Origin of the sequence: Nocardioides sp. CPCC 205120, from assembly GCF_048654585.1 — a bacterium.
Lineage (GTDB): Bacteria > Actinomycetota > Actinomycetes > Propionibacteriales > Nocardioidaceae > Nocardioides.
In genome coordinates this window covers 1,134,238-1,190,096 of sequence record NZ_JBMCYY010000001.1, presented here as the reverse complement: position 1 = coordinate 1,190,096, position 55,859 = coordinate 1,134,238, and the positions used below count along the sequence as shown (strand labels likewise).

At 74.5% G+C, this 55,859-nt stretch carries 60 protein-coding genes (2 of these 60 only partly in view); 16 read left to right on the top strand and 44 right to left on the bottom strand.

Annotated features, from left to right (window positions below):
* A protein-coding gene (locus ACOACO_RS05555; RefSeq protein WP_420295245.1) for a nitroreductase/quinone reductase family protein crosses the window boundary here: on the top strand, nt 1-106 show its final stretch. It extends 374 nt beyond the left edge of the window; the window shows 106 of its 480 coding nt (coding positions 375-480); the start codon falls outside the window, past its left edge; the stop codon is at nt 104-106.
* Nucleotides 107-292: 186 nt separating this feature from the next.
* On the opposite strand, the gene ccsB is transcribed toward ACOACO_RS05555, so the two are convergent.
* The 6 genes from ccsB to hemL are packed head-to-tail and all read right to left on the bottom strand — an operon-like array spanning nt 293 to nt 6,708.
* Nucleotides 293-1,351 (bottom strand): c-type cytochrome biogenesis protein CcsB, encoded by a 1,059-nt coding sequence (gene ccsB, locus ACOACO_RS05550; RefSeq protein ID WP_420295244.1) that lies wholly within the window; start codon nt 1,349-1,351, stop codon nt 293-295.
* Nucleotides 1,348-3,135 carry a cytochrome c biogenesis protein ResB gene (gene resB, locus ACOACO_RS05545; protein WP_420295243.1) on the bottom strand — a complete coding sequence of 596 codons (1,788 nt, stop codon included), beginning with the start codon at nt 3,133-3,135 and terminating at the stop codon, nt 1,348-1,350. The genes ccsB and resB overlap by 4 nt, the downstream gene beginning before the upstream one ends.
* Complete coding sequence (locus ACOACO_RS05540) at nt 3,132-3,965, bottom strand: cytochrome c biogenesis CcdA family protein (RefSeq protein ID WP_420295242.1); 834 nt, start codon at nt 3,963-3,965, stop codon at nt 3,132-3,134. Before ACOACO_RS05540 ends, resB begins: the two co-directional genes overlap by 4 nt.
* The gene (locus ACOACO_RS05535) at nt 3,958-4,617 is read right to left on the bottom strand and encodes a TlpA family protein disulfide reductase (protein WP_420295241.1); all 660 of its coding nucleotides are present in this window, start codon (nt 4,615-4,617) and stop codon (nt 3,958-3,960) included. Before ACOACO_RS05535 ends, ACOACO_RS05540 begins: the two co-directional genes overlap by 8 nt.
* Nucleotides 4,617-5,318, bottom strand: coding sequence for a histidine phosphatase family protein (locus tag ACOACO_RS05530; RefSeq protein WP_420295240.1), 702 nt, complete (start codon nt 5,316-5,318; stop codon nt 4,617-4,619). The genes ACOACO_RS05535 and ACOACO_RS05530 overlap by 1 nt, the downstream gene beginning before the upstream one ends.
* A 55-nt stretch (nt 5,319-5,373) precedes the next feature.
* Entirely contained in the window at nt 5,374-6,708 is a 1,335-nt protein-coding gene (gene hemL / locus ACOACO_RS05525) for a glutamate-1-semialdehyde 2,1-aminomutase (protein WP_420295239.1), read from the bottom strand.
* Nucleotides 6,709-6,918: 210 nt separating this feature from the next.
* Here hemL and ACOACO_RS05520 point away from each other — a divergent pair, with 210 nt between their 5' ends.
* Nucleotides 6,919-8,292, top strand: a complete 1,374-nt coding sequence (locus tag ACOACO_RS05520) for a lytic murein transglycosylase (protein WP_420295238.1) — start codon at nt 6,919-6,921, stop codon at nt 8,290-8,292.
* 307 nt (nt 8,293-8,599) lie between these two features.
* Here the strand turns inward: ACOACO_RS05520 and hemB are convergent, their stop codons facing one another.
* From hemB to ACOACO_RS05470, 10 genes are all read right to left on the bottom strand, one after another.
* Nucleotides 8,600-9,562 (bottom strand): porphobilinogen synthase, encoded by a 963-nt coding sequence (gene hemB / locus ACOACO_RS05515; RefSeq protein ID WP_420295237.1) that lies wholly within the window; start codon nt 9,560-9,562, stop codon nt 8,600-8,602.
* 41 nt (nt 9,563-9,603) lie between these two features.
* A complete protein-coding gene (locus ACOACO_RS05510; RefSeq protein WP_420295236.1) occupies nt 9,604-11,307 on the bottom strand; it encodes a uroporphyrinogen-III synthase in 1,704 nt (567 codons plus the stop codon).
* The gene (hemC, locus tag ACOACO_RS05505) at nt 11,304-12,287 is read right to left on the bottom strand and encodes a hydroxymethylbilane synthase (protein ID WP_420295235.1); all 984 of its coding nucleotides are present in this window, start codon (nt 12,285-12,287) and stop codon (nt 11,304-11,306) included. The genes ACOACO_RS05510 and hemC overlap by 4 nt, the downstream gene beginning before the upstream one ends.
* Nucleotides 12,284-13,588, bottom strand: coding sequence for a glutamyl-tRNA reductase (locus tag ACOACO_RS05500; protein WP_420295234.1), 1,305 nt, complete (start codon nt 13,586-13,588; stop codon nt 12,284-12,286). The genes hemC and ACOACO_RS05500 overlap by 4 nt, the downstream gene beginning before the upstream one ends.
* Complete coding sequence (locus ACOACO_RS05495) at nt 13,585-14,343, bottom strand: redox-sensing transcriptional repressor Rex (protein WP_420295233.1); 759 nt, start codon at nt 14,341-14,343, stop codon at nt 13,585-13,587. Before ACOACO_RS05495 ends, ACOACO_RS05500 begins: the two co-directional genes overlap by 4 nt.
* Before the next feature lie 154 nt (nt 14,344-14,497).
* Nucleotides 14,498-14,905, bottom strand: a complete 408-nt coding sequence (locus tag ACOACO_RS05490) for a GtrA family protein (RefSeq protein ID WP_420295232.1) — start codon at nt 14,903-14,905, stop codon at nt 14,498-14,500.
* Nucleotides 14,902-15,984 (bottom strand): glycosyltransferase family 2 protein, encoded by a 1,083-nt coding sequence (locus ACOACO_RS05485; RefSeq protein WP_420295231.1) that lies wholly within the window; start codon nt 15,982-15,984, stop codon nt 14,902-14,904. Before ACOACO_RS05485 ends, ACOACO_RS05490 begins: the two co-directional genes overlap by 4 nt.
* A gap of 20 nt (nt 15,985-16,004) precedes the next feature.
* On the bottom strand, nt 16,005-17,495 hold the full coding sequence (locus tag ACOACO_RS05480; protein ID WP_420295230.1) for a hypothetical protein: 1,491 nt from the start codon (nt 17,493-17,495) through the stop codon (nt 16,005-16,007).
* The gene (locus ACOACO_RS05475; RefSeq protein WP_420295229.1) at nt 17,492-18,094 is read right to left on the bottom strand and encodes a hypothetical protein; all 603 of its coding nucleotides are present in this window, start codon (nt 18,092-18,094) and stop codon (nt 17,492-17,494) included. Before ACOACO_RS05475 ends, ACOACO_RS05480 begins: the two co-directional genes overlap by 4 nt.
* Nucleotides 18,091-18,363 carry a glutaredoxin family protein gene (locus ACOACO_RS05470; RefSeq protein WP_420295228.1) on the bottom strand — a complete coding sequence of 91 codons (273 nt, stop codon included), beginning with the start codon at nt 18,361-18,363 and terminating at the stop codon, nt 18,091-18,093. Before ACOACO_RS05470 ends, ACOACO_RS05475 begins: the two co-directional genes overlap by 4 nt.
* A gap of 24 nt (nt 18,364-18,387) precedes the next feature.
* On the opposite strand from ACOACO_RS05470, the gene ACOACO_RS05465 reads away from it, so the two are divergent.
* The 3 genes from ACOACO_RS05465 (at nt 18,388) to ACOACO_RS05455 (ending at nt 21,651) form a co-directional block, all read left to right on the top strand.
* Nucleotides 18,388-19,335 carry an HAD family hydrolase gene (locus ACOACO_RS05465; protein ID WP_420295227.1) on the top strand — a complete coding sequence of 316 codons (948 nt, stop codon included), beginning with the start codon at nt 18,388-18,390 and terminating at the stop codon, nt 19,333-19,335.
* 152 nt (nt 19,336-19,487) lie between these two features.
* Nucleotides 19,488-20,324, top strand: coding sequence for a sigma-70 family RNA polymerase sigma factor (locus tag ACOACO_RS05460; protein WP_420295226.1), 837 nt, complete (start codon nt 19,488-19,490; stop codon nt 20,322-20,324).
* Nucleotides 20,325-20,424: 100 nt separating this feature from the next.
* The gene (locus ACOACO_RS05455) at nt 20,425-21,651 is read left to right on the top strand and encodes a DUF5667 domain-containing protein (protein WP_420295225.1); all 1,227 of its coding nucleotides are present in this window, start codon (nt 20,425-20,427) and stop codon (nt 21,649-21,651) included.
* Nucleotides 21,652-21,714: 63 nt separating this feature from the next.
* On the opposite strand, the gene ACOACO_RS05450 is transcribed toward ACOACO_RS05455, so the two are convergent.
* The 4 genes from ACOACO_RS05450 to ACOACO_RS05435 all read right to left on the bottom strand — a co-directional run bounded on the left by ACOACO_RS05450 (nt 21,715) and on the right by ACOACO_RS05435 (nt 24,375).
* Entirely contained in the window at nt 21,715-22,824 is a 1,110-nt protein-coding gene (locus ACOACO_RS05450) for a 1-acyl-sn-glycerol-3-phosphate acyltransferase (protein ID WP_420295224.1), read from the bottom strand.
* Nucleotides 22,817-23,911 carry an NAD-dependent epimerase/dehydratase family protein gene (locus ACOACO_RS05445; protein ID WP_420295223.1) on the bottom strand — a complete coding sequence of 365 codons (1,095 nt, stop codon included), beginning with the start codon at nt 23,909-23,911 and terminating at the stop codon, nt 22,817-22,819. Before ACOACO_RS05445 ends, ACOACO_RS05450 begins: the two co-directional genes overlap by 8 nt.
* A gap of 33 nt (nt 23,912-23,944) precedes the next feature.
* Nucleotides 23,945-24,046 (bottom strand): 30S ribosomal protein bS22, encoded by a 102-nt coding sequence (locus tag ACOACO_RS05440; protein WP_008356322.1) that lies wholly within the window; start codon nt 24,044-24,046, stop codon nt 23,945-23,947.
* Nucleotides 24,047-24,162: 116 nt separating this feature from the next.
* Complete coding sequence (locus ACOACO_RS05435; protein WP_420295222.1) at nt 24,163-24,375, bottom strand: helix-turn-helix domain-containing protein; 213 nt, start codon at nt 24,373-24,375, stop codon at nt 24,163-24,165.
* A gap of 238 nt (nt 24,376-24,613) precedes the next feature.
* Here ACOACO_RS05435 and ACOACO_RS05430 point away from each other — a divergent pair, with 238 nt between their 5' ends.
* Complete coding sequence (locus ACOACO_RS05430) at nt 24,614-25,321, top strand: HAD family hydrolase (RefSeq protein WP_420295221.1); 708 nt, start codon at nt 24,614-24,616, stop codon at nt 25,319-25,321.
* A gap of 4 nt (nt 25,322-25,325) precedes the next feature.
* On the opposite strand, the gene ACOACO_RS05425 is transcribed toward ACOACO_RS05430, so the two are convergent.
* From ACOACO_RS05425 to ACOACO_RS05405, 5 genes are read right to left on the bottom strand one after another with little or no spacing between them, the layout of a single operon-like run.
* On the bottom strand, nt 25,326-25,838 hold the full coding sequence (locus ACOACO_RS05425) for a hypothetical protein (RefSeq protein WP_420295220.1): 513 nt from the start codon (nt 25,836-25,838) through the stop codon (nt 25,326-25,328).
* A 54-nt stretch (nt 25,839-25,892) separates the two neighbouring features.
* Nucleotides 25,893-26,705: a pyrroline-5-carboxylate reductase gene (gene proC / locus ACOACO_RS05420; RefSeq protein WP_420295219.1), complete on the bottom strand. Its 813-nt coding sequence runs from the start codon at nt 26,703-26,705 to the stop codon at nt 25,893-25,895.
* Nucleotides 26,706-26,748: 43 nt separating this feature from the next.
* A complete protein-coding gene (locus ACOACO_RS05415) occupies nt 26,749-27,684 on the bottom strand; it encodes a proline dehydrogenase family protein (RefSeq protein ID WP_420295218.1) in 936 nt (311 codons plus the stop codon).
* A 55-nt stretch (nt 27,685-27,739) separates the two neighbouring features.
* Nucleotides 27,740-28,537, bottom strand: coding sequence for a sugar phosphate isomerase/epimerase family protein (locus tag ACOACO_RS05410; RefSeq protein WP_420295217.1), 798 nt, complete (start codon nt 28,535-28,537; stop codon nt 27,740-27,742).
* Between the two features lie 10 nt (nt 28,538-28,547).
* Nucleotides 28,548-29,483, bottom strand: a complete 936-nt coding sequence (locus ACOACO_RS05405; protein WP_420295216.1) for a Ppx/GppA family phosphatase — start codon at nt 29,481-29,483, stop codon at nt 28,548-28,550.
* Nucleotides 29,484-29,533: 50 nt separating this feature from the next.
* Here ACOACO_RS05405 and ACOACO_RS05400 point away from each other — a divergent pair, with 50 nt between their 5' ends.
* The 3 genes from ACOACO_RS05400 (at nt 29,534) to ACOACO_RS05390 (ending at nt 31,830) form a co-directional block, all read left to right on the top strand.
* Nucleotides 29,534-30,331 (top strand): hypothetical protein, encoded by a 798-nt coding sequence (locus ACOACO_RS05400; protein WP_420295215.1) that lies wholly within the window; start codon nt 29,534-29,536, stop codon nt 30,329-30,331.
* A 97-nt stretch (nt 30,332-30,428) separates the two neighbouring features.
* Nucleotides 30,429-31,067, top strand: coding sequence for a VOC family protein (locus ACOACO_RS05395; RefSeq protein WP_277500540.1), 639 nt, complete (start codon nt 30,429-30,431; stop codon nt 31,065-31,067).
* 31 nt (nt 31,068-31,098) lie between these two features.
* The gene (locus tag ACOACO_RS05390) at nt 31,099-31,830 is read left to right on the top strand and encodes a class I SAM-dependent methyltransferase (protein ID WP_420295214.1); all 732 of its coding nucleotides are present in this window, start codon (nt 31,099-31,101) and stop codon (nt 31,828-31,830) included.
* 43 nt (nt 31,831-31,873) lie between these two features.
* On the opposite strand, the gene ACOACO_RS05385 is transcribed toward ACOACO_RS05390, so the two are convergent.
* On the bottom strand, nt 31,874-32,914 hold the full coding sequence (locus ACOACO_RS05385; protein WP_420295213.1) for a LacI family DNA-binding transcriptional regulator: 1,041 nt from the start codon (nt 32,912-32,914) through the stop codon (nt 31,874-31,876).
* A 123-nt stretch (nt 32,915-33,037) separates the two neighbouring features.
* Here ACOACO_RS05385 and radA point away from each other — a divergent pair, with 123 nt between their 5' ends.
* Nucleotides 33,038-34,438: a DNA repair protein RadA gene (gene radA, locus ACOACO_RS05380; protein ID WP_420295212.1), complete on the top strand. Its 1,401-nt coding sequence runs from the start codon at nt 33,038-33,040 to the stop codon at nt 34,436-34,438.
* Nucleotides 34,439-34,479: 41 nt separating this feature from the next.
* On the opposite strand, the gene ACOACO_RS05375 is transcribed toward radA, so the two are convergent.
* On the bottom strand, nt 34,480-34,773 hold the full coding sequence (locus ACOACO_RS05375) for a MoaD/ThiS family protein (protein ID WP_420296302.1): 294 nt from the start codon (nt 34,771-34,773) through the stop codon (nt 34,480-34,482).
* A 91-nt stretch (nt 34,774-34,864) separates the two neighbouring features.
* Here ACOACO_RS05375 and ACOACO_RS05370 point away from each other — a divergent pair, with 91 nt between their 5' ends.
* Nucleotides 34,865-35,593: a response regulator transcription factor gene (locus tag ACOACO_RS05370; protein WP_420295211.1), complete on the top strand. Its 729-nt coding sequence runs from the start codon at nt 34,865-34,867 to the stop codon at nt 35,591-35,593.
* Between the two features lie 111 nt (nt 35,594-35,704).
* Complete coding sequence (gene mshD, locus ACOACO_RS05365; protein ID WP_420295210.1) at nt 35,705-36,694, top strand: mycothiol synthase; 990 nt, start codon at nt 35,705-35,707, stop codon at nt 36,692-36,694.
* Between the two features lie 9 nt (nt 36,695-36,703).
* Here the strand turns inward: mshD and ACOACO_RS05360 are convergent, their stop codons facing one another.
* Both ACOACO_RS05360 and ACOACO_RS05355 read right to left on the bottom strand, forming a co-directional pair.
* Nucleotides 36,704-37,357 (bottom strand): GDSL-type esterase/lipase family protein, encoded by a 654-nt coding sequence (locus tag ACOACO_RS05360; protein WP_420295209.1) that lies wholly within the window; start codon nt 37,355-37,357, stop codon nt 36,704-36,706.
* Nucleotides 37,358-37,379: 22 nt separating this feature from the next.
* Nucleotides 37,380-38,489, bottom strand: a complete 1,110-nt coding sequence (locus tag ACOACO_RS05355; protein WP_420295208.1) for an alpha/beta hydrolase — start codon at nt 38,487-38,489, stop codon at nt 37,380-37,382.
* A gap of 139 nt (nt 38,490-38,628) precedes the next feature.
* Here ACOACO_RS05355 and ACOACO_RS05350 point away from each other — a divergent pair, with 139 nt between their 5' ends.
* The 3 genes from ACOACO_RS05350 (at nt 38,629) to ACOACO_RS05340 (ending at nt 42,622) form a co-directional block, all read left to right on the top strand.
* On the top strand, nt 38,629-40,815 hold the full coding sequence (locus ACOACO_RS05350; protein ID WP_420295207.1) for an RNA degradosome polyphosphate kinase: 2,187 nt from the start codon (nt 38,629-38,631) through the stop codon (nt 40,813-40,815).
* Between the two features lie 163 nt (nt 40,816-40,978).
* Nucleotides 40,979-41,596: a DUF47 domain-containing protein gene (locus tag ACOACO_RS05345; RefSeq protein ID WP_420295206.1), complete on the top strand. Its 618-nt coding sequence runs from the start codon at nt 40,979-40,981 to the stop codon at nt 41,594-41,596.
* A gap of 3 nt (nt 41,597-41,599) precedes the next feature.
* Nucleotides 41,600-42,622 (top strand): inorganic phosphate transporter, encoded by a 1,023-nt coding sequence (locus ACOACO_RS05340; RefSeq protein WP_420295205.1) that lies wholly within the window; start codon nt 41,600-41,602, stop codon nt 42,620-42,622.
* 155 nt (nt 42,623-42,777) lie between these two features.
* Here the strand turns inward: ACOACO_RS05340 and ACOACO_RS05335 are convergent, their stop codons facing one another.
* The 10 genes from ACOACO_RS05335 to ACOACO_RS05290 form a co-directional block, all read right to left on the bottom strand.
* Nucleotides 42,778-43,833: a hypothetical protein gene (locus ACOACO_RS05335; RefSeq protein ID WP_420295204.1), complete on the bottom strand. Its 1,056-nt coding sequence runs from the start codon at nt 43,831-43,833 to the stop codon at nt 42,778-42,780.
* Between the two features lie 233 nt (nt 43,834-44,066).
* Nucleotides 44,067-44,846 (bottom strand): phosphate ABC transporter ATP-binding protein PstB, encoded by a 780-nt coding sequence (pstB, locus tag ACOACO_RS05330; RefSeq protein WP_420295203.1) that lies wholly within the window; start codon nt 44,844-44,846, stop codon nt 44,067-44,069.
* Between the two features lie 24 nt (nt 44,847-44,870).
* Nucleotides 44,871-45,947, bottom strand: coding sequence for a phosphate ABC transporter permease PstA (gene pstA, locus ACOACO_RS05325; protein ID WP_420295202.1), 1,077 nt, complete (start codon nt 45,945-45,947; stop codon nt 44,871-44,873).
* Nucleotides 45,944-46,918 (bottom strand): phosphate ABC transporter permease subunit PstC, encoded by a 975-nt coding sequence (pstC, locus tag ACOACO_RS05320; protein ID WP_420295201.1) that lies wholly within the window; start codon nt 46,916-46,918, stop codon nt 45,944-45,946. Before pstC ends, pstA begins: the two co-directional genes overlap by 4 nt.
* A gap of 91 nt (nt 46,919-47,009) precedes the next feature.
* Nucleotides 47,010-48,119 carry a phosphate ABC transporter substrate-binding protein PstS gene (pstS, locus tag ACOACO_RS05315; protein WP_420295200.1) on the bottom strand — a complete coding sequence of 370 codons (1,110 nt, stop codon included), beginning with the start codon at nt 48,117-48,119 and terminating at the stop codon, nt 47,010-47,012.
* A gap of 217 nt (nt 48,120-48,336) precedes the next feature.
* A complete protein-coding gene (locus ACOACO_RS05310; RefSeq protein ID WP_420295199.1) occupies nt 48,337-49,290 on the bottom strand; it encodes an NUDIX hydrolase in 954 nt (317 codons plus the stop codon).
* A gap of 30 nt (nt 49,291-49,320) precedes the next feature.
* Nucleotides 49,321-49,524 (bottom strand): heavy-metal-associated domain-containing protein, encoded by a 204-nt coding sequence (locus ACOACO_RS05305; RefSeq protein ID WP_420295198.1) that lies wholly within the window; start codon nt 49,522-49,524, stop codon nt 49,321-49,323.
* A 50-nt stretch (nt 49,525-49,574) separates the two neighbouring features.
* On the bottom strand, nt 49,575-49,952 hold the full coding sequence (locus tag ACOACO_RS05300; protein ID WP_420295197.1) for a metal-sensitive transcriptional regulator: 378 nt from the start codon (nt 49,950-49,952) through the stop codon (nt 49,575-49,577).
* Between the two features lie 44 nt (nt 49,953-49,996).
* Nucleotides 49,997-50,152, bottom strand: a complete 156-nt coding sequence (locus ACOACO_RS05295) for a hypothetical protein (protein WP_420295196.1) — start codon at nt 50,150-50,152, stop codon at nt 49,997-49,999.
* A 185-nt stretch (nt 50,153-50,337) separates the two neighbouring features.
* A complete protein-coding gene (locus ACOACO_RS05290; protein WP_420295195.1) occupies nt 50,338-50,685 on the bottom strand; it encodes an STAS domain-containing protein in 348 nt (115 codons plus the stop codon).
* A gap of 237 nt (nt 50,686-50,922) precedes the next feature.
* Here ACOACO_RS05290 and ACOACO_RS05285 point away from each other — a divergent pair, with 237 nt between their 5' ends.
* Entirely contained in the window at nt 50,923-53,259 is a 2,337-nt protein-coding gene (locus ACOACO_RS05285) for a DEAD/DEAH box helicase (protein WP_420295194.1), read from the top strand.
* Here ACOACO_RS05285 and ACOACO_RS05280 read toward each other — a convergent pair.
* The 5 genes from ACOACO_RS05280 to ACOACO_RS05260 form a co-directional block, all read right to left on the bottom strand.
* Nucleotides 53,241-53,681, bottom strand: a complete 441-nt coding sequence (locus tag ACOACO_RS05280; RefSeq protein WP_420296301.1) for an Rv3654c family TadE-like protein — start codon at nt 53,679-53,681, stop codon at nt 53,241-53,243. The genes ACOACO_RS05285 and ACOACO_RS05280 overlap by 19 nt on opposite strands.
* A gap of 14 nt (nt 53,682-53,695) precedes the next feature.
* Nucleotides 53,696-54,025, bottom strand: a complete 330-nt coding sequence (locus ACOACO_RS05275) for a TadE family type IV pilus minor pilin (protein WP_420295193.1) — start codon at nt 54,023-54,025, stop codon at nt 53,696-53,698.
* Nucleotides 54,026-54,096: 71 nt separating this feature from the next.
* Complete coding sequence (locus ACOACO_RS05270) at nt 54,097-54,312, bottom strand: DUF4244 domain-containing protein (protein ID WP_420295192.1); 216 nt, start codon at nt 54,310-54,312, stop codon at nt 54,097-54,099.
* A 190-nt stretch (nt 54,313-54,502) separates the two neighbouring features.
* Entirely contained in the window at nt 54,503-55,225 is a 723-nt protein-coding gene (locus ACOACO_RS05265; RefSeq protein WP_420295191.1) for a type II secretion system F family protein, read from the bottom strand.
* Nucleotides 55,222-55,859 carry the 3' portion of a type II secretion system F family protein gene (locus ACOACO_RS05260; RefSeq protein WP_420295190.1) on the bottom strand. Its footprint extends 181 nt past the window's final position, so 638 of the gene's 819 nt are visible here — the last part of the coding sequence; its start codon lies beyond the right edge, outside the window; the stop codon is at nt 55,222-55,224. Before ACOACO_RS05260 ends, ACOACO_RS05265 begins: the two co-directional genes overlap by 4 nt.

Below are 55,859 nucleotides of genomic sequence, written 5' to 3'. Positions count from 1 at the left end.
GGACCTCAACCAGCCCCACGACCCCGGCGCCATCCGCCCGACCCGGCTCGAGGACTGGGCCGACAGCCGGTTGATGCGCATCACCGTCGCACCGAGTCGTCGCTGACGGCAGGCCTCGGCGACCCGTACGCCGACCCGCACGCGCCGCCGTACCGGAGCGGAGTTGCCTCCGGGCGACACTTGACACCGCAACCCGCCACTTCCGGCGCGAAACTTCACGCGACAAGTGGCGGGTTCCCCGGTGCACCGGGGAACCCGCCACTCGACGGTCGTACGGCGGAGCGCTCGCGCGTCAGGCGTAGCTGTGCATGCTCGACGACGAGAAGAAGTTGATGCCGATGAAGTTGAACCACAGCGTCGCGAGGCCGATGAGCGCCAGGATCGCGGCGTTGCGCCCCTTGAACCCGGCGGTCGCGCGGGCGTGGAGGTAGGCGGCGTACACGACCCACGTGATGAACGCCCAGACCTCCTTGGGGTCCCAGTTCCAGTAGCGGCTCCACGCCTCGTGCGCCCAGATGGGACCGGTGATGAGCACGGCGAAGGTCCACACGGGGAACGCGAAGGCGTGCAGGCGGTAGGTGAGGCGGTCGAGCCCGACCAGGTCGGGCACCCGCGCGAGGTAGCCCCGCACGACCGGCTGCGCAGCGGCCTCGCCGGTCCCGGCGCCCCCGGCGCCGACGACCGCCTTGCGCTCGGCGCGCTCCTTCAGCAGGTAGAGCACCGAGGTGAAGCCGCCGAGGGTGAACGCGGCGGTCGCGATGACGGCCGAGACCACGTGGATGACGAGCCAGTAGGAGTTGAGCGCCTCGGTCAGCGGCGCGACCTCCTCGTGCAGCCAGATGACGTCGATCATCAGCAGCGTCACGACGAAGCCGGTCACGATCGGGCCGAGCCACGCGAGGTGGAAGCGGCGCAGCAGCACCAGGTAGGTCAGCGAGACGAAGAAGGTGCCCGCGAGGGTGAACTCGTACATGTTGCCCCAGGGCACGCGGTTGGGCTCGGCGGCCATGCCGCGCCCGACGAGCGCCACGAGGTGCACCGCCGTGGCGATCATCGTGAGGATGATGCCGAGCCGCTCGCCCATGGCGACACGGCGACGCGTGCCCTCACCGGCGGCCGCGGAGACCTCGTCCTCGCTCCACGCCTGCTCGGTGGCCCCGCTGCGGCGTGGCCCGGCGGACGCGCCGCCCGACCGGGAACCCGCGCCGACCGCGACGCGCTCGGCACGGCTCACCGGCACCTTCCGCAGGGACGCCCACTGCCACAGGTGGGCGATGAAGCCCAGGAAGTAGACGATGCCGCTGATCGCGACCGCCTGGTTGCTCAGCGTCTCCCACGCCTCGTTGCTCACGCCGTCTCCTCGTTCCGCTCGTCGCGCACCCGGGGTCCGCGCACGTCCTCCAGGATGCCTTGCAGCTCCTCGTCGCCCCCACCGGCCCCGGTCGAGCGGTCCAGCACCCCGACCACGACGAGCGTCGGGCCTTCCTCGCCGCGGCCCTCGCCACCGTCACGGCCGTCGCCGTCGGCGTCGCCCCAGCCGCCCGCAGGCGCCGGACGCACGCGCACCCACACGCGGCGGGGGCGGATGAACAGCGAGCCCAGCAGCCCCACGAGGGCCGCCACGACGCCGCCGAGCGCGACGAGCTTGCCCGGGGTCTGGCTGATCTGGATGCGGTTCCACCGCTCGAGGCCCTCGAACTCCACGGTGCCGAGCCCGCCGGGCAGCTCGGCGACCTCGCCGACCGAGAGGTCGAACCGCACCGGCACGCCGTCCGCGTCGAGCACCGGCTCGAGCCCGTCGCGCTGCAGTGCGTAGACCGACTGCGGGGCGCCGGAGTCCATCCCGAGGTCGCCGGTGTACATGATCAGCGACATGCGGGGGTCGATGGCCTCGCCCATGAGCGAGGAGGGCCCGGCCTCGTTCGTGAACTGGTAGTACGGGTAGAACTCGCCCTCGAGACCCACCTGCGTGTCCAGCCCGTCCGGCACCTTCACGACGCCGAACGAGGCGAACGTCAGGTCGGTCGGCAGGAAGATCGTGGGTCCGGAGTAGGCGACCTCGCCCTCGGCGTCGCGCACGGTGATGACGGGCGCGTACCCGTGGCCGATGAGGAACAGGTCGGTGTCGCCGATCGTCAGCGGGTGGTTGACCCGCAGGTCGTAGGACTTCTCCGGCGTGTCCTCGGTGACGTCCTCGGTGTAGCTCAACCGGGCGCTGAACGCCCGCGCCTGCCCGAACGCCGGGCCGGAGCGGTACCAGTCGATGTCGAACTCGTCGATCGTGTACGCGAACGGCTCGAGGTCGTCCGGCGACCACAGGCTGCCGGAGTCGAGGTCGTCGTACTGCGTCACGTTGTTGGCGAAGCCGTTGCCCACCAGCGTGATGACGCCGCCCTGGTAGCCCAGCAGGCTGCCCATCGCGAACCCGGCGAGCACGACGAGCACCGACAGGTGGAAGACGAGGTTGCCGGCCTCGCGCAGGTAGCCGCGCTCGGCGCGCACCACCACGTCGCCGGCGGCGTCGGGCTCGCCCTCCTCGACGACCCGGTAGCGCCGCTTGCGCAGCACGGCGGCCACGGCGGCCGCGGCCTCGGCGGGGTTCTCCTGCGTCCGGTACGACGTGTGGTCCGGCAGGCGGGTCAGGTTGCGGGGCGCCTTCGGGGGCTTCGCCCGCACGGCCCGCGCGTAGACCCGCAGGCGCGGCAGGATGCAGCCGACGAGGCTGATCATCAGCAGCAGGTAGATGGCCGCGAACCACGGCGAGTCGTAGACGCTGAACAGCCCGAGGCGCTCGTAGATCGGGGTGAGGCGCGGGTGGTCCTCCTGCCACTGGCCGACGGCGAACGAGTCGACGTCCTCCTGCGGCACGATCGAGCCGGGGATCGCGGCGAGCGCGACGAGCAGCAGCAGGACGAGCGCGGTGCGCATCGACGTCAGCTGGCGCCAGCCCCAGCGCAGCGTCTCGCGGAAGGTCAGCTCACCGGGACGGCGCCCGGGGTCGCCCGAGCCGGGGCCCTCGACGGGCGCGGCCCCGGGGTCGGTCGCCGGCCCCTCGGTGGCGGAGCCCTCCGTGGCGGAGCCCTCGGTGGCGGGCCAGTCGGGACGGTCGGTGCGCCCGGTGCGCTCGGGGCTCACACGCTCACCTCGTAGCCGCTGATGAGGGAGCGCTGGAGGTCCTGGACGATGACGTCCCACCACCCGGTCACGAGCAGCACGCCGACGACGACGAGCAGCAGGCCGCCGATGCGCATGACGAGCTCCTGGCGGCGGCGCAGCCAGCCGACGGCGCGCATCGACCAGCCGAAGCCGAGGGCGAGCAGCACGAACGGGATCCCGAGGCCCAGCGCGTAGACCCCCGAGAGCAGCGCGCCGCGCCCGGCCGTGCCCTCGTTGGCCGCCAGCGCCGTGATGGCCGCGAGCGTCGGGCCGACGCACGGGGTCCAGCCGAGGCCGAAGAGGAAGCCGAGCAGCGGCGCGGCCGCGAGGCCCACGCTCGGCACCGCGTGCACCCGGTAGTCGCGCTGCAGCCAGGGCAGCCGCAGCCACCCGGCGAAGGCGAGGCCGAGCACGATGGTGAGCGCGCCGAGCACGATCGTCAGCGTCCGCTGCCACTCGAAGAACCACGTGGCGATCGAGGCCGAGGCGACGCCCAGCAGCACGAAGACGACGGCGAAGCCCGCGACGAACAGCAGCGCGCCGGCCAGCAGGCGACCGCGGCGGACGCGGTTCGCCGTACCGACGCCGCCCGCGCCGTCGGAGCCACCCGTGCCCGCTGCGGGCGCCCCGGGGGCGCCGGTGGCGGTCGCGACCTCGGCCGCGGACATGCCCGTGGCGTAGGAGAGGTAGCCCGGCACGAGCGGCAGGACGCAGGGCGAGAAGAAGGAGACGAGGCCGGCCAGCAGGGCGACCGGTACGGCGAGCAGCAACGACCCGCTGCCGGCCGCCTCGGCGAACGCGTCACCCACCGGAGGCCCCGGACGTGCTGGGCGCGGCGCTCGGCTCCTCGGTCGGGAGGGTGCCCCCGGCCTCGATGACGAGGTCCTCGACGATGTCGACGAGGGTCGTCGCCGACGTCACCTGCCCCACGATGCTGGCCGCGACGCGACCCTCGCCGTCGAGCACGAGCGTGGCGGGGATGGTGCGGGCCGGGATGGTGTCGGCGAAGGCGAGCAGCGCCCGGCCGTCGGAGGAGTAGATCGACGGGTAGGGCACGTCGAAGGCGCGCTCGAAGCTGCGGGCCTGGGCCGGCGAGCTGTCGCGGCTGTTGATGCCGAGGAAGGCGGCGGTGCCGTCGAGCCGCTCGGCGGCCTCGACGAGCTCGGGAGCCTCGGCGCGGCACGGCGGGCACCACGAGCCCCACACGTTGACGACGACGGGGCGGCCCCGCTGCTCCTCCAGCGAGAGCGGCTCGCCGTCGAGCCCCTCGCCCTCGAGCGTGACCGGCTCACCGCGGTCGGCGGGGTCGACGAGGGTCAGCTGCCCGTCGCCGGTGATGTAGCCCTTGTTGCCCGTGCTCTCCGACCCGCCGGCGCAGGCCGTCAGGGTGAGCAGCAGGGCGGTCGCGAGCGCGACCGTGAGCGACCGGGCCCGCCGGGCCCGGGTGGTGCGGTGGTCCATCAGGGACGGTGCTCCTCGGACGCTCCCCCGGCGGAGAACGGCGCAGCCTTGTCGCGGGTGGGGATGAGGTCGCCGGCCGGCTCCGAGTAGGTGACCTTCGTCAGCACGTCGCCACGGAACCACAGGGAGGTCAGCGAGCAGAGCGTGCACTGGCGCTTGCGGGGGTCGTGGAGGAACGACCGGTTCTCCACGTGCAGCCGCGTGGTCCAGATGGGCAGCTGGTGGGAGACCACCACGGCCTCGTTGGCCTGGCCCGGGACGGCCTCGGGCTCCGCCGCGGCGGCGTCGCGGGCGTCGTGGACCGCGGCCAGCATGCGGGCCGCGACCTCCTTGTAGGGCTCGCCCCACGAGGGCCGGAAGGGGTTCCACAGGTGGCGCCAGGTGCGCGGGTCGCGCAGCGCGTTCTCGCCCGGGGCGAAGCGGGAGCCCTCGAACTTGTTCGTCGACTCGATGACCCGGGCGTCGGTGAGCACCTCCAGACCGCGTGCGGCGGCCAGCGGGGCGATGGTCTCCTGCGCGCGCTCGAGCGGGGAGGAGCGCAGGTGCACGATGGGCCGGTCGCCGATGACCTCGGCGACCCGGTCGGCCATGGCCCGGCCGTTCACCGACAGGTGGAACCCGTCACGGCGTCCGTAGAGGACGCCCTGGGGGTTGTGCACCTCGCCGTGGCGCAGCAGGTGGACGACGGTCTGCTCGGTCATCGTGTCCTCGGTCGGGTCGGGGGTGCGGGCGGGTGGGGCGTCAGCGGGTGGCGCGTCAGTACGTCGCGGCGGCGGCCCGGGCGGCGCCGGGGAGCGCCTCGAGCACGTGGCCGACGGCGGCGTCGTCGTGGGCGGCGGAGCAGAACCACACCTCGTACGCCGACGGCGGGAGGTGGACGCCCGCGTCGAGCATGGCGTGGAAGAACGCGGCGTACGCCGGTAGGTGCTGCGCCTGGGCGTCGTCGAAGTCGCGGACGGCCCGGCGCGGCGAGGTCGGGTCGCCGAAGAAGACGGAGAACATCGTGCCGGCGCTCTGCACCAGGTGGGGGATGCCCTCGGCGCGCAGCGCTGCGGAGGCGGCGTCGGCGATGGTCGTCGCGACGTTGCCCACCCGCTCGTACACCTCGTCGGTGGCCAGGCGCAGTGTGGTGAGGCCCGCCGTGGTCGCCACGGGGTTCCCCGACAGCGTGCCGGCCTGGTAGACCGGACCCTCGGGCGAGAGCATCCCCATGACGTCCGCGCGGCCGCCGAACGCGGCGGCGGGCAGGCCGCCGCCCATGACCTTGCCGAAGGTCATGAGGTCGGGCACCCAGCCCTCGTGCGCGCCGTCGAGGCCCCAGCCGCCCTGGCGGGTCGCCCGGAAGCCGGTCATGACCTCGTCGGAGACGAAGAGCGCGCCGTGGGCGCGGCAGGTCTCGGCGAGGAAGCGGTTGAAGCCCGGCTCGGGCGGGACGACGCCCATGTTGCCGGGGACGGCCTCGGTCACGAGGCACGCGATGCGGTCGCCGTGCTCGGCGAACGCCTTCTCGACGGCCGCCCGGTCGTTGTAGGGCAGCACGAGCGTGAGGTCGGTCGCCGACTGCGGGACGCCCGGCGTGCCCGGCACCGCGAAGGTGGCCAGGCCCGAGCCGGCGCTCGCCAGCAGCGCGTCGACGTGGCCGTGGTAGCAGCCGGCGAACTTCACGACGACGTCGCGACCGGTGGCCCCGCGGGCGAGGCGGATGGCCGACATGGTCGCCTCCGTGCCCGACGAGGTGAACCGCACGCGCTCGACGGGGGTGCGCGCGACGATCTCCTCGGCCAGCAGCACCTCGGTCTCGGTGGGGGTGCCGTACGACGTGCCCCGCGCGACCGCCGCCTGCACGGCCGCGATCACCTCCGGGTGGGCGTGGCCGAGCAGCATGGGGCCCCACGAGCCGACGAGGTCGACGTACCGGTTGCCGTCGACGTCCGTCAGCCAGGCGCCCTCCGCGCTGGCGATGAACCGCGGCGTGCCGCCGACCGCACCGAAGGCGCGCACGGGCGAGTTCACGCCTCCCGGGGTCACCGCGCCGGCGCGTGCGAAGAGGTCCGCGGAGCGCGCGGTGGGGCGTTCTGTCGGGGCGGGCACCCCCCCATTCTCGCCGACGCGGCCAAGCGTCCGACCACCGGTGGGGAGGGCAGTTCCGGGAACCGGTGACAGGGGGGTTTCCTCAAGATATGGTCAAGGGCATTCCTGGCTGGGATGGGGTCGTAACCTGCCGGGAACTGGCGCGTTGTCCACGTCACACGGCTGAGGGAGCCGCACGACGGTCTGCACTGGTCACCAGGGGAGAGAACGATGAGCACTACCCGCTTCGCGCGCTGGCAGAAGGCCACCGCGCTCGCGCCCATGGCGGCCCTGTCCGCGGCCTGCACCGTCGCGATCGCCGGGGCCGGCGGCCCGGTCGGCACGCTGACCGCGGCTGAGGAGGGTGGTCCCACCCCCGGCGCGGTCGAGGTGCCCGAGGCGGCCGTCGAGGCCCCCGCGAGCGTCTCCCTCCCCGAGGCGGTCACCGCGACGCAGCCCGACAGCGCCATCGTGAACGCGTCGAGCACCAGCGGCATCCCTGCGGTGGCGCTGGGCGCCTACCAGCGGGCCCAGACCATCATCAACGGCGCCGACTCCTCCTGCCGGATCTCGTGGCAGCTCGTGGCGGCCATCGGTCGCGTCGAGTCCGACCACGGCCGCTTCGGCGGCAGCCAGCTCGACGACAAGGGCGTCGCGACGCCGGGCATCTACGGCATCCCGCTCGACGGCTCGAACGGCACGGCGCGGATCATGGACACGGACGCGGGCGAGCTCGACAACGACGCGACGTACGACCGCGCGGTCGGCCCCATGCAGTTCATCCCCTCCACCTGGCGCGTCGTCGGCGTCGACGCCGACCGCGACGGTGTGCGGGACCCCCAGAACGTCCACGACGCGGCGCTGGCCACGGCCGTCTACCTCTGCTCCGGCGACGAGGACCTCTCGACCGAGGCCGGCAAGCGCTCGGCGGTGCACCGCTACAACCGCAGCGACCAGTACGTGAACCTCGTGCTCGCCATCGAGCAGGCCTACCTCGAGGGCGAGTACACCTCGGTGCCGAACGCGGTGGCCGCGGCCAACTACTTCGTTCCCGACCCGGTCACCACCCGGCCGAACGACGGCGGCTCGACCGACACCGCTACCCCGGGTCGTCCCGGCGCCCCCGCGGCCGGCGGCACGCCCGGCACGGGTGCCGGCGCGACGCCCGGCACCGGCACCGGTTCGACCCCCGGCGCCGGCAGCGGATCCACGCCCGGCACCGGCAGCGGCTCCACCCCGGGCACCGGCAGCGGCTCCACCCCGGGCACCGGCAGCGGCTCCACCCCGGGCACCGGCAGCGGCTCCACCCCGGGCACCGGCAGCGGCTCCACCCCGGGCACCGGCAGCGGCTCCACCCCGGGCACCGGCAGCGGCTCGACCCCGGTCACTCCGCCCCCGGCGCCCGAGCCCACCCGTCCCCCGGCCGGCCCGCTCGAGCCGGTCATCGAGGACCCGGTCGGCGCCGTCGTCGACCTGCCCGGCACCGTCGGCCACGTCCTCACCTGGGCGGGCGCCAGCCTCAAGTGCAACTCGCAGGGCAAGTTCGACAACCCGTTCAACCCGAACGACCCCTGGGACCAGTGCATGCGGTCGCTCGGCTTCTGACCTCCCCCGTACGACGCAGCGCCCCGGCTCTCCTCCTGGAGCCGGGGCGCTGTCGTGTTTCCGGGGGGTCCGTGACTCGTCGAGCGGTAGTCCCTGACGTTTCCGTCGCGACACGCCGGGCGGGACGTCGAGAACGTCAGGGACTACGCAGCTCCACGCGTCCGCACGCTCGGAGCGCTCGGAGCGCTCGCACGCTCAGCGGTACCGGCAGGTCGCGGTAGGAGCGGTAGCCGTCGACTATCGCTCCTACCGCGACCCGGGGCGCTCGACCCGGAACGCTCGACCCGGAACGCTCGACCCGGGGCGCTCAGACGCGCAGCAGGCGGGCGGCCTCGGCGGCCCAGTAGGTGAGCACGACGTCGGCGCCGGCGCGGCGGATGGACGTCAGCGTCTCGAGGATCGCGGCCTCGCGGTCGATCCAGCCGTTGGCCGCGGCGGCCTCGAGCATCGCGTACTCGCCGGAGATGTTGTACGCCGCGACCGGCACGTCGACGGCGTCGCGCACCCGTCGTACGACGTCGAGGTAGGCCAGCGCCGGCTTCACCATCACCATGTCCGCGCCCTGCTCCACGTCGAGCAGCGCCTCGCGGACGCCCTCGACGGCGTTGGCGCCGTCCTGCTGGTAGGTGCGGCGGTCGCCGACCAGCGAGGAGTCCACGGCCTCGCGGAAGGGGCCGTAGAAGGCGGAGGCGTACTTCGCGGAGTACGCCAGGATCGCCACGTCGCTCGCCCCGGCGCCGTCGAGCGCGGCACGGATGACGGCGACCTGGCCGTCCATCATGCCGCTGGGCCCGACGACGTCGGCGCCGGCGGCGGCCTGGGCGCGGGCCATCTCGGCGTACACCTCGAGCGTCGCGTCGTTGTCGACCCGCCCGTGGTCGTCGAGCAGGCCGCAGTGGCCGTGGTCGGTGAACTCGTCGAGGCACAGGTCGGCCATCACGGGCAGCGCGTCGCCCACCTCGGCGGCGACGTCGGCGATCGCGACGTTGAGGATGCCGGCCGGGTCGACCGCGCCGGAGCCCGTCGCGTCCTTGGCCTCCGGCACGCCGAACAGCATGATCCCGCCGAGCCCGAGCTCCGCCGCCTCGACGGCGGCCGCGCGCAGCGAGTCACGCGTGTGCTGCACGACCCCCGGCATCGACGAGATCGGCACCGGCTGGCTCGCGCCCTCGCGCACGAACACCGGCAGCACCAGCTGCCGGGGCCGCACGGAGGTCTCGGCGACGAGCTCCCGCAGCGCAGCGGTACGCCGGAGCCGGCGCGGCCGCACGACGGGGGGCCGCGCCGGGAGGTCGCCCGACCCGGTGGCGCTCAGTTCGAGACCTTCCGGCGCGCCGAGGCCTTGCGGTCCGACGGCTTCGTGACGGGCTGGCCCGACTCGAGCAGGGCGAGCCGGCGGGTGGCGCCGAAGTCCGCGAGCGCGTCGACGAGGGCCTCCATCGACGGCGAGGGCGCCATGACGTCGACCCGCAGGCCGTGCTCCTCCGCCGTCTTGGCCGTGGCGGGCCCGATGACCGCGATGACCGTCGAGGGGTGCGGCTTGCCGGCGATGCCGACGAGGTTGCGCACCGTCGAGGACGAGGTGAAGACGACGGCGTCGAACTTGCCGGTCTTGATCGCGTCGCGCACCGGCGCCGCGGGCGGGGCGGCGCGCACCGTGCGGTAGGCCGTCACGTCGTCGCACTCCCAGCCCTTGTCGACGAGGCCCGCGACGAGGTTCTCCGTCGCGATGTCGGCACGCGGGAGGAAGACGCGGTTGATGGGGTCGAGCACGTCGTCGTACTCGGGCCAGTCCTCGAGCAGGCCGGCAGCGGACTGCTCGCCGGAGGGCACCAGGTCGGCGCGCAGGCCCCAGGCCGCGATGGCCTCGGCCGTCTTGTCGCCGACCGCGGCGATCTTGAGGCCCGAGAACGCGCGGGCGTCGAGCCCGTACTCCTCGAACTTCTCGCGCACGGCACGCACCGCGTTCACTGAGGTGAACGCGATCCACTCGTAGCGGCCCTCGACGAGGCCGCGGACGGCCTTGTCCATCTGCTGCGGGTTGCGGGGCGGCTCGACCGAGATGGTCGGCACCTCCTCGGGCACCGCGCCGTACCCCCGCAGGCGGGCGGACAGGGCACCGGCCTGGTCCTTGGTGCGGGGCACCAGCGCGCGCCAGCCGAACAGCGGCTTGGTCTCGAACCACGACAGCGTCTCGCGCAGGTCGACGACCTCGCCGACGACCGTGACGGCCGGCGGCTGGATCCGCGCGGCGCGGGCGTCGGCCGCGATGTGCTCCAGCGTCGAGGTGACGGTGACCTGCTCGGTCGTCGTGCCGACCCGGGTCATCGCGACCGGCGTCGTGGCGGCGCGGCCCGCGGCGACGAGCGCCGAGGCGACCTCCGCGATCGGGCCGACCGAGCTGAGCAGCACCAGCGTGCGGCCGTCGGCGTACGCGTTCCAGTCCACCTTGTCGGTGCAGGCCACGACGGTGACCTCGCGGTGGTTGCGGGTCGTCAGCGGGATGCCCGCGTACGCCGGCACCGCGGTCGCCGACGAGACGCCCGGCACGATCTCGAAGCCGATCCCGGCCTTGACGCAGGCCTGCGCCTCCTCGGGGCCGGAGGCGTAGAGGAACGGGTCGCCGGTCATCAGGCGCACCACGCGGGCACCGGTGCGGGCGTGCTTGAGCACGACCTTGGCGCGGGCGGCGTGGGTGAGGGGCTGGCCGTCCTCGCCGAAGCCGCCGTCGACGAAGGTCGGGGCGGTGTCGACCACGGTCTCGACGCCGTCGGCGTCCTTGACGACCGTCGGGGTCGGGATGCCGAGCGCGGAGCGCACGAGGAGCTCGTGGTCGGGCGCCTCGGTCACGACGACGTCGGCGTCGCGCAGCAGGTCGAGCGCACGGACGGTCAGCAGGCCGGGGTCACCGGGTCCGCTGCCGACGAACGAGACCCACCCGGTGCCCTCGGGTGCGCCCGTGGCGCTCCCCGCGGAGGTGGCGGTGGTGCTCGGAGTGGCGGTACGTCGCGTCATGCGTGCTGCTCTCTCACTCGGTCGGGACCCTCTGGCTGAGGGCCTTCCATCAGGTCGGCGGCACCGTCGGCCAGCATCTCCTGGCCGAGGCGGCTCCCGACGCCGTGGGCGTCGCCGGGGGAGCCGGTGGCGGACATCCGGATGCTCAGGGCGCCGTCGACGGAGAGCACGACGGCGCGCAGCCACAGCTCCTCGCCGTCGTCGCCCTCGACCACCTCGGCCAGCGCCCCGACGGGCGCGGAGCACCCGGCCTCGAGCGTGGCGAGCACGGCGCGCTCGGCGGTCACGGCGGCGCGGGTGGCGGGGTCGTCGAGCACCCCGATGAGCTCCACGAGCTCCGCGTCGGCGGCCCGGCACTCGACGGCCAGGGCTCCCTGGCCGGGCGCGGGCAGCATCTGGAACGGGTCGATCGTCTCGCTGACCTCGGCGTCGCGGCCCAGGCGCGCGAGCCCGGCGCGGGCCAGCAGGACCGCGTCGACCTCGCCGGCGGCGATCTTGCCGATGCGGGTGTCGACGTTGCCGCGGATCGCCACGATCTCGAGGCCGAGGCCGAGGGCGGCCAGCTGGGCGGCGCGGCGCGGGGACCCCGTGCCGACGCGGCTGCCGACCGGCAGCTCGCCCAGGGTCAGGCCGTCGCGGGCGACGACCACGTCGCGCGGGTCCTCCCGCGGCGGCACGGCGGCGAGCGCGATGCCGGCGGCCGGGCCGGTCGGGAGGTCCTTGAGCGAGTGGACGGCCAGGTCGACCTCGCCGTCGAGCAGGGCGTCGCGCAGCGCGCTGACGAACACGCCGGTGCCGCCGATGCTGGCGAGGGGGGCGCGGTTGACGTCACCGTGGGTCGTGACCTCGACGAGCTCGACGGCACGGCCGGTGCGCTCGGTGATGAGGGCGGCGACGTGGCCCGACTGCGTCGTGGCGAGGGCGGAGGCGCGGGTGCCCAGGCGGAGGGGGCGCTCGGCGGCGGCGTTCCCGGCGGTCACGGACGTCCTCCCGGTCGGGTCACGGCGTCGACCGCATCGGGGTCGAGGGCGAACAGCTCGGCCAGCGCGGCGGCGTACGACACCGCGCCCTGCTCGTTGGCCAGCTGCTTCACGCGCACCGTCGGCTGGTGGAGCAGCTTGTCGGCGACGCGGCGCACGGTCTGCAGCACCTCGGCGCGCGCGGCGGGGTCGAGGTGGGGCAGGCGGCCGTCGAGGCGGGCCATCTCGGACTCCACGACGGTCGTCGCCATCGTGCGCAGCGCCACCACGGTGGGCGTCACGCTGGCCTGGCGGCGGGCCGAGGTGAAGGCCGCGATCTCCTGGGTGACGATCTCGCGCACGGCGTCGATGCCGGGCGCGACCTCGGCGATCCGCAGCTCGTCGGCCAGGCGGGCCAGCCCGAGCAGCAGCACGCCGGGCAGGTCGCCGACGCCCGGCTCCACGTCGTGGGGCAGCGCCAGGTCGACGACGGCCAGCGGGCGGGCCGGGTCGTCGTGGCCGCTGCGGGCGCGCTCCACGAGGTCGCGGGTCAGCACGGTTCCGGTCGAGCCGGTGCAGGACACGACGACGTCCGCGCCCACGAGCTCGCGCTCGAGGTCGGGCAGCTGGGCCGCGCGGGCGCCGTACTCCCCCGCCAGGCGGGAGGCGTTGGGCTCGGTGCGGTTGACGACGACGAGCTCGGCGACCCCGGCCCGGGCGAGCGTGGCGGTCGCGAGCGACGCCATCGCCCCGGCGCCGACGACCACGGCGCGGCGGCCGGCGAGGCCGCCGACCTGCGGCGCGGCGAGCTCGAGCGCGGCCGTGACCAGCGACGGCGCGGCCCGGTCGATGTCGGTCTCGGCGTGGGCGCGCTTGCCGACGCGCAGCGCCTGCTGGAAGAGCACGTTGAGGGCGGGCCCGACCGTGCCGAGCTCCTGGCCCAGGCGCAGCGCCTCGCGGGCCTGGCCGAGGATCTGGCCCTCGCCGACGACCATCGAGTCGAGGCCCGCGGCCACCCGGAACAGGTGGGAGACGGCGGCGTCGTCGTAGTGCACGTACAGGTGCGGCAGCATCGCCTCGGTCGTCGCGCCGCCGCGCTCGATGAGCAGGCGCGAGATCGTCTCGATGCTGCCGTGGAAGCGCTCGACCTCGGTGTAGATCTCGAGGCGGTTGCACGTCGCGATCACCGTCGCCTCGGTGACGTGCTCCGCGTTCGACACCTCCGCCACCAGCTTCTGGGCGCCCTCGGCGTCCAGGGCCAGCCGCTCGAGCACGGCCACCGGCGCCGAGTGGTGGGAGACCCCCACGACCAGCACGCTCATCGCGACTCCTCCCCGTGGCCCGCGGCGACGACCCGTCGCCCGTGACCGTCCGCATCCGCCCCGTCGACCTCGTGCCCGCCCGCGGCGGCTCCCCCGACGTACGACGGGGAGCGGCGCTGCTCGTGGAAGGCGAGGATCTGCAGCTCGATGGAGAGGTCCACCTTGCGCACCTCCACGCCCTCGGGCACGACGAGCACAGTCGGGGCGAAGTTCAAGATGCTGGCGACGCCGGCGGCGACCAGCCGGTCGGCCACGTCCTGCGCCGCGGAGGCGGGCGTGGCGATGACGCCGATCGCGACGTCGAGGCTGGCCACGACCTCCTCGAGCTCGGCGACGGGGCGCACGGCCAGCCCGGCGACGCCCGTGCCGAAGAGCCGGGGGTCGGCGTCGAGCAGCGCCACGACCCGGAAGCCGCGCGAGCGGAACCCGGCGTAGTTCGCGAGCGCCTGCCCCAGGTTGCCCAGGCCCACCACGACGACGTTGCGGTCCTGGGTCAGCCCGATCTCGTGGGCGATCTGGTAGCGCAGGTTCTCGACGTCGTAGCCGACGCCGCGGGTGCCGTAGGAGCCGAGGTGGGACAGGTCCTTGCGCAGCATGGCGGAGTTCACCCCGGCGGCCGCCGCGAGGTCCTCGCTCGAGCACGTCGGCGTGGCCGACTCGGCCAGCGCGGTCAGGGCACGGAGGTACAGGGGAAGCCGCGCGACGGTGGCCTCCGGGATGCCCCGGGGGCTCTCGGCCTGGGTCCGTGCAGTCAACGTTTCTCGTCTCCAGCCACGCACGGGCTCGCCTGTGTCAGGAGGGCGGAACCGGGGGGCACCTGGGGGCGCGCGCGGCCCGCTCACTGTAGGAGTTCGCGAACGGCAGGACAAACCGACGAGGGCGTCGCGGGGCAGCGCACGAGGGCGCCGGTCAGGCTCCCGCGCCCGGCTCGGCGGCCCGACGGGGCCACACGACGAAGCGGTAGGCCGCGAAGTTGACGACGAGGCTGCAACCTATCGCAAGCACCTTCGCCACGATCACGGGGTCGACCACCCACAGCAGGGCGTGGATGACGAGGGGTTGCAGCACCCACATCGTCGCCCCCGTCGTCGCCACGAAGAGCAGCGCGTGGCGCAGCGTGAGCCGGGCGGCGTCGAAGGTGAAGAGGCCGTTGACGACGAAGCTGAACGTCATGCCCGCGCTCGTCGAGACCAGGTTGGCCAGGGTGATGCCGAGCGGCACGTGCAGCAGCCAGAACAGCCCGACGTCCAGGGCGGTGTTGACGACCCCGACGCCGGCGAACCGCACCTGCGGGGGGAGCCGGCGCAGCAGCCTCACCGCTGCGTCGACCCGCGGCGCCGCTCGCCCGACGCCACCGCGGGCGGGGCGCCGCGCGGGCCCCGGGCGACGAGCGCGAGCGAGTAGAGCGGCCGGTCCTGCGTCTCGACGTACACGCGGCCGAGGTAGGAGCCGATGACGCCCATCATGATCAGCTGCAGGCCGGACAGCAGGAACATGCCCGCGCCGAGGAACGCCCAGCCCGGCACGGCCTCCTCCGGGGTGACGAGCCGCACGTAGAGCACGTAGCCCGCGACCACGAGGCTGAGCGCCGAGATCAGCACGCCCAGCTTGCTGATGAGCCGCAGCGGGGCGGTCGAGAAGCCGAGGATGCCGTGGGAGGCGAACGAGATCATGGCCCGCAGCGGGTAGCCGGTCGAGCCCGCGAACCGCTCGTCGCGGTCGAAGAGCACCGCCTCCTGGCGGAAGCCGACGTGCGCCACGATGCCGCGCAGGAACCTGCCGTGCTCGCGGTAGCGGCCGATCTCGGCGACCACCCGGGCGTCCATCAGCCGGAAGTCGCCGGTGTCGCGCGGGATGTCGACGTCGGCCATCCGGGCGAGGAGCTTGTAGAACGCCCAAGCGGTGAGGCGCTTGAACCGCGTGTCCTGCCGGGTGCGGCGCTGGGCGTAGACGACGTCGGCGCCCGCCTCCCAGCGCTCGACGAGCTCGAGGCTGACGCGCGGCGGGTCCTGCAGGTCGGTGTCCATCACGACGACCGCGTCGGCGTCGCCGACCGCGTCGAGGCCCGCGGTGACCGCGAGCTGGTGCCCGAAGTTCCGCGACAGGGCGATCACGGTCACCCGGTCGTCGGCCTCGCGCAGCGCGAGGAGGCGGTCGAGGGAGTCGTCGGAGCTGCCGTCGTCGACGTAGACGAACTCCACGTCGAGGTCGGGGCGCTGGGCCACCGTCTCCGACAGGGTGCGGTGGAAGGTCTCCACGACCTCGGCCTCGTCGTACACGGGCAGCACGTAGGCCAACCGGCGCCGACCACCGGTCCCCTCCGTCGTCGCGGCCACCTGCTCCGCGTGCTCCTGCTGCGCCTCCACGACCCGTTCCTCCGTCTGCTCGTCCGTCACCGTCGTCCCATCCTCCGGCCTCACCCCAGCACCGCCAGGCCCACCACGCCGACCGCCACGGCCACGCAGCCCGCGGCCAGCAGCGCCTGCACCCGCACGAGCCAGGTGCCGTACGCCGCGTCGACGCCCTCGCGCCCCGGGGGCGCGTCGGGCACAGGCGTGAACCCCGCGGGGTACGGCGCACCCTCCCGCCGCGAGCGGGCGACCGCCCACACCCAGGCGGCGCCCAGCCCGAGGACGGGCGCGGCGGTCGTCCAGTAGCGCGGACCCGAGACGTGCACGAACGGCTGGGTCAGCAGCGCACCCAGGGACAGCGTGAGGAGGACGCCGAGCACCTGCAGGTCGCGGTGGCGCCGGGCCACCGTGAGCAGCAGCGCGACCCCGGCGGCGAAGCCCGACCACACCATCGCGCTCGTCAGGACCGCGGCGAGGGTCCGCGAGGGGCCCGACGGGGCGCCGAGCCAGGTCAGGAAGCGGTCGGGGTCCTTCGTGTAGTCGTGCAGGTTGCGCAGCACGTCGCGCGAGTAGGAGCCCGGCGTCACGTCGGCCCGGGCGTGGGTCGACATCTGCTCCAGCACCTCGGTCTCGGGGGTCCCGGTGGCCGCGCCCGTCTCCCGCGCGTAGCGCAGCGGGCTGAACCACAGCGTGGACCCCGGGTCGCAGGGCCCGAAGCAGACCTCGTCGCGGTCGCCGAAGGTGTTGGCGAGAACGGTGGGCACCGTGGTCGTCGTGACGACGGGCGCGTCGAGCGCCGCGGAGGCCGCGATCGACCAGGGGGCGAGCACCGCCAGGAACGCGACACCGCCGAGCGCCGCGACGCCGAGGCCGCGCAGCCGCTCCCGTCCCCGCAGCAGCAGCACCGCGGCCAGCACGGTGACGACCCCGAGCCCCACCACGAGCAGCGAGGTGCTCGAGCGCAGGTAGACCGCGGCCACCGCGAGCACCCCCAGCCCGACGCCCCGGCCGACCGACGGGGCGGTGCCCGCCCGCAGGCCGCGCCCGACGACGACGAGCTCGCAGAGCAGGAGCACGACGACGAGACCGGCGAGCAGGTCGCCCCACACGCCCATCGAGAAGGCGGCCCACGTCGGCACGAGACCGGGCAGCACCAGCAGCGCGCCGGCGGGCACGGCGCCGAGCACGCGCCGCACGCGCCAGGCCGCGAGCAGCAGCAGGAGCGTGGAGACCACGGCGAGGTAGGCCCGCAGGCCGGCGACGTCCCCGTCCGGCACCACGAGGAACCACGGCGCGGTCACCACGGCCATGCCGGGCATGAACCAGCCGCTCGCCACGACGTTCCGCGACAGCTCGGCGGTGTCGGGGGCGCGCAGCGAGCCGAGGTCGCGGGCGAGGTTCGAGAGCGCCCGGCCCCCGTCGGCGTACGCCGCCTCGTCGCCGTGGAGCGCGCCGTCGCCGACGAGCGTGAAGACCCAGGCCGAGACGAGGACGTGCGCCAGCGCGAGGCCCAGCAGGACGCGGTCGGGGCGGCCCAGCCCCCGCAGCCACCTCACTCCCACCACTCCCCCGGGCGGTCGCCGAAGCGCTTGGTGGTCGTCACGCCGTCGCAGGGCGGGTCGGTGCGGGCCGGCGCGGCGACCGGCAGGTCGAGGACGGCCTCGCCACGCACGAGCAGCGGCGGGTCGTCGTCGAAGGCGCGGAGCGCGACGACCACGCGCTCGCCGCCGGGACCGGCCAGGCGCACGACGCCCTCGTCGCCCCCGTCGCCACCGTCACCCACCGTCGTCGACGCCTCGGCGACGGTGAAGCCGACGGCGGTGAAGGCGTCCTCGAGCGCCGCTGCCGCCTCCGGCAGCCCGACCTCGGACCAGTGCAGGACGAGGCGGCGGCGCGGGCCCTCGGCGGTCTCGACGTCGCCGTCGCTGCGCACGACGAACGCCAGGTCCGGCCGCGCGTCGCCGGGCAGCGGGAAGCAGCCGTCGAGCACCGTGTTGCCGACGAGCGCCGGGCGGTAGCTGCCGCTGGGGCGCGCCCGCCCGAAGGAGTCGCCGAGCACCGCGAGCACGACCAGGAGCGCGACCAGCGCCACGACCGCGGTGAGCGCGCGTCGTCGTACCGGGCCGCGGGGACGCGGGTGGGGGTGGGCGGTCACGCCGTGAGCGCGGACCGCAGCCGCTCGGCGTCGACGCGCCAGAAGTCGTGCTGCCGGCCGTCGACGAACGTCACCGGGATCTCGTCGGGGTCGATGCGGGCCGCCGTGGCGGCCTCGTCGTCCTCGTCCACGTCGACCTCCACGAAGCGCTCGCCGAGCTCGGCGCACACGCGGGCGACGACGGCGCGGGCCTCGTCGCACAGGTGGCAGCCCTCGCGTCCGTAGAGCACGACGCGGGCGTCGCCGGGCGAGATCGGTGGAAGTGACACGTCCCGCATCCTAGGCTGCGACCTGTGCCCCACCCCGACGACGAGAGCGCGGCCCCCCAGGGGCCGGACGAGCCGGACGAGCGTCCGCAGTCGCGACCGCTCGCCGGACGCCGCCCGGCCGACCTGCGCCGCCGCTCCCGCCTGGCCGGCGAGGCCGCCGCGGCGGCCGCCGAGGTGGAGTCGGCGCTCGACATGCCGCGCGACCCCACGTCCGCGGCGTTCTTCGACGTCGACAACACCCTCATGCAGGGCGCCAGCATCTTCCACCTCGCCCGCGGCCTGCACCGGCGCGAGTTCTTCACCACGCGCGAGATCGCGGGCGCGGTGTGGAAGCAGGCCTACTTCCGCGTGGTCGGGGTCGAGGACCCGGAGCACGTGGCGGACGCCCGCAACTCGGCGCTCGGGTTCATCGCCGGTCACACCGTGGGCGAGCTCGAGTCGCTCGTCGAGGAGATCTTCGACGAGGCGATGGCCGCGAAGATCTGGCCGGGCACGCGCGCGCTGGCCCAGCTCCACCTCGACCAGGGCCAGCGGGTCTGGCTGGTCACCGCCGCGCCCATCGAGGTCGCCACGATGATCGCGCGCCGCCTCGGCCTGACCGGCGCGCTGGGCACGGTGGCCGAGCACGTCGACGGCGTCTACACCGGCCGGCTCGTCGGCGAGATGCTCCACGGGCCCGCGAAGAGCGAGGCCGTCAAGGCGCTCGCCGCGCGGGAGGGGCTCGACCTGTCGCGGTGCTCGGCGTACTCCGACTCCTCCAACGACCTCCCGCTGCTCGGGCTGGTCGGCGACCCGTGCGCCGTCAACCCGGACGCCCGCCTGCGCGCCCACGCCCGCGAGCAGGGCTGGCGGGTGCGGGACTACCGCACGGGCCGCAAGGCCGCCCGCGCGGGTGTCCTCGCGGGCGTCGCCGCCGGCGCGCTGGGCGGCGCCGTGGCCGCCGGTACGGCGCTGCGCGGCCACCGCCGCTGACCGACCCCGGGCGGGGCCGCCGACGACCTCCCCGACCGGTGGTGCACTTCGCCACAGGTCGTCCCCGGGTTTGCCGATTACGGTTCCCAAGCCCGGAGCGTCGGCCTACATTGGGCCGACGCCTCGGGGAGACGGCGTCCAGGGAGGGCACGATGAGCACAGCAGGTGGGCGCACGCCTGCCGTCGGGGAGGGTCTCGACGCGCTGCGCTGCGCCGTGCTCACCGCCCTCGGTGCGCTCGGTGCGGAGCCCGCGCCGGCCGGCGTCCCGCACGCCGGTCGCGCCGCCCGTCGCTCCCCCCACCTGCTCGCGGCGACCGCGACCGACCCGGCCCGCCAGGAGGCCTCGGGCGACCTGCCCGCCGGCGGCGGTGGCGGCGGCACGGCCCCCGACGACACCGAGGACGCGTTCTCGACCGAGGAGCGCCCCGAGGAGCGCGAGCGCCTCATCGGCCTCGTCGAGCTCGCCCGCGGCGGTGACAAGGAGGCGTTCGGCCTCCTCTACGACCACTACCACGGCGCGGTCTACCGGTTCCTGTACTACCGGACCCGCTCGGTGCCGCTGGCCGAGGACCTGACGTCGGAGACGTTCTTCCGCGCCCTGCGGCGCATGGGCGACTTCCGCTGGCAGGGTCGCGACTTCGGCGCCTGGCTCATGACGATCGCGCGCAACCTGACGACCGACCACTTCAAGGCGGGCCGCACCCGCCTCGAGCACACGGTCGAGGACATGGGCGTCCACGACGACGGCCACGAGGACGGGCCGGAGAGCCGGGTGCTCTCCGCGCTGACCAACGAGATCCTCATGGAGGCCCTGGGCCGGCTCCCCTCCGAGCAGCAGGACTGCCTCGTCATGCGCTTCCTGCAGGGCATGAGCATCGCCGAGACGGCCGCCGCCCTGGAGCGCACGGAGGGCGCCGTCAAGCAGCTGCAGCTGCGGGGCGTGCGCAACCTGGCGAAGCTGATGCCGGAAGGGATCAGGGAGCCGTGAGCGCCGCCGTAACCTCCCCGTCCGTGCCCTCGTTGGAGGTGGCAGTGCACCTGTCCGCCCCTCCCTCGGGCAGGACCACCGACCTGACAGGACCCGCCTCATGATGTCCCTCCCGACGGCCCGCCGCCGTGCCGAGGAGCTCGACGTCGCGATCGCGCGCCCGAGCGGCGACGGTGCCGCGACACACCCCGAGCTCGCCCCGCTGCTCGAGGTCGTGTCAGCGCTGCGCGCGGAGCGACGCGCCGCGCCCGCGCCGCGCCCCGACTTCTCCGCCGACCTGCGAGCCCGCCTGATGGCAGAGGCCGACACCGCGCTGGTGCCCGCGCCCGCCGTCGACGAGGACCTCCTGCGCCTCCCCCACCGCGAGCACGCCCCCCGACGCCAGCGCAGCCTCGTCGCCGCGGCGACCGTGGCGGTCCTCGCGGGTGGCTCCAGCACGATGGCGTACGCCGCGCAGGACGCCCTGCCCGGCGACTCGCTCTACCCCGTCAAGCGCGCCCTCGAGGGCGCCCGCGGCACCATCAGCCTCACCGACGCGTCGCGGGGCACGGTCACGCTGCGCCACGCCGAGCAGCGTCTCGCCGAGGTGCAGGGCCTGGTCGAGCGCGACGACGCCGCCAGCACGTCGTACGTCGTGGACTCGCTCACCACCTTCGGGGAGCAGGCCGACGAGGCCGCGACGCTGCTCATCGGCGACGACACCACCGGCGACGACACCGACGCGACCCGCCTGCGCGAGTTCGTGCGCGAGAGCCTCGACGTCCTCGCCCCGCTCGAGCCGTCCCTGACGGGCGGCGCCAAGACCGCGCTGGCCGAGGTGGTCGGCACGCTGCAGTCCATCGACGAGCGTGCGCTCGTGCTGTGCCCCGACTGCGGGTCCGGCACGGCCGTCGAGCTGCCCTTCTCGCTGTCCTCGGCCGTGGCCCTCGCGGACGCCGGCCTGGCGGAGGACCCCCTGGAGCTGCCGTCCCTGGACACCGCGGCCGACCTGCCGCCGGGCAGCGTGACCGGCGACGGTGGGCTCGCCGTCCCCCTCCAGGTTCCCGGCCAGGCGCCTTCCGCGCCGGCGGCTCCCGTCCCGGCCCCCGAGGTCCCGTCGGCCCCGACCACGCCCGGCGCGCCTGCCGTCCCCCCGGCCGGCACGGCCCCCGCCCCGGCGCCGGCCCTGCCCCCGCTGCCCGCCGTGCCCGGCACCGGCGGCGTGACCGGCACGGTCGACGGCGTCACCGGGGCGACCGGTCCGCTCGCCGACCCGCTCAAGCAGCTGACCACGCCGCTCACCGAGGCGCTCGACAACCTGCTCGGCCTGGGCGGCACGCGCCGCTGACCCGGTCGCCCGGGACGTGGTCGCGCCAGCGACCCTCGCGACCACCCGCGGTGGTCCCGGCGATCAGCCGAACGCGCCGCCGCGGTCGACGAGCAGGCGGTAGAGGCTCTGCTGGATGGTCTCGCGCACCTGGTCGGTCAGGTTGAACACGAGCATCGGGTCGTCGGCCGCGCCCTCGTCGTACTCGTCGGTGCGGATCGGCTCGCCGAACTCCATCACCCACTTCGACGGCAGCGGCACGAGACCGAGGGGCCCGAGCAACGGGAACGTCGGTGTGATGGGGATGTAGGGCACCCCGAGCAGGCGGGCGAGCGAGGGCAGGTTGCCGACGAGGGGGTAGATCTCCTCCGCGCCCACCACCGACAGCGGCACGATGGGCACGCCGGTGCGCAGCGCGGCGCTGACGAACCCGCCGCGGCCGAAGCGCTGCAGCTTGTAGCGCTCGGCGAACGGCTTGCCGATGCCCTTGAAGCCCTCGGGCCACACACCGACGAGCTCGCCGTTGCGCAGCAGCCGCTCGGCGTCGTCGTTGCAGGCCAGCGTGGTGCCGCTCTTGCGCGCCAGCGCGCTGACGACGGGCAGGCGGAAGACCAGGTCGGCCCCGAGCGGACGCAGCGAGCGGCCCGCGTGGTCGTGGACGGCGACCATCGTCATGAGGCCGTCGACCGGGACGGTGCCGGAGTGGTTCGAGACGACGAGCGCCCCGCCCTCGGCGGGCACGTTGTCGATGCCGCGCACCTCGAGGCGGAACCAGCGCTGCGCGATGGGGCGCAGCGCGGCGATGAAGAACCGCTCGGTGATCTCGGCGTCGAAGCCGAACTCGTCGATGACGTAGTCGCCGGTCAGCCGGCGGCGCAGGAACGCCAGGAACCGGGCCAGCTGCGCCTCGGCGTCGTCGCCGAAGAGCTCGACGGCGGCCTGCTGGAAGGCGTTCAGCCAGTCACCGACCGGTACACCGGCCAGGGGTCCGCGCTCGGCGGTCGTCGTGGGGGGCCGGCCGACGGCGCTCGCGCCCGGCTCGGCCGGGCGGGCACCCGCGGTGGGCGGCGGCGTACGACGCGCTCCTGCGCGACCGCCCGCCAGGTCCCGGGCGGGGGCGGAGGGGCGGTTCCCGCCGGACCCGCGGCCTGGGCGGCCACGCGTGCCGATGGGGATGATGTCGGCGTCACCCACGGCGGCCTCCTGGGGGCACGAACGGCCGGACGACGCCGGCGTCGGTCGGGGAGCTGGTGGTGGCCGACGGCGCGGCCACGGCCGCGCGGCTGCGCAGCCGGTCCTCGAGGGAGCCGAGGAGCAGGTCGGGCGCGGCGAACGTCGGGGCCAGGTCGGACGCGAAGTCCTCGAGCGCCTCGGCGGTCGTGAAGCGCGGGCGGAAGCCCAGCTCGTCCCGGCAGCGGGACGTGTCGACGCCGCGGCCGTAGGTGAGGAGGGCGAGCAGCTCGGGCGAGAGCTCGGCGAGCCGGACGCTGCGCACGAGCCGGCCGACGCCGGTGAGGGCCGCGGGCGGCAACGCGACCGTGGGCCGCTGCATGCGACGGACCGCCTGGCGCAGCGTCAGCACGCCCTCGCCGGCGACGTTGAACGTGCCGGCGACGTCGCTCAGCACGCCGTGGCGCAGGGCCGCGACGAGGTCGTCCGCGTGGAGGAACTGCAGGCGCGGGTCGAAGCCCAGGACGGTGGGGACCACCGGGAGCCGCAGGTACGACGTCATGGGGCTCTGCACGCCCGGCCCGAGCACGTTGGCCATGCGCAGCATGAGCACGCGCACGCCCGGCCGACGGCGCGCGAAGCTGCGGACGTAGCCCTCGACCTCCTGGGCGTCCTTGGCGTAGCCACCGCGCGCGACGCGCGGCTCGAACGCCTCGGTGAACATGGCGGGGTCGCGGCTGGTCGCGCCGTACACCGCCGTCGTGGACTTCACGACGACGTGCTCCACCGACTCCACCTTCTGGCAGGCGGCGAGGAGCTGCATCGTCCCGATGACGTTGAGCTCCTTCATGGCGTTGCGACCCCCGGTGGCACCGGGCGTCGCGATCACGCTCATGTGGACGACGGTGTCGACGTCCTCGCGCGCCATGACCTTGGCGATGACGGGGGTGCGGATGTCGGCCCGCACGAAGGAGATGGGGCCGATGTCGCCACGCGGGGGCACGACGTCGACGCCGATGACGCGGTCGACGGCAGGGTCGTCCGCGATCGCACGTGCGAAACGTCGACCGAGGTCTCGCGAGACCCCGGTGACGAGGACGACCTTGCCCACCGGTTCACCTCGCAGACGGAGCCCCCGCGGGGCTCACTTGCCGAGCTTGCGGCGCTGGACGCGCGTCTTCTTGAGCAGCTTGCGGTGCTTCTTCTTGGCCATGCGCTTGCGCCGCTTCTTGATGACAGAACCCACGGAAAACCTTTCACGAACGGTTGCCCACCCACGCGGGACGCGGGATGGCCGGCCTTCAGCCTAGCCGGACCACCCCGAGGCGCCGAAACCAGGCCTCCGCGATGGACGCGAGCGGATCAGCCGGCGTCGTAGAAGCTGCTGCGCAGGTACTCGTCGACGTCCTTCTCCTCGACGCGGAAGGAGCGGCCGACCCGCACCGCCGGGAGCTCGCCGTTGTGGACGAGCCGGTAGACCGTCATCTTCGAGACGCGCATCACCGAGGCGACCTCGGCGACGGTCAGGAACCTGACTCCCGAGATGTCGCCGGAGGGACCGTCGTGCTGGGCCATCGTGCACCGCTTTCTGCCCCGGACGCGCGCCGACCATCCGGGCCGGCTCCACACGCGAGGGGTTGGCGTGAGAATAGAGCCTGATGTGACTCCTGGGGAGTGGCAAGCGCCGGAAATCTGCACTTCCTCGGCGTGTCGCCTTGAACCGGCTGCTCAGCCGGTACTCACACCGTTGGGATTCGGTCACAGCAAGCGCACAGGATGCGGGCTGTCGGCGGCCGCTGGCACACTCCCGCGGGTGGCTCCCCGACTCCCGCTCGCCGCGGTCCTCTTCGACCTCGACGACACCCTGGTCGACCACCGGGGCGCCGCGCGGGCGGGGCTCGTGGCGTGGGCGGCGGGCCTGGGCCTGCCGGGGTCGCCGGCCGACCTCGCCGAGCGCTGGACGCTGCTCGAGATGCGCCACCACGCGGCGTACCAGCGGGGGAAGCTCACGTTCGCGGAGCAGCGGCGCGCCCGGGTCCGCGCCTTCCTGCCCCACCTCGACCTGCGCGACGACGCCGCCGCCGACGAGGCGTTCGCGGGGTTCTTGACGGGCTACCGCGCGGCCTGGCGGGCCTTCGCCGACGCCCGGCGGGCACTGGAGCGGGCGCACGCCGCCGGCCTCGCCGTCGGCGTGCTCACCAACGGCGACCTGGGCCGCCAGCGCAGCAAGGTCGAGCACGTCGGGCTGGCCCCCGTGCTCGACGCCCTCGACGCGCCGGTGATCGCCTCCTCCGCCCTGCGGGTGGCCAAGCCCGACGCCCGCGCGTACGCCGCGGCGTGCGCCCGTCTCGGCGCCCCGGCGGGCGCGACGCTCATGGTCGGCGACTCGCTGGCCAACGACGTGCGCGGCGCCGCCCGGGCGGGCCTGCGCGCCGTCCTCCTCGACCGGTACGACGAGCACCCCGCCGCCGGTGTGCGTCGCGTGCGCAGCCTGGACGCGCTCGACTTCGCGGCGGCCTGAGCCGTCACCCGGACAGGTCGACGTCGCCGACGGCCTCCCACCCCGCGTCGACCTCCGCCCAGGTCACCCAGGGCCTCCCCTCCTGGGGGCGGAAGGCGCCGACCTGGACGCCCGCGGGCGTCGCGAACCACGCCTCCTCGGGCTCGCAGAGGTCGTCGGCCGAGTGCGTCCCGATGCACCACGCCCCGCCGCGCGTCCGGGGACGCTCGACGACCCACAGGAACCACCACCACAGGGCGTACCCGCCGCCCGCCTCCAGGTCGTCGTGCATCTCGATGTCGAGCGCCAGCACCGCGCGCGGGTCGTCCGGCCGCCGGCAGGGGACGGTGTCGACCTCACGCCGACGCAGCCAGTCGACCCGCTCCACCAGGAGGGATCGCGCGATGGGGGGCAGAGCGGCGAGCTCGCCGGCAGCAAGGGTCCGCCCGTCGGCGAGAGCCGCGAGCGCGGTACCCACGAGCGGGTCCAGGTCCGGCCGCAGGCGCAGCTCCAGGGTCCAGGTCGGGTGACGGCTCACCCCCGGTCGGTGCCACCGGCACGGGGCGGCGAAACGTCCGCGCGCCCGGACGCGTCAGGAGCCGAGCTCGGCCGACCGGTTGCGCGCGGCCTCCATGGCGGCGAGGAACGCGGCGCGGACCTTGTGGATCTCCAGCTCGCGCAGCGCGGCGGCCGTGGTGCCCGCCGGGGAGGTGACCTGCTCGCGCAGGACCGTGGGGTGGGTGCCCGTCTCGCGCAGCATGGTGGCGGAGCCGACGACGGTCTGCACGACGAGGTCGGTGGCGGTCGTGCGCGGGAGGCCGAGGTGCACGCCGGCCTCGATCATCGACTCGACGACGTAGAAGAGGTAGGCGGGCCCGGAGCCGGAGATGGCGGTCACCGCGTCCTGCTGGGCCTCGGGCACGCGCAGCACCTTGCCGGTGGCGCGCAGGAGGCCCTCGACCTCGGCGAGCTGCTCCTCGCTGGCGTGGCGGCCACCGGAGATGGCGGCCATGCCCTCGTCGACGAGCGCGGGCGTGTTGGGCATGACGCGCACGACGGCGACGCCCTGGGGCACCCGCGCCTCGACGTACGCGGTCGTGATGCCCGCCGCGAGCGAGACGACGAGCTGGCCGGGGCGCAGCACCGGCGAGACCTGCTCGAGGACGGCCGCCATGTCCTGCGGCTTCACGACGAGCGCGACGGTGGTGGCGCGCCGGGCGGCCTCGACGTTGTCGAGGACCTCGACGCCGTACCGCGCGCGCAGCTCCTCGCCGCGCTCCGGGCGCTTCTCGCCCACCAGCAGCTGGTCGGCCGGGCGGCCGGCCCGCAGCAGGCCGGAGAGGAGGGTCTCCCCCATGACGCCGGCGCCGATGATGGCGGTGAGGGACGAGGTCGAGGCGGTCACGTGCTCCACGGCTCCTGTTCGCGGCGCCGGGGCGGGCCCGACGTCACTTCTTCGAGATCAACGACGTGACGAAGAGTGACAGGTTCTGCGGCCGCTCGGCGAGCCGGCGGGTGAGGTAGCCGTACCAGTCGGTGCCGTAGGGCACGTAGACCCGCACCGTCTCCCCGTCGCCCGCCAGGCGGCGCTGCTCCTCGGGGCGGATGCCGTAGAGCATCTGGAACTCGTACGTGCCCCGGTGGCGCCCGTGCCGGCTGGCGAGCGAGCCCGCGACCCGGATGAGGCGGGGGTCGTGGGTGGCGACCATCGGGTAGCCCTGGCCGGCCATGAGGATGCGCAGGCACCGCACGAACGCGCGGTCGACCTCCTCGCGCGTCTGGAACGCGACGCCGGAGGGCTCGTCGTACGCGCCCTTGCACAGGCGCACCCGCGAGCCCTCGTAGGCGAGGTCGCGGGCGTCGGCCTCGGTACGGCGCAGGTAGGCCTGCAGCACGGCGCCCGTGTCCGGGTGCTCGCGGCGCAGCTCGCGCAGGATGGTGAGGGTGGCGTCGACGCCGGTGTGGTCCTCCATGTCGAGGGTGACCGTGGTGCCGACGGCGCGGGCGGCCTCGCAGACGCGGTGCGCGTTCTCGAGCGCGAGGTCGGTGCCCGTGCCCGGCAGGGCCCGGCCCACCGCGCTCAGCTTCAGCGACACCTCGGCCCGGCGGGCGAGCCCATGGGCGGCGAGCTGGTCGAGCAGGTGGAGGTAGACCCGGGTGGTCGCCTCGGCCTGCTCGGCGTCGAGCGTGTCCTCGCCGAGGTGGTCGATCGTGACGGCGAGCCCGTCGTCGAGGAGGCGGGCCGTGGCCCGGATCGCGTCGTCGGTGGACTCCCCCGGCACGTAGCCCCGCACGACCGACGAGGCGACCGGGAGGGTGGTCAGCGCCTCCTTGACCCGACCGCTGCGCGCGAGCGCGAGGAGCGGACGGCGGAGCACGGACATGGCGGTCACGCTACCCGGACGGCTCCAGCCACCGACGACCGGTCCGTGACCGGGCTCACACCTCGCGGGCGGCCAGGTGCTCGCGCGCGAAGGCGAGGGACTCCGCCAGGTCGGCCTCGCGCGCGGCGCGGTCGGCGGCCTTGCGGGTGTTGATCTCGAGCACCACGTGGCCCGCGAAGCCCTCCGTCGCGAGGTGGCGCAGCAGGTCGGCCGCCCCCATCACGCCGCGCCCGGGCACGAGGTGCTCGTCCTTCGCCGAGCCCGTGCCGTCGGTGAGGTGCAGGTGGCGCAGCCGCGACCCGAGCCGCTGCGCCATGGCGAGCGGGTCCGACCCGGCGATGGCGGCGTGGGAGAGGTCGATGGTGGTGTTCGCGTAGTTCTCCGTCGACGGGTCCCAGCCCGGCGCGTAGACCTCCATGCCCCGCGTCGTGCCCTTCCGCGGCGTCGCCTTCCACGGGTACATGTTCTCCACCGCGAACGCGATGCCGCTCGACTCCTCGAGCGCAGCGATGCCGTCGACGAAGTCCCGCGCGTACTCCCGCTGCCAGCGGAACGGCGGGTGCACCACGACGACGTCCGCGCCGAGCGCCCTCGCCATCTCCGCCGAGCGCTCGAGCTTGCCCCAGGGCTCGAGGCCCCAGACCGCCTGCGTGAACAGCAGGCACGGGGCGTGGACCGCGCAGACGGGGACGTCGTGGTGCTGGGCCAACTGCTCCACGGCCGTGACCTGCTGGCTGAGGGCGTCGATGCCGACCATCACCTCGACGGCGTCGTAGCCCAGGTCGGCGGCGTACGCGAACGCGTGCGCCGTCGACTCCGGGTAGACCGACGAGGTCGACAGCCCGACGACCATCAGCCCGTCCTCACCCGAGGACGCTCAGCTGGTCGAAGCGCTCGAGGATGACGCCCTCGCGCAGCGCCCACGGGCAGACCTCGAGGCCGTCGAGACCGAAGATGTCCATCACCGCGTCGGCGACGAGCGCCCCGGGAACGATCTGGTGGGTGCGGCTCGGGGAGACCCCGGGCAGGGCCGCGAGCTCCTCGTGGTCCATCTGCATCAGCTTGGGGATCCACTCCGCCAGCTCGCCGGCCGGCAGCACCCGGGGCACCAGCTGGCCCTCCGACGACCCGGGCGCACCGCAGATCCGGGCGAGCGAGCGGAACGTCTTCGACGTGGCGGCGGCGCGGTCCGGCGTACCGGCCCGCAGCAGGTTGCCCGCGTCGCGGGCGATCTCGGCGCGGATGCGCTTGCGCAGCGCGCGGACGTGGTCGTCGTCGGGGGCGCCGTGGGCGAAGAACTCCCGCGACAGCCGCGCAGCACCGAGCGGCAGCGACCAGGCGACGTCGGGCGCCTCGTTCGCCCCGCCTGCGATCTCGAGCGAGCCGCCGCCGATGTCGAAGACGACGAGGCGGCCCGCGGACCAGCCGAACCAGCGGCGCACCGCCAGGAAGGTCAGTCGCGCCTCGTCGGCGCCCGAGAGCACCGAGAGCCGCACGCCCGTGCGCTCGGCGACCTCGGCCAGCACCGCGTCGGAGTTCGTGGCGTCGCGCACCGCGGAAGTGGCGAACGCCAGCATCTCCTCGCAGCCCTTGTCCTCCGCCACGACCTGCGCCTGGCGGGTGAAGTCGGCGAGCGCGTCGATGCCCGTCGGGCTCACCGCGCCCGTGGGGTCCAGGTGCTCGGCCAGGCGCAGCGGCTCCTTGTAGGAGTACGCCGGCAGCGGCGCCGCCCCGCCGTGGGCGTCGACCACGAGCAGGTGCCCCGTGTTCGAGCCGATGTCGAGCACTCCCAACCTCATGGGCGCAACGGTAGCGCCGGGGCCCGACGGCGGCGGCATAGGCTGCCCCGGTGCCCTCCTCCCTCCCCGCGTCCCCCGACCGCGGCGTCGAGGTGCCGCTCGACTTCCCGCGCGCGTGGGTCGAGTTCGGCGACCCGGACGACGCCGACCAGGTCTTCCGCTGCGACCTGACGTGGCTGACCTCGGCGTACACCTGCATCTTCGGGCGCGGGTGCGCCGGGATCTACGCGACGTCGCCGGACGTCGGCTGCTGCACGCTGGGCGCCCACTTCTCCGACGAGGACGACGAGGAGCGGGTCGCCACCTTCGTGGCCCGTCTCGACGCCGACCTGTGGCAGCAGCGCCCGGCCGGGCGCTCCGTGGCCCGCGAGGCCTGGGTGACCACCGACGAGGAGGGCGCCCGCAAGACCCGCACCTCGGTGGTCGACGGCCAGGAGGCCTGCGTCTTCGCCAACCGCCCGGGCTTCCCCGGCGGCGAGGGCTGCGCGCTGCACGCCCTGGCGCTGCACGAGGGGCTCGAGCCGCTCGAGACCAAGCCCGACGTGTGCTGGCAGCTGCCCCTGCGCCGCACCTACCGCGACGTCGAGCGGCCGGACGGCTCGTCGTACCTCGAGGTGTCGATCGGCGAGTACGACCGGCGCGGCTGGGGGCCGGGCGGGCACGACCTCGACTGGTACTGCACCGGCAACCCCGTCGCCCACGTCGCCCCCGAGCCGCTCTACCGCACGAGCGCCGCCGAGCTGGTCGCGCTGATGGGGCAGGCGGGGTACGACGAGCTCGTGCGCCACTGCGATGCCCACGTGCGCTCGCGCTCGGTGCTGGCGCTCCACCCCGCCGACCCGCGCTGACCCGCACCCTCACCTACTACGACGTGTAGGCGTCTCGACGTCGAGAGACCCGACCCCCGCGTGCGGCGGGACGGACCGGTACCCACAGAATCGGGCCATGCGCCTGGACCACCTCTCGTACGCCGCCGGACCCGACGGACTGGCGGCCACCGCCGAGCGCATCGGCGGGCTCATCGGACGCGAGTTCGTCGACGGCGGGGTCCACCCCCGCTTCGGCACCCGCAACATGACCCTCGGTCTCGCCGGCGACACCTACATCGAGATCGTCGAGGTCCTCGACCACCCCGCCTCCGACAAGGCGCCGTTCGGCCAGGCCGTGCGCGCCCGCTCCGCCCTCGGCGGCGGCTGGCTCGGCTGGGTGGTCGCCGTCGGCGACCTCTCGCGCGTCGAGCGCCGCCTGGGCCGGTCCGCGGTCAAGGGCAGCCGCCACCGCCCCGACGGCACCGAGCTGGTCTGGCAGCAGCTGGGCGTCAACGGGCTCATCGCCGACCCGCAGCTGCCGTTCTTCGTCCACTGGGAGTCGCCGCGCGAGCTGCACCCCGGCGCGGGCGCGGACCCGTCGTACTCGCTCGAGTGCCTGGAGATCGCGGGCGACCCGCACCGCGTGAGCGAGTGGCTGGGCGAGCCCGTCGAGGAGCCGCTCGAGGACATCACCGTCGAGTGGGTGGCCCCGCACGGCACCCCCGGCGTGCTGGCCGTGCAGGTCCGCACCCCGGACGGCATCGTCCGCATCTGAGCACCGCGCCGACCTCCCCGGCCCCCGACCCGTGGCGACGCTGCCCCCGGGTGCCCCGCGCGGCACCGTCCCGAGCCCCAACATCTGGGAGCACACGGCGACCTACGAGCTGGAGAACCGCGCGGTCGACCGCGCGGGCGTGATCGAGCGGGCCATGCGCGGCATCGCCGACTGGTCGGGCCGCACCTTCCTCGACCTCGGCTGCGGCACCGGCTACCACCTCCCGCGCTGGGCCGACGGCGACGCCTCGGGCGCCGGGGCCGCCCGGGTGGTCGGCGTCGAGCCGCACCCGGCCCTCGCGGCGCTGGCGCGGCGGCGTACCCGCACCCACCCCACCGTCGAGGTGCACGTGGGCACCGCCCAGGCCGTGCCCCTGCCCGACGCCTTCGTCGACGTGGTGCAGGCCCGCTGGGCCTACTTCTTCGGCCCCGGCTGCGAGCCGGGGCTGCGCGAGCTCGCCCGCGTCGTGCGGCGCGGCGGCACGGCGTTCGTCATCGACAACGACGGGTCGCGCTCGACCTTCGGGGCGTGGTTCCGCCGCGGCTACCCGCAGGTGGACCCGCCGCACGTGCAGGAGCGCTTCTGGGCGGCGCAGGGGTGGAGCCGCGAGCCGCTCGACATGACGTGGGAGTTCGAGCGCCGTGAGGACCTCGAGGCCGTGGTGCGCATCGAGTTCGACCCCGTGACCGCCGAGGCGGTGCTGGCCGAGCACGCGGGCACGAGCGTCGACTACGCCGTCAACCTGTGGTGGCGCCGCTTCTGAGCCGTCCCCGCGGGTACGGCGGCACTCCCCGCCGCGGCCGGGCTCAGCTCGACCCGCGCACCACGAGGTGCGGCGCCAGCAGCGTCCCGCTGCCGAAGGTCTCCCGGTGGCCGAGCAGCTTGCCGAGCCGGTCGACGACCTGCACCGCGACCTCCTCCAGCGGCTGGCGCACGGACGTCAGCCCGCCCGGCAGCAGCTGGGCGACCGGGGAGTCGTCGAACCCCACGACCGCGACGTCGCGCCCGGCGACGAGACGGCGCTCGTGCAGCTGGCGCAGCACCCCGGTGGCGAGCGTGTCGGAGGCGCAGACGAAGGCGGTGGGCGCCGCCTCGTCGAGGAGCACGCCGGCGGCCTCGTGACCGCTGCGCACCGTGTCCTCCACCCGGGAGGCGAGGCCCGTGGTGGACAGGCCGTGCCCGCGCAGGGTGCGGGACCAGCCGGCCCGCCGGTCCTCGCCGATCGGGGACTCCTTGCGCCACCCGATCCAGGCCACCTTGCGGTGGCCGCGGGCGAGCAGGTGCGCCGTCGCCTCCGCGGTGCCGGCCGCGCCGTCGACGTCGACCCACGGGTGCAGCGCCGCGGGCGTCCAGGGGCGGCCGAAGGCCACGAACGGCACGCGGCTGTCCTCCAGGTAGGACGCCTGCGGGTTGCCCTTGAACGTGTCGGTGACGACGAACGCGTCGACCGCGGTGGAGCGCACCAGCTCGTCGTACCCCGACGCCGGGTCGCTCGGGTCGTCGCCGTCGAAGAGGAGCACGTGGTAGCCGGCCTCCCGCGAGGCCTGCACCAGCGAGTGCACGAACCGGTCGACCGTCGCGTTCGCCGTCTCCTCGGCGAAGGGCGTGAGCCGCAGGCCGATGAGCCGCGACGCCTTCGTGCGCAGGTTCCGCGCGGCACGGTTGGGCGTGTAGCCGAGGGTGTCGACGGCGTCGCGCACCCGCTCGAGGGTGTCGGCGCGCAGCAGGGCGGGGTTGTTGAGCGCGTTGGAGACCGTCTGGCGGGAGACCCCGGCGAGCGCGGCCACGTCGGCCAGGGTCGGCGGACCCGTCGGGCCGTCCGCCGCCCGGTGGGGGTCGCGGCCCATCCGTCTCCCTTGATCGATCCAAGCTGTGCGTCGAGCATCATCGGGCGGCGCGGGGAGGGCCGTCAACACCTCGCACGGGTACGCCGACCCGCACTGTCGGCGGGCTCCTCTACGGTGCCGTCCATGAGCCGACCCGCCTCCCGTCCCGCCCGCTCCCGCCCGGTCCACCGGTGCAGCGAGTGCGGCTGGGAGACCGCGAAGTGGGTGGGTCGCTGCGGCGAGTGCCAGGCCTGGGGCACGGTCGTGGAGGTGGCCTCGGCGACGACGTCCGCGGCGGCCGCCGCCGGCCCCGTCACGGCGCCCGCGGTGCCCATCGGCCAGGTCCGCACCGACACGGCCACGTTCCGCACGAGCGGGGTGCCCGAGCTCGACCGCGTGCTCGGCGGCGGCCTCGTGCCGGGCGCCGCGCTGCTGCTCGCCGGCGAGCCCGGCGTCGGCAAGTCGACGCTGCTGCTGGAGGTGGCGGCCCAGACCGCCCGGCGCCGCACGCGCACGCTCTACGTCTCGGGCGAGGAGTCGGCCTCGCAGGTGCGCCTGCGCGCCGACCGCACGCACAGCATCACCGACGAGCTCTACCTGGCGGCCGAGACCGACCTGGGCGCCGTGCTCGGCCACGTGGACGCCGTGCAGCCCGCCCTGCTGGTGGTCGACTCGGTGCAGACGATCAGCGCTCCCGGCGTCGACGGCGTGCCCGGCGGCGTCACCCAGGTCAAGGAGGTCGCGGCCGCGCTCATCCGCATGGCCAAGACGCGGGGCATCACGACGGTGCTCGTGGGCCACGTGACGAAGGACGGCTCCATCGCCGGCCCCCGGGTGCTGGAGCACCTGGTCGACGTGGTGCTGCACTTCGAGGGCGACCGCGACTCGCGGCTGCGCATGGTGCGGGCGATGAAGAACCGGTTCGGCCCGGTCGACGAGGTGGGCTGCTTCGAGCTGGGCAGCGACGGCATCACCGCGGTGTCGGACCCGACGGGTCTCTTCGTCGAGCACCACGAGCGCCAGGTGCCCGGCACCTGCGTGGCCGTGACGCTCGAGGGGCGCCGGCCCCTGCTGGCCGAGGTGCAGGCACTGGTCACCCCGACCCCGGCCGAGCGCCCGCGCCGCACGACGTCGGGCCTCGACGGCTCCCGGGTCGCGATGGTGCTGGCGGTCCTGGCGCAGCACTGCGGCATCCGGCTGCACCAGATGGACGTGTTCGCCTCCACCGTCGGCGGCGCGCGCCTGCACGAGCCGGCGAGCGACCTGGCGCTGGCCGTCGCGCTGGCGTCGGCCAGCCAGGGCAAGGCGGCTCCGCTCGGCGTCGTCGCCATGGGCGAGATCGGCCTGGCGGGCGAGCTGCGGCGCGTGCGCGACCTCGACCAGCGCCTCGGCGAGGCCGCCCGGCTCGGCTTCCGCCTCGCCGTCGTGCCCCACCGCAAGTCCGGCGGTCGCTCGCCGGAGTCGTGGACGGTCGACGGCATGAAGGTCGTCGACGTCGACGACGTCCGCTCCGCCCTGCGCCTGCTGGGGCTCGTGAACGGCTGAGCCCCCGGCGCCGGGGACCCCGTCGTACCCCGGGGTCGCGATCAGCCCCCGGCGAAGGGCGGGAGGAACTGCACGACCGAGCCCGGGCTGACGACGACGTCGCCCGGGTCCTCCGAGCTGACGGGCCGGTCGTCCACGAGCACGGAGCAGACGGCGAGCACGTCGCCGAGCCGCGCGCCGGGGTGCAGACCGAGCACGCGTTGCTGCAGGTCGGCGAGGGTGACGGGGCCCTCGACGGGCACCTGGTCGGCCTCCACGCCGGCAGCCTGTTTCGCCGCCGCCCAGTAACGGGCCTCGATGACCTGCGTCTCACTTCGCGGTGATGCCGGTGGCATGTCGACCATGTTTCTGTATTCTCCCGTTCACTTGTGCAGGCCGAGACTCAACGACGTGTTTCGGTCCCCACCCCTTCGGGAGGAGACCACCATGAGCGCTCTTCTGCTCCTCACCAGCGCCCTGCAGCCCTCGGTCGAGGTCCTGCCCGGCCTGGCCCTGCTCGGCCACAGCGTCAAGATTCTCCCAGCCGAGGGAAGCGCGCTCCTCGAGGCCCCCGACGCGGACCTGCTCCTCGTCGACGGCCGCCAGGAGCTCGCCCACGCGCGTGACCTCTGCCGCCTCATCCGCACCACCGGGGCCGACGTCCCCGTCCTCCTCGTCGTCACCGAGGGCGGCCTGGCCGTCGTCGCCGCCGACTGGGGCATGGACGACGTCGTCCTCCACACCTGCGGCCCCGCCGAGCTCGAGGCCCGCATCCGCCTCGCGATCGGCCGGCTCACCGCGCAGCGCCAGGCGGACGACCCCGAGTCCCACGTCATCCGCAGCGGCGAGGTCGTCGTGGACGACGCGACGTACACCGCGAAGCTCGGCGGCCGCCCGCTCGACCTGACCTTCAAGGAGTTCGAGCTCCTGAAGTTCCTGGCCCAGCACCCGGGCCGCGTGTTCAGCCGCCAGCAGCTGCTGCAGGAGGTGTGGGGCTACGACTACTTCGGCGGCACCCGCACCGTCGACGTGCACGTGCGTCGCCTGCGCGCCAAGCTCGGCCCCGAGCACGAGACGCTCATCGGCACCGTCCGCAACGTCGGCTACCGCTTCGTGCTGCCGTCCAAGGACCGGTCCGAGGCGACCGTGACGGCCGACGCCGGCGTCGACGCCTGAGCGGTCCCCGCGAGCGCGGCGCACCAGCACCACCACGTCCCACAGCACCACCACCAGCACGGCCCCGGGTCCGCCCGGGGCCGTGCTGCGTCCCGCCGTAGGGTCGGGGCCATGGCGGACGAGCGGGCTGATGGCGGGGGCGACGGCGGGACGGACGAGGGCGCGCGCCGGCTGCAGGGGCGCACCGGACCGGTCGTGCTCCGCGAGGTGACGGCGCTCGACGGGCCCGCCCGGACCGCGGTCGACGCCGTCGACGGAGCCGTCGCCCGCACGCTGGGCGCCCCGGCGCTCGACGAGGCCGGCCGCCGCCACCTCGAGCACCGCGGCCTCGAGGGCGCCCGGCTCTGGCTGGCCGAGGAGCCGCACCCGGGCGGCGACCCCCGTCCCGTCGGCGTCGCCCTGCTGCGCCGCACCGGCGCCGAGCACGACCTGACGCTCGCCGTGACACCCGAGGAGCAGGGGTACGGCGTGGGCGCCGCCCTGGCGCGCACGTCCGTCGACGCGCTCGCGGACGACGCCCGCGTGGTCGCCTGGTCCCACGTCGACAGCCCGCGGGCGGCGCACCTCGCGGAGCGGCTCGGCTTCGACCGCGTGCGCGAACTGCTCGTGATGGAGCGCGAGCCCGGGGGCCTGCCCGCCCTGCCGGAGCGCGGCGACGTCGAGATCCGCGCGTACCGCCCGAGCGACGAGGCCGACCTGCTGGCCGTCAACGCGGCGGCGTTCGCCCACCACCCGGAGCAGGGCGCGATGGACGCGCGCGACCTCGCCGAGCGGATGGCGCAGGACTGGTTCGACCCGGCGGGGCTCCTCGTCGCCGAGGACGTCGAGACCGGCGCGATGCTGGGGTTCCACTGGACGAAGACGACGCCCTCCGAGGGCTCCGGGCCGGTCGGTGAGGTCTACGTCGTGGGCGTCGCGCCGCAGGCGCAGGGCCGGGGCCTCGGCAAGCTCCTCACGCTCGCCGGCCTGCACCACCTCGAGGCCCGGCGCCCGCGCGTCGTCGAGCTGTACGTCGAGGGCGACAACCACCCGGCGCGCGCGGTCTACGCCGGGCTGGGCTTCACGGTCGCCGCGAGCCACGTGCAGTACGCGCGGGGCTGACCGCCCCCGTCAGTCGACCTGGGCGAGCACGGCCGCGGCGATGGCCTCGGCGCCCCGCTCGGTCGGGTGCGCCCCGTCGGTCGTGAGGCCGGGCGAGGCCCACCGGTCGTCGCCCGCGCCGACCTCGGGCACCACCTCGACGAACGGCACGTCGAGCTCCTCGGCCAGGTCGCGCTCGGCCTCGATGAGCGGGCCGACGTCGCCCCAGCGGGGCAGGTCGAGCGGTGGGGGCGACACGATCCAGACCTCGGCGCCGGCCCCACGGGCCGACTCCACCATCGCGCGCAGCGCGTCGAGCGAGTCCGCGACGGGGAGACCGAGGCGCACGTCGTTGGTGCCGCCCATGATGACGACGGCCTCCGGGCCCCGGGCGAGCACGTCGCGCTCGAAGCGGGCCGCCATCTCGCCGAGCGTCTCGCCCGCGACGGCCGTGTTGGCGACGTAGCGCCACGGCGTGCGGTCGTCGGTCACGACGTACCGCGTCCACGACCGCGGGCCCGGCAGGTCCGTGGCGCCGGGGGTGTCGGCCGCGGTGATGGAGTCGCCGATGAAGACGGTGGGCACGCCGTTGCTGCTGGCCTCGACGCGGGTGGCCTCGTGCGCGACGACGCCCGTCGCGACGCCGGCCACCACCAGTCCGGCGCCGATCCGTCGCCAGGGCACCCCGCTCCCCCGCGCCACGGGGTCAGCCCCCCGCCGTACCCGCTGTCGCGGTGCCGCCCGCGGTCTCGGCGTCGACGCCGAGGCCGGCGCGCAGGGCGGCCGCGACCTCGACGAGGGCGGCGTGGTTGGCGGCGCCGAGGGCGACCCAGTTGGCGAAGCCGTGGATGAGGCCGTCGAAGCGGCGCTGCACGACCGGGACGCCGGCGGCCTCGAGCTTGCGGGCGTAGGCCTCGCCCTCGTCGCGCAGCGGGTCGAAGCCGGCCGTGCACAGGTACGCCGGGGCCAGCCCGTCGGGCAGCTCCGCGAACAGCGGCGAGGCCGTGGGGTCGACGCGGTCGTGGACCTCGGGGAGGTAGCCCTCCGCGACCCCGTCCATGAACTCGGCGGTGAGGAAGAAGCCGCGGGAGAAGAGCCGGTGGCTCTCGCTGGAGCGCGTCATGTCGGTCGCCGGGTAGACGAGCAGCTGGAACGACAGCGGGAGGCCCTCGCGGGCCGCGGCGATCGCGACCGTCGCGGCGAGGTTGCCGCCCGCCGAGTCGCCGCCGACCGCGAGGCGGTCGACGTCGGCCCCCAGCCAGCCGGCGTTCTCGACCACCCAGCGGTACGCCGCGAGCGCGTCGTCGTAGGCCGCGGGGAACGGGTGCTCCGGCGCGAGCCGGTAGGCCACCGACAGCACCCGGACGCCGGCCTGCTCCGCGAGGAAGCGGCACAGCGCGTCGTGGCTGTCGAGGTCGCCGTACAGCCAGCCGCCCCCGTGGAGGAAGACCAGCAGCGGGTCACCGCCCCCGCCGTCCTTCACCAGCCGGCCCCGCGGCACGTAGAGGCGACCGGGCAGCCCCGCCACCCGGCACGACAGCACGTCGCCGATCGGCTGCTCGCCGCCCGCGAGCACCGACTGGGCGAGGAGCGCCCGCCGGGCCTTCGCCACGGGCAGGGTCTCGATGACGGGCTCGCGGGTGAGGTGGGCCAGGCGCAGCACGAGCTGGGTGTCGAGGTCGAGACGCAGGCCGTCGAGGTCGACGGGCGCGCCCGCGAGCCGGCGCTTGGCCGGCTCGGGGAGGGAGAGCACTCCTCGCAGGGAGGCGCGCTTGAGGCGGGTCGCTGCGTGCGTCAGGCGGGTGTCGGCGGGCACGCGCGCCAGGTTACCCATCGGTTCGCCCGCTGCCAGCGGTTCCACGGGACGAGACCCTCCGGGTGCCCGTCGCGCGGGCTGCCGTCCCGCTGCGCTCGCGGTCACCGCTCGTTCACCGTCGGGTGGGAGGATGGCGCGCATGAGCACCGACCCGTCCACCCTCGCCGCTCACGTCTCGGGCTCCTTGGACGACGGCCCCCCGGAATCGGCCCTCCAGGCGGCCGGCGGTGACATCTTCGACGTCGACCCGCCGTACGTGCCCGACCCCGAGGCGCTGGCCGCGGTCGAGAAGCACGGCGACCGGTTCCTCGACCGCGAGGTGTCGTGGCTCAAGTTCAACCAGCGTGTGCTCGAGCTGGCGGAGGACCCGACGCTGCCGCTGCTGGAGCGCACCCGCTTCCTCGCCATCTTCGCGAGCAACCTGGACGAGTTCTTCATGGTGCGCGTGGCCGGCCTCAAGCGCCGGATCGCGGCCGGCGTCGCCGTGCGCGCCGCCTCCGGCCTGCTGCCGCGCGAGGTGCTGCGCGAGATCTGGTCGACCACGCGCGAGCTGATGGACCGCCACGCCCGCGTCTTCCGCGACGACATCGTGCCCGCCCTCGAGCTCGAGGGCATCCAGCTGGTGCGCTGGGAGGACCTCGACCGCGACGAGCAGAAGCACTGCAAGCGCCTCTTCCGCGACCGCGTCTTCCCGGTGCTGACGCCGCTGGCCGTCGACCCGGCCCACCCGTTCCCCTACATCTCGGGCCTCTCGCTCAACCTCGCGGTCCTGGTGCGCAACCCCAAGACGGGCAAGGAGCAGTTCGCCCGCGTCAAGGTGCCGCCGATCTTCGACCGCTTCGTGGCGGTGGGCAACCAGCGGTTCGTGCCGCTGGAGGACGTCATCCGCGAGCACCTCAAGCGGCTGTTCCCCGGCATGGAGGTGCTGGGCGTCCACACGTTCCGCGTCACCCGCAACGAGGACCTGGAGGTCGAGGAGGACGACGCCGAGAACCTCCTCCAGGCGCTCGAGAAGGAGCTGCTGCGGCGCCGGTTCGGGCCCGCCGTACGCCTCGAGGTCGAGGAGTCCATCGACCCCAAGGTGCTCGAGCTGCTCACCTCCGAGCTCGGCGTGCGCGACGAGGAGGTCTTCCGCCTCTCGGGCCCGCTCGACCTGCGCGGCCTCAACGACATCGCAGACCTCGACCGCGAGGACCTGAAGTTCCGCGCGTTCGTGCCCTCGACCCACCCGCTGCTCGCGGAGGTCGAGTCGAGCTCGCCCGTCGACGTGTTCAAGGCGGTGCGCCGCCACGACGTGCTGCTGCACCACCCCTACGACTCGTTCGCCACCTCGGTGCAGCGCTTCCTCGAGCAGGCGGCCGCCGACCCGCACGTGCTGGCGATCAAGCAGACGCTCTACCGCACCTCGGGCGACTCGCCGATCATCGACGCCCTCGTCGACGCCGCCGAGGCCGGCAAGCAGGTGCTGGTGATCGTCGAGATCAAGGCCCGCTTCGACGAGACCAACAACATCCGCTGGGCCCGCAAGCTGGAGCACGCCGGCTGCCACGTCGTCTACGGCCTCGTCGGCCTCAAGACCCACTGCAAGCTCTCGCTCGTGGTGCGCGACGAGCCCGACGGCATCCGCCGCTACACCCACATCGGCACGGGCAACTACAACCCGAAGACCGCCCGCCTCTACGAGGACCTCGGCCTGCTCACCGCCGACCCGCGCATCGGCGAGGACGTCGCCCACCTGTTCAACAACCTGTCGGGCTTCTCCCGCAACGCGTCGTACGACGAGCTGCTCGTCGCCCCGGACGGGGTCCGCACCGGCCTGGTCGACGCCATCCACGCCGAGATCGCCCACCACGAGGCGGGGCGCCCGGCGCACATCCGCATCAAGGCGAACTCGGTGGTCGACGAGGCGATCATCGACGCGCTCTACCTGGCCTCGCAGGCCGGTGTGCGGATCGAGCTGCTGGTGCGCGGCATCTCCGCGCTGCGCCCGGGCGTGCCCGGCCTCTCGGAGTCCATCCACGTCCGCTCGGTTCTGGGCCGCTTCCTCGAGCACAGCCGCGTCGCCTGGTTCGCCGGCGGCGGCACCCCCACCGCCTGGATCGGCTCGGCCGACATGATGCACCGCAACCTCGACCGCCGCGTCGAGGTGATGGTGCGGCTGCCCGAGGCGCAGGGCGCGAAGGTGGCCGCCCTGCTCGACCTGGCGTTCGACGAGGCGACCGACGCCTGGCACCTCGAGTCCGACGGGTCGTGGACCCGGCACCGCGGTGAACGCCACCTGCAGGAGACGCTCATCGAGCAGCAGCGCCGCCAACGCCGCGGCTGACCGCGGCGGGTGCGGTCCGCCGTACCCGCCGGAGGTGGTCCTCGGCCCGGTGCGCCGCCCGACCGGGCGGGCGTCCGCGACGTCACGTGCGCCCGGGTTTGTGTCCGGCAAGTGACGAACCCCTAGCATGAGGCGGCCTGGTTCCGTCCTGCAGGAGAATCCCGTGGCTTTTCGCTTCCGCCCTGTCGAGGGGTCGTTCTACGACCTCTTCTCGCAGTCGGCCCAGCACCTCGTCGTCGGGTCCGGCCTGCTGGCCGAGATGCTCGCCGACGGCGCCGACCGTGAGGACGTCGCCCGCCGCATGCGCGACGCCGAGCACGCCGCCGACGAGACCACCCACGCGATCGTGCGCCAGGTGAACTCGACGTTCGTCACGCCGTTCGACCGCGAGGACATCTACGGCCTCGCCTCGGGCCTCGACGACGTGATGGACGAGATGGACGAGGCGGTGGACCTGATCCTGCTGTACGAGGTGAAGGCGCTGCCGCCCGAGCTGAGTCAGCAGGTCGACGTGCTCCAGCGCTGCGCCGAGGTCACCGCCGCCGCGATGCCGCGGCTGCGGACCATGAAGGACCTCTCGGAGTACTGGATCGAGATCAACCGGCTGGAGAACGCCGGCGACAAGAACCACCGCCGCACCCTGGCCAACCTCTTCAGCGGGTCCTACAAGACCATCGAGGTGCTGAAGCTCAAGGACATCGTCGAGGCGCTCGAGCGCGCGATCGACGCCTTCGAGACCGTGGCCAACCGGGTGGAGACGATCGCCGTCAAGGAGTCCTGAGCGGTGGAGCTCACCATCGTCGTCGTGGTGGTCGTCGTCGCCCTGACGTTCGACTACACGAACGGCTTCCACGACGCGGCCAACGCGATCGCGACGTCCGTCTCGACCCGGGCCCTGACGCCCCGCATCGCGCTGGCCATGGCGGCGGTCATGAACTTCGTCGGCGCCTTCCTGGGCCAGGAGATCGCCAACACCGTGGCCTCGGTGATCACCATCCCGAACCCGGAGACCACGTCGGCGGCCGTCCACGGCCTGGTGATCGTGCTCGCCGGCCTGCTCGGCGCGATCGCCTGGAACCTCATCACCTGGTACTTCGGCCTGCCCTCGTCGTCGTCCCACGCCCTCATCGGCGGGCTCGTCGGCGCGGCGCTCGCGGGCGGCGCGACGGTGAAGTGGGACGTCATCGTGCAGAAGGTCGTCATCCCGATGATCGCCTCGCCGCTGTTCGGCTTCGCGGCGGCGTTCGCGCTGATGGTGGCGATCATGTGGATCTTCCGTCGCAGTAACCCCGGCCGGACCAACCGCGGCTTCCGCGTCGCGCAGACCCTGTCGGCCGCCGCGATGGCGCTCGGCCACGGTCTGCAGGACGCCCAGAAGACGATGGGCGTCATCTTCCTGGCGCTCGTCACCGGCGGGTTCTACGCCCAGTCCGACGGCCTGCCCCTGTGGGTCATCTTCTCGGCCGCGGCGGCGATCTCGCTGGGCACGTACGCCGGTGGCTGGCGCATCATGCGCACCCTCGGGCGCCGCATCATCGACCTCGACCCGCCCCGGGGCTTCGCCTCGGAGACGGTGGCGGCCGGCGTGCTCTACACGACCGCCTTCGCGTTCGAGGCCCCCATCTCGACGACCCACACCATCACCTCCGCCGTCATGGGCGCCGGCGCCACCAAGCGCTTCTCCGCCGTGCGCTGGGGTGTCGCGAAGTCCATCATCATGGCCTGGATCCTGACGTTCCCGATGGCCGGCCTCGTCGGCGCCGCCGGCTACTGGATCGCCCACGTCGTGTTCGAGGTCGCGCCCTGAGCGGAGGCGTCCAGCGCCCCCCGCCCGCCCCACCCCCCGCCGTACTTCGACGCGTAGTCCCTGACGTTTCCGACGGTTTGCACGGCGTGTCGCGACGAGAACGTCAGGGACTAGCGACGGGCGGCGGGGGCACGCGGTAGAGAACGGCCGATGTCCTACGCCGCTCGGTACCGGAGCAGGCGGTCGCGGTCCCCCGGCTCGAGAGCCCGGCGCGAGGCGACCGTCGCCGTGCTGCGCCACCCCGGTGGGGGCGTCGTCGTCCACGACCGCCCGGCGGCTGGCCGTTCCGCGGCACGCGCGTACGCCGCGCGCAGCCGTGCGACCCGCTCCTCGCGCGACATCCCGGCGACGAACGCGACGTACTCCAGACCCAGCCCGCGCAACCGGTCCTCGCGCTGGAGGTCCGCGCGGCGACGCCCGCCGGCGAGATGGACCTCCCCGTCGTACTCACCGACGACGCCGGCGACCTCGTCGAGCAGGTCGACCGTCGCTACGTGACGGCCCCGCAGGTCGAAGACGGCCGCGTTCGCCGTCGGGCGGGGGCACCCCGCATCCTCGGTCCAGGTCCACCGGAGGCCCGACTCCTGCGGGGACCAGCAGTTCTCCACCACGTGCGGGATCGCCGCCCGGAGGGTCCGCACTCCCGTCCACCCGTTGAGCGTCGCCGTGAACGCGCGGAGCTCGTCGACGTCGACCAGGTCGTCGTACGCCGCCATGTCAGCGACACGTACCGCCGCGCGGATGCTCCGCGCCCGGCGCATCTCGAACGTCGCCGACCTGACCGGAACCGTCACGCGAACCCCGTCCACCAGCACCGTCTCGTCGACCCCCAGCCGCTCGGCCGAGTACTCGACATGGGCTTGAGGCCGTCGGTCGAAGGTCGCGATCACGACGGGCACGGGCAGGGCCCGCTCGCCCTCGTACCCGTCGAACCACTGGCCGCCCATCCACCGCAGCGCCGCCCATCCGGTGACCGCCCCGGGGTGTCCGACGACGCCGGCCGCTGCCTCGACGATCCTCTGCTCGACGTCGTCGGTCGAGACCTCGATCGGCACGTACAGGCCCCGGGAGGACCTCCGCCACGTACGCCGAGCGGCACGCTCCGTGGGACCGTCGACGCCCGCCCGGTCGATGCGGCGCGGAACCGTCAGGTGGGGTCGGCGCCGCTCGACGACGCGGCGCAACACCTCCAGCCCTTCCGACGTACCCACCCGCGCAGCGTGCCCGGCGGACGCCGTCGGTGCTCGCGGTCGTCCACAGCCCGACGTAGTCCCTGACGTTCTCGACGCGACACGCCGTGCCAGACGTCGAGAACGTCAGGGACTACGCGATCTGGTGGCGGGGCCGGGCGGCGGGCCGGAGCCAGAGACGGCGCAGGGCCCGCAGCGGGTACGGCGTACCTGCTGCGGGCCCTGCGTGGGGGGTGCCCCGTGGGGGCGGCGGCTCAGCCGAAGCGGCCGGAGATGTAGGCCTCGGTGGCCTCGTTGTCCGGGTTCGCGAAGACCTTCTCGGTCGGGTTGAACTCGACCAGGTGGCCGGGCTGGCCGGCGCCCTTGAGGTTGAAGAAGCCGGTCTCGTCGGAGACGCGGGCCGCCTGCTGCATGTTGTGGGTGACGATGACGATCGTGTACTGCGACTTCAGCTCGTGGATGAGGTCCTCGATCGCGGAGGTCGAGATGGGGTCGAGCGCGGAGCACGGCTCGTCCATCAGGAGCACCTCGGGCTCGACCGCGATGGCGCGGGCGATGCACAGGCGCTGCTGCTGACCACCCGACAGGCCCATGCCGGGCTTGCCGAGACGGTCCTTGACCTCGCCCCACAGGTTCGCGCCCTTGAGGGAGCGCTCGACGATGTCGTCCGCCTCGGACTTCTTCATCTTCTTGGCGTTGAGGCGGTTGCCGGCGAGCACGTTGTCGTAGATCGACATGGTGGGGAACGGGTTGGGCCGCTGGAAGACCATGCCGATCTGGCGGCGCACGGCGACGGGGTCGACGCCGTTGCCGTAGAGGTCCTGCCCGTCGACCACGATCTTGCCCTCGACGCGCGCGCCGGGGATGACCTCGTGCATGCGGTTGAGCGAGCGGAGGTAGGTCGACTTGCCGCAGCCCGAGGGGCCGATGAAGGCCGTCACGCTGCGCGCCCGGATCGTCATGTTGACGCCCTGCACGGCGAGGAAGTCGCCGTAGTAGATGTCGAGGTCGGAGACGTCGATGCTCTTGGCCATGGGGAGTGCTTTCCTTCTCTCGGCTCAGCGGCCGGTCTTGGGTGCGAACGCCTTGCCGATCACGCGGGCGAGCACGTTGAGGATCATGACGATCGCGATGAGGACGAGGGCCGCGCCCCAGGCTCGCTCGTGACCGGCGGACGCCGGCAGACCCGGCTGCGTGTAGCTGTAGTAGATGAACACCGGCAGCGTCGCCATGCGCTCGTCGAACAGGTTGAAGTTCACCGAGTCCGTCTTGCCCGCGATGATGAGCAGCGGGGCCGTCTCGCCGATGACGCGCGCGATCGCCAGGGTCACGCCGGTCACGATGCCGCTCATGGCGGTCGGCAGCACCACCTTGGTGATGGTCCGCCACTTGGGCACACCCAGAGCGTACGCCGCCTCCCGCAGCTCACCGGGAACCAGCTTGAGCATCTCCTCGGTGGAGCGCACCACGACCGGGATCATCAGCAGGGAGAGGGCCACCGAACCACCGAAGCCCATGCGCACGCCCGGGCCGAAGAACAGCACGAACAGCGCGTAGGCGAACAGGCCGGCGACGATCGACGGGATGCCCGTCATGACGTCCACCAGGAAGGTGATGGCCCGGGCGAGGCGGCTGCCCGTGCCGTACTCGACGAGGTAGATCGCCGTGAAGATGCCGATGGGCACGGAGATGACGGTCGCCGCGATCGTGACCAGGACCGTGCCGATGAGGGCGTGGTAGATGCCGCCCTGCGCGTCGCCGAAGACGCTGCGCATCGAGTAGGTGAAGAAGTCCGCCGAGAGCGCCGGGGCGCCCTTGCTGACGACCGTCCAGATGAGGGACACCAGCGGGACGATCGCCGCCAGCAGCGCCACCCACACGAGAGCGGCGACCAGGCGGTCGACGGCGCTGCGCTTGCCCTCGACGACGCGCGACCACAGCGGGAGCAGCACCACGAAGGCCACGATGGCGAGGAACGCGGCGGCGACGACGCCGGCGCCGAGCACGAGCGCCAGCGCACCACCGACGGCGATGGCCGCGACGACCGCGAGCAGCGGCGCGTACGCCGGCAGGCGGGGCCCCGACAGGGGCATGTCGTCCCGCACGGGCGTGGGGTTCTTCTCGAGGGTGGTCATCGGTTCATCTTCTTCCCGCTCCGGGCCACGATGGCGCGCGCCGCGAAGTTCACGGCGAAGGTGATGACGAAGAGGACCAGGCCGCTCGCGATGAGCACGTTGACCGAGGTGCCGGTCGCCTCGGGGAACTCACGCGCGATGTTGGCGGCGATGGTGTTGGGGTTCTGCGTCGAGATCAGGTTGAGGGTCACGAACCCGGTGCCCGAGGCGGCCAGCACCATCGCGACGGCCATGGTCTCACCGAGCGCGCGGCCCAGGCCCAGCATCGTGGCCGACACCATGCCCGATCGGGCGTAGGGGAAGACGGCCATCCGCACCATCTCCCAGCGCGTGGCGCCGAGCGCGAGGGCGGCCTCCTCGTGCAGCTTCGGGGTCTGCGCGAAGATCTCGCGGCAGATGGCCGTGATGATCGGCAGCACCATGATCGCCAGCACGAGGCCGGCGGTGAAGATGGTGCGGCCGCTGCCGGCGGCCGGGCCGGCGAAGAGCGGGATGAAGCCGAGGTTCTCCTCGAGCCAGCCGAAGAGGTCGCCCATGCGCGGGCCGAGGAACAGGATGCCCCAGAGGCCGTAGACGACGCTGGGCACGGCGGCGAGGAGGTCGACGACGTAGCCGAGGGGGGTGGCGAGGCGACGCGGCGCGTAGTGGGAGATCACCAGGGCCATGCCGATCGAGAGGGGCGTGGCGACGACGAGCGCGATGATGGCCGCCAGCAGCGTGCCGTAGACCAGGCGCAGGGCGTAGCCGATGAAGCTCGCCTGCCCGCTCATGGCGTCGGGCTCGGCGGTGAGGCCGGGGACACCCTCGACGGTCAGGAAGATCGCGACGCCGGCGAGCGCGACCAGGATGAGGGTCGCCGCGCCGACGGCGGTGCCGCGGAAGATGCGGTCGCCAGGGCGCTCGGTGGAGCGCTTCTTGACGGCCGGCTCACGATCCGGCGGGGGCGCCTTCACGGTGTCGGTAGAGGGCACGCTGCCTCACACTTTCTCTTCGTGCACACCGCCGTTCGGCGGCACGCCCCCGTGGGGACGTGCCGCCGAACGGTCGGTCATGTGCGGTTGATCAGGAGATCTTCTCGACGGCCGCGGCCGCCTTCTCCCGGAGCTCGTCGGGCAGCGGAGCGGCGCCGGCGTCGTTCGTGCCGGACTCCTGGCCCTCCGGGGAGAGGATGTACTCGAGGAAGCCCTTGACCAGCTCGGCCTCGTTCGAGTCCTCGTAGGACTGGCAGGCGATCAGGTACGACGCGAGCACGATCGGGTAGGTGCCCGACTCCTGCGTCGTGTAGTCGATGTCGACCGCGAGGTCGACCTCGGCGTCGCGACCCGGGACAGGGGTCGACGCGGTCAAGATCTGGCCGGCGGCCTCGGGGGTCGGGGCCACGAACTCCTCGCCGACGCCGATCGCGGCGGCCGAGAGACCGGCCTCCTCCACCTGCGAGCCGTCGGCGTAGCCGATCGAGCCCTCGGTGCCGGAGACGACCTCGATGACGCCCGACGTGCCGGTGGCGGCCTCGCCGGTGGCCGGCCAGTCCTCGACCGGGCCGTGCGGCCACGACGTGGTGGCGTCGAGGTAGGTGGTGAAGTTCTCGGTGGTGCCCGAGGCGTCACCGCGGAAGACCGGGTTGATCGCCAGGTCGGGCAGCGTCGCGTCCGGGTTGTCCGCGGCGATGGCCGGGTCGTTCCAGTTCGTGATCTGGTTGTTGAAGATCTGCGCGACGGTCTCGCCGGACAGCTGCAGGTCCTCGACGCCCGGGAGGTTGTACGCGACCGCGATCGGCGCGACGTACGACGGGATCTCGATCGGGGTGGTGCCGTTGCAGCGCTCGGTGGCGGCGGTCAGCTCCTCCTCGTCCAGGTACGCGTCCGAGCCGGCGAACTGCACGCCGCCCGCGATGAACTGCTCGCGGCCCGCGCCGGAGCCGGCGGGGTCGTAGTTGACCGTGACGTCGGAGGCAGCGCTCTGGAAGTTGCCGCGCCACACGCCCATCACGGCCTCCTGCGTGGAGGCACCGGCGCCGTTGAGGGTGCCCGAGAGCTCCGCGGCGTCGCTGGCCTGGTCGTCGCTGAGACCACCATTGCCCTCGTCCTCGTTGCCGGCGCCGCAGGCCGAGAGCGTGAGGGCCAGGACGGCCACGCCGGGCACGAGGTACCGGCTGTAAGAACTGCGCTTCACTACGAGTCTCCTGAAGTTTCGGATGAACTGACGCAGGGAACGTAAGGAGGTCGGGTGTACGGATCCGTCGGCGTCAGTGAACGAGCAGTGAACGCTCCCGACCCAGACGGGTACGTCCGGGCGGGCGTACGGCGACGAGACGGTGAACACCGGCCAGTAGGGGTTGACGGCATGACGTGGGTCACCTCCGCGGACCGCGAGGAGCCCCTCCCCGCACTCACTCGGACGTCGTGGCGGGCGTGACGGTCTCCGTCGTGACGACCGCACCGCGGTGGTGGTGCGCGACGATCGCCGCCCCCTTCGCGAGCTGCCCCGACGGGCGCGTGGCGACGCCGGGGCGGGCGTGGGCGGCGAGCGCGTCGTACACGAGCGGGAGCACCGGGCGGTGCGTGCAGAGCACGGCGCGACGCCGGCCCTCGAGCAGGGCGGTGACGAGGCGGCGTACCGAGCGGGCGTCGGCCCCCTCCTCGCTCAGGCAGGGGTGCAGGTCGGGCTCGAGCCCGGCCGCGTCGAGGAACGGCGCCACCGTCTGCACGCACCGCGTGCTGGGCGAGCTCACGACCTCGTCGACGCCGTAGGCCCCCAGGATCGGCACCCAGCCCCGCGCCTGCTCGTGCCCCCGGTCGGCGAGGGGGCGCAGCGGGTCGAGGGCGTCCCACGACGAGCGCGGGCGGGCGTCGCCGTGGCGGAGGACGACGAGGGCGCCGGTACGGCGGGGCAGCTCCACCGCCTCGGCGAGGGTACGGCGGTCGTGCGGGTAGGTGAGCCGGTCCGCGGCCTCGGCGAACGGCAGCCACACGACCTCGTCGATCTCGTCCCCGCGGCGGTATCCCGCGACGTCGTCGGGGCCCACGACCCGGGCGGACCAGTAGTCCACCGTCTTGCCGCGGGAGCCGGCCCGGGCCGCGACCTCGTAGCGCTGGCGGGTCAGCGGCACCCCCAGCCGCACGACGAGGCCCGTCTCCTCCGCGACCTCGCGGACGGCGGTGGCGGTGACGTGCTCGCCGGGGTCGACCTTGCCCTTGGGGAACGACCAGTCGTCGTACCGGGGGCGGTGGACCAGGAGGACCTCGTGGCCCGGCCGGGTCACCACCGCGCCCGCGGCGCGGACCACGGCCGTGGCTCGGGGGTCGGCAGGACCATCGGCTCCACGGGCGACCCCGGCACTCATGGGCCCAGTCTCACACGGGCCCCGGGCAGGTCAGGCCAGGGCGTAGCCCGCCTCGTCGACCGCGGCCGCGACGACCTCGCGGTCGATGGCCGACTCGCTGGTGACGGTGACGCGACCGGACTCGAGGTCCACCTGGACGTCCTGCACGCCGGGGATCTCCCCGACCTCCTCGCGGACGGACGCGACGCAGTGGCCGCAGGTCATGCCGGTGACGGTGTAGGTCTCGGTGCTCATGGCTTACCTCCGTGGTCGTCCCCGCCGCACGGGGCGGGGTGGTGGGTGGATCAGCGGACGAGGCGGCCGATGGCGTCGACCGCCTCCTGGATCTTGGCGTCGGCCTCGTCGCCGCCCGCCCGCGCGGCGTCGACCACGCAGTGCGACAGGTGGTCCCCGAGGAGGGTCACCGAGACGACGTGGAGAGCGCGGGTCATCGCGGAGACCTGGGTGAGGATGTCGATGCAGTACTTCTCGTCCTCGACCATGCGCTGCAGGCCCCGGGCCTGGCCCTCGATGCGGCGCAGGCGGCGCAGGATCTCGTCCTTGTGGCCGATGTAGCCGTGCACGTGGTGCTCGCCGTGCACGTGGTGCTCGCCGGGCTCGTCTGCAGCGGTGTCGACGGGATCGACGGCCTCGACGGCGCCGGTCGGACGGGGGGACGTCATGGGACCGAGCATACCCCGTGGGGGTATCGGTCGGGATGGCCCGCTCAGGCGTCGTGGGCGTCGACGCCGAGGATGCGGTCGATCTCCTCGAGGGTCAGGCTGCCCTCGGACTGGCTGGCCGCGACCATGAGGTTGGTGGTCAGCTCGACCTCCGACAGCAGCACGGAGTCCTCGAGCGTGACGTCGAACTGATCGCTCATCCCGCTCACCTCCACCACCGCACGCGCACCGGTCCAGAGTGCCCCAGGGGTGGTGACCGGAAACGGCGGACCGGCCAGAACGACCCGATCGGACCAGGCTGTCTAGTCCGCACGGGTGGTGCCGAGTGGCCCGTCCGCGCCGGTCGGGGCCGGCGGTCGCCCCGTGTAGCGGGCGACGGGCGACGTCAGGAGGCGTCGGCGGGCGAGAGCGCGGCCGCGAGGGACGCGTGGATGACGAACACCTTCGCCAGCCCGGTGATGCGGAAGATCTTGAGGAGGCGGTCCTGGCTGCAGATCAGCTGCAGGGAGCCGTTGTGGGCGCGGACCTTCTTGAGGCCGCCGACGAGGACGCCGAGGCCCGTGGAGTCGAGGAACTCGACGGCCTCCATGTCGATCACCAGGTCGTAGGCACCCGCCGCCACCAGCTCGGTGATCCGGTCGCGCAGCCGCGGAGCCGTGTAGACGTCGATCTCGCCACCCACCGCGACGATGGTCTTGCCATCGTTCTCGCTGGTCGCAAGAGTCAGATCCACGTCGTCTCCTCAGGCACGGGGCGTGCTCTCGGCTCTCAGGGGCACAGTCCCCCGAACAGTGCCTGGGCTATCAAACCATGTCGGGGCCCCTGCCCGCAGGCAGACCCGTCACGCGGTCCCCGGCCGCACGCGGGGGCGACGCCGCCGTCGCCGCCGCCCGCCGGCCCGCCCGCCGCGCCGCCCGCCGCCCGCCGCCCGCCGCCCGTTGTTGTCGGTGGTCCTTGCGACACTCGATACGTGACCACCACCCACCCGTGCCCCGCGGGCACGCTGCCGCCCCGCCTGGCCCGCCTCGCGGCCACGGGCGACCGGCGCGAGCGGCTGCGGCACGTGGAGGTGGTGCCGGCCCGGGAGGCCACCACGGCCGCCTGGCCCGGGTGGGTGCACGCGGACGTGCGGGCGGCGTACGAGCGGAACGGCCTCGTGCTGCCGTGGAGCCACCAGGTGCACGCGGCCGACGCCGCACGGGCCGGGCGGCACGTGGTCGTGGCGACCGGGACCGCGTCGGGCAAGTCGCTGGCCTACGCGCTGCCGGCGCTCAGCGCCGCGCTGGAGGAGCGCAACAGTCGCGGGCGGCGGGGCGCCACCACCCTCTACGTCTCCCCCACCAAGGCGCTGGCCGCCGACCAGCGGGCCGGGCTCGAGGCGCTCGGGACGGGCGTGCGGGTGACGACGCACGACGGGGACAGCCCGCCCGAGCTGCGGGACTGGACGCGGGACCACGCGGAGTACGTGCTGACCAACCCCGACATGCTCCACCACTCGATGCTGCCCGACCACGCGCGCTGGGCGACGTTCTGGCGCTCGCTGCGCTACGTGGTCGTGGACGAGTGCCACCACTACCGGGGCGTGTTCGGCGCCCACGTGGCGCAGGTGCTGCGGCGGCTGCGCCGGGTGGCGGCGCGGTACGGCGCGTCCCCCACCTTCGTGCTCGCCTCGGCCACCGCGGCCGACCCGGCGGGCACGGCCGGCCGGCTCACCGGCCTGGAGGTGGAGGCGGTGACGCTCGACGGCTCGCCGCGCGGCGAGGTCGCGGTCGCGCTGTGGCAGCCCGCGCTGACGTCGTTCGCCGGTGAGAACGGGGCGCCCGTGCGCCGCGCCGCGACCTCGGAGGCGGCCGACCTCCTCGCCGACCTCGTCGTCGACGGGGTGCGGTCCCTGGCCTTCGTGCGCTCGCGCCGCGGGGCCGAGCAGGTCGCGCGCTCGACCCGCGCCCACCTCTCCGAGGTCGACGCCTCGCTCGCGGGGCGGGTCACGTCGTACCGGGGTGGCTACCTCCCCGAGGAGCGGCGCGCGATCGAGGGGGCGCTGCGCTCGGGCGACCTGCTGGCGCTCGCGGCGACGAACGCACTCGAGCTGGGCATCGACGTGGCCGGGCTCGACGCGGTGCTCGTCACGGGCTTCCCCGGCACCCGGGCGGCGCTGTGGCAGCAGGTCGGCCGCGCCGGTCGCGAGGGGCAGGACGCGCTCGGCGTGCTCGTGGCGCGCGACGACCCGCTGGACACCTACCTCGTCACCCACCCCGAGGCCCTGTTCTCGGCCCCCGTCGAGGCCACCGTCTTCGACCCCGGCAACCCCTACGTGCTCGCCCCCCACCTGTGCGCCGCGGCCGCCGAGCTGCCGCTGACCCCGGACGACCTGCCGCTCTTCGGACCGACCGCCGCGGGGATCGTGGAGCAGCTGGTGGCGGCCGGGCTGCTGCGCCGTCGCCCGCACGGCTGGTTCTGGACCGACCGCCGCCGCGCCAGCGAGCTGGCCGACCTCCGGTCGAGCGGAGGTCGCGCGGTGCAGCTGATCGAGGCGGACACGGGTCGGGTGGTCGGCACGGTGGACGCGGCCCGCGCGCACGGCGAGGCCCACGAGGGCGCGGTCTACCTGCACCTCGGGGAGACCTGGCTGGTGGAGTCCCTCGACCTGGAGGAGCACGTCGCGGTGATGCGGCGGGCGGACCCGCCGTACTCGACCTCGGCCCGGGAGGTCACCGACATCCAGGTCGTCGCGACGTCGGAGTCGACGGACTGGGGCGGGTGCCGGCTCGCGCTGGGCACCGTGGAGGTCAACCACCAGGTGGTGTCGTTCCTGCGCCGGCGCGAGCCCGGCGGCGAGGTGATGGGCGAGCAGCCCCTCGACCTGCCCACCCGGTCGCTGCGCACGAGCGCGGTGTGGTGGACGGTGCCGGCCGCCGTGCTGGAGGAGACCGGCATCGACACGATGGACCTGCCGGGCGCCGCGCACGCCGCGGAGCACTGCTCGATCGGGCTGCTGCCGCTCTTCGCGACCTGCGACCGCTGGGACATCGGCGGCGTCTCGACGGTGCTGCACCCGGACACCGGCACGCTCACCGTCTTCGTGTACGACGGGCACCCGGGCGGAGCGGGCTTCGCGGAGCGCGGGTACGCCGCCGCCCCCGCCTGGCTGCGGGCCACGCGCGAGGCGATCGCGGGGTGCGAGTGCCCGGCGGGCTGCCCGTCGTGCGTGCAGTCGCCGAAGTGCGGCAACCAGAACCAGCCGCTCGACAAGGAGGCGGCCGGGCGCCTGCTCGACGCCCTGCTGCGTCACGCACCGCCGACCTGACCCGGCCGCTCCGCCCGGCCCGCCGGGCCGGCGCGTGCGGTGCCCCGCAGCTCGGCCACCCGGCCCGCCAGGGAGTCGTGGTCCACCACGACCTCGACGCGGACGTCGCGTCCGATCACCTCGCACGACGCCAGGCGCGCGGCGTTCGCCGCCGCGGTGGTCGCGGCCGCTCCGCAGGCATCGCCCGTGCGTCCCAGGGCCGTCGCCCCGGCCAGCGCCGCGAGGTCGGCGGCGGCCTGCGCGCGCCGGTGGTCGACCACGAGGGCCGCGCCCACCGCGACGGCGAGCGCGACCGTCGCCAGCACCATCACCATGCCCAGCGCGGCCACCGTCGCGAAGCCACCCTCGCCCCGCCGGCCTCCACGACGGCTCCCGCGTCGGTCGGCGTGTCGGTCCGCGTGTCGGTCCGGTCGCCCCGGCACCCGCGGGAGCGCGCTCACCGTTCCTCCCGGGCGGCGACGGCGGTCGCCGACAGCCGGACGCCGGGGACCCAGCCGAGCAGCGGCGGGCCGCCCGCGTCGACGTGCACGGTCGCCGTGACCTCGTCTCCCCGGGTGACCACCGACACCGACGCCCCGTCCGGCGCGACCCGCCGGCCGGCCGCGACGCTGGCCGCGGGGTCGTCGTCGCGGGCCGCCGCCCGCGCGGTCTCGCGGGCCGCGTCGACGACGCGGACCTGGGTGACGCCGAGGCCGACGAGCCAGCTGAGGGCCAGCGTGACGAGCACCAGCACCGGCAGCACCATGACCGCCTCCGCCGTCACCACGCCCCGCTGGTCCCGCGACCGGACCCGCAGGGCGGGGCGTCGGCCGGCACCGGCCGGCCGACGCCCGGCCCTCACCCGACCCCGATCAGACCGAGGACGTGGTCGAACATCGAGGTCAGCATCTGGTTGCCGAGCCCGCCGGTGAGCAGCTGGTAGGCCAGCCCGGCCAGACCGGCGCCGGCGGCGGTGCCCACGGCGTACTCCGCCGTCGTGATCCCCCGCTGGTCGCGGCGGCGCGGGGACCGGCCCCTCCGGCTCGGGCGGGGCTTCGTCAGGTGTGCTCGCACGGTGTCTCCTCCTTCGTGTCGCGCCGGTCGGACCGGCGCGGATGACCGGTGGCGCGGGACCGCCGACCGGGCCGCCCCTCGGGCGACGCAGCCACCCTCCGCCGCCGCGGGGGCCGCTGGGCCGGGCCGCCGGTCGGCTGTGGACGGGCCGTCCGGGGCCGTCGGCTGGGGACGCTTTGCGGCACGACCCTCACCACCGGATGCCGTCGACGGCGGCGGCCACGAGCGGCACGATGCCGAGCAGCAGGAACGCCGGCAGCAGGCACACGCCCAGGGGCACCGCGGCGCGCACACCGACGGTGCGCGCCCGGTCCTCGACCCCGGCGCGCTCCTGGGCGGCGAGCTCGTCGGCCAGGTCGAGGACGGCGGCCGTGACGCCGGCACCGGCCTCGTGGGCCCGCACCATCACGCGGCCCAGCGGGGCCAGCGGCGGACTGTCGGCACCGAGGCGCGCCCAGACCTGCGCGGGTTCGAGCCCCAGCCCGAGACGGGCGGCCACCGGCGCGAGCTCGTCGGCCGCGGGGCCGGGCAGGGCGGCGCGCACGACGTCGAGCGCCGGGCCGGGGGCGGCGCCGGAGCCGAGGGCCGCGCCGTACATCTCGACGAAGGCGGGCAGCTCCCGGCGCAGGCGCGCCCGGTGGCGCCGGACGGAGGCCGGCTCGGAGCGGCGCAGCAGCGTCCACAGACCGGCGGCGGCGCCGGCGCCCAAGAGCCAGCCCAGCGGACCGCCGACGAACGACACGACCCCGAGCGCGGCGCACGCGCACCACGCGGGGGCCCAGCGCTGGAGGAGGTCGGCGCGACCGGGACCCTCCCCACCGCGGGACGGCGCCCGCACCCGCGGCGCGGGAGGCCCGAGCAGCAGGAACGCCCCGGCCGCGCAGAGCGCCGCCACGACCGCGGCGCCGATCACGTCGCCGACCGGGTGACGTCGTCAGCGATCGCCTCGATCCACCACAGGCCGAGGAACCCCGCGGCCAGGCCGCCGGCGAGGCAGCCCAGCCCGACCGGCGTCGCGGTGAGGAACCGGACCGGGTCGCCGCCCGTCGTGCCGCCCATGAGCAGCGCCACCACCGGCAGCCCGGCCATGAGGCGGGCCGTCGCCCGGGCGGAGGCCAGCTCGGAGGCGACGACGCGGCGGGTGGCCTGCGTGGAGCGGGCCAGCGCGGCCACCCGCGCCAGGGCCTCGGCGAGCCCGGCGCCGGTGCGGGCGCTGACCTGCCAGGCGGCCGCGACCAGTCGGAGGTCGTCCGCCCCCGGCACCCGGGCCAGCGCCCGCCAGGCGGTCGGCACGTCCGCGCCGAGGCGCTCCGCGCGCCGCACCCCACCCACCGCCGGCCACTCCTGCGCCGCGGCGTCCAGGGCCGACGCGGGCGGACGCCCGGAGCGCAGCTCCGAGGCCAGCACCTCGCAGACGGCGACCACGCGCTCGCGCGTGCCCGCCGCAGCACGGGCCGACGCGCGGCGGGCCAGGAGGGCCCGGCCGGCCAGCAGCACCGCCGTACCGAGGGCCGCCCAGACCGCCACGATCCCGCCCCCGCCGAGGA

Bases quoted from the DNA above. Each gene is read 5' to 3' on its own strand.
- ACOACO_RS05310 (WP_420295199.1), bottom strand. From the start codon at position 49,290: ATGAGTGCCGGGGTCGCCCGTGGAGCCGATGGTCCTGCCGACCCCCGA.
- ACOACO_RS05405 (WP_420295216.1), bottom strand. From the start codon at position 29,483: ATGAGGTTGGGAGTGCTCGACATCGGCTCGAACACGGGGCACCTGCTC.
- ACOACO_RS05350 (WP_420295207.1), top strand. From the start codon at position 38,629: ATGAGCACCGACCCGTCCACCCTCGCCGCTCACGTCTCGGGCTCCTTG.
- pstA (WP_420295202.1), bottom strand. From the start codon at position 45,947: ATGACCACCCTCGAGAAGAACCCCACGCCCGTGCGGGACGACATGCCC.
- ACOACO_RS05455 (WP_420295225.1), top strand. From the start codon at position 20,425: ATGATGTCCCTCCCGACGGCCCGCCGCCGTGCCGAGGAGCTCGACGTC.
- ACOACO_RS05535 (WP_420295241.1), bottom strand. From the start codon at position 4,617: ATGGACCACCGCACCACCCGGGCCCGGCGGGCCCGGTCGCTCACGGTC.
- radA (WP_420295212.1), top strand. From the start codon at position 33,038: ATGAGCCGACCCGCCTCCCGTCCCGCCCGCTCCCGCCCGGTCCACCGG.
- ACOACO_RS05370 (WP_420295211.1), top strand. From the start codon at position 34,865: ATGAGCGCTCTTCTGCTCCTCACCAGCGCCCTGCAGCCCTCGGTCGAG.
- ACOACO_RS05385 (WP_420295213.1), bottom strand. From the start codon at position 32,914: ATGGGCCGCGACCCCCACCGGGCGGCGGACGGCCCGACGGGTCCGCCG.
- ACOACO_RS05520 (WP_420295238.1), top strand. From the start codon at position 6,919: ATGAGCACTACCCGCTTCGCGCGCTGGCAGAAGGCCACCGCGCTCGCG.
- ACOACO_RS05510 (WP_420295236.1), bottom strand. From the start codon at position 11,307: ATGACGCGACGTACCGCCACTCCGAGCACCACCGCCACCTCCGCGGGG.
- ACOACO_RS05300 (WP_420295197.1), bottom strand. From the start codon at position 49,952: ATGACGTCCCCCCGTCCGACCGGCGCCGTCGAGGCCGTCGATCCCGTC.
- ACOACO_RS05530 (WP_420295240.1), bottom strand. From the start codon at position 5,318: ATGACCGAGCAGACCGTCGTCCACCTGCTGCGCCACGGCGAGGTGCAC.
- ACOACO_RS05395 (WP_277500540.1), top strand. From the start codon at position 30,429: ATGCGCCTGGACCACCTCTCGTACGCCGCCGGACCCGACGGACTGGCG.
- mshD (WP_420295210.1), top strand. From the start codon at position 35,705: ATGGCGGACGAGCGGGCTGATGGCGGGGGCGACGGCGGGACGGACGAG.
- ACOACO_RS05415 (WP_420295218.1), bottom strand. From the start codon at position 27,684: ATGTCCGTGCTCCGCCGTCCGCTCCTCGCGCTCGCGCGCAGCGGTCGG.
- ACOACO_RS05500 (WP_420295234.1), bottom strand. From the start codon at position 13,588: ATGAGCGTGCTGGTCGTGGGGGTCTCCCACCACTCGGCGCCGGTGGCC.
- pstB (WP_420295203.1), bottom strand. From the start codon at position 44,846: ATGGCCAAGAGCATCGACGTCTCCGACCTCGACATCTACTACGGCGAC.
- ACOACO_RS05435 (WP_420295222.1), bottom strand. From the start codon at position 24,375: ATGGCCCAGCACGACGGTCCCTCCGGCGACATCTCGGGAGTCAGGTTC.
- ACOACO_RS05460 (WP_420295226.1), top strand. From the start codon at position 19,488: ATGAGCACAGCAGGTGGGCGCACGCCTGCCGTCGGGGAGGGTCTCGAC.
- ACOACO_RS05410 (WP_420295217.1), bottom strand. From the start codon at position 28,537: ATGGTCGTCGGGCTGTCGACCTCGTCGGTCTACCCGGAGTCGACGGCG.
- ACOACO_RS05295 (WP_420295196.1), bottom strand. From the start codon at position 50,152: ATGAGCGATCAGTTCGACGTCACGCTCGAGGACTCCGTGCTGCTGTCG.
- ACOACO_RS05375 (WP_420296302.1), bottom strand. From the start codon at position 34,773: ATGCCACCGGCATCACCGCGAAGTGAGACGCAGGTCATCGAGGCCCGT.
- ACOACO_RS05305 (WP_420295198.1), bottom strand. From the start codon at position 49,524: ATGAGCACCGAGACCTACACCGTCACCGGCATGACCTGCGGCCACTGC.